The 57671-nt window shown below is 63.6% G+C and carries 44 protein-coding genes, 1 tRNA gene and 1 pseudogene (2 of these 46 cut by a window edge); 9 read left to right on the forward strand and 37 right to left on the reverse strand.

Annotated features, from left to right (window positions below; all coding sequences use genetic code 11):
* The 3 genes from CAPP_RS05350 to CAPP_RS05360 form a co-directional block, all read right to left on the reverse strand.
* On the reverse strand, positions 1 to 29 hold the beginning of the coding sequence (locus tag CAPP_RS05350) for an ABC transporter substrate-binding protein (protein ID WP_076598620.1). 871 nt of this gene lie to the left of the window's left edge; the window shows 29 of its 900 coding nt (coding positions 1-29); the start codon lies at positions 27 to 29; its stop codon lies beyond the left edge, outside the window.
* A 101-nt stretch (positions 30 to 130) separates the two neighbouring features.
* A complete protein-coding gene (locus tag CAPP_RS05355; RefSeq protein ID WP_076598462.1) occupies positions 131 to 493 on the reverse strand; it encodes a hypothetical protein in 363 nt (120 codons plus the stop codon).
* Positions 494 to 669: 176 nt separating this feature from the next.
* Positions 670 to 2157 carry a cryptochrome/photolyase family protein gene (locus tag CAPP_RS05360; protein ID WP_076598621.1) on the reverse strand — a complete coding sequence of 496 codons (1488 nt, stop codon included), beginning with the start codon at positions 2155 to 2157 and terminating at the stop codon, positions 670 to 672.
* Between the two features lie 136 nt (positions 2158 to 2293).
* Between CAPP_RS05360 and CAPP_RS05365 the strand changes: the two genes are divergently transcribed.
* Positions 2294 to 3844, forward strand: coding sequence for an alanine/glycine:cation symporter family protein (locus tag CAPP_RS05365; protein WP_076598463.1), 1551 nt, complete (start codon positions 2294 to 2296; stop codon positions 3842 to 3844).
* Here CAPP_RS05365 and CAPP_RS05370 read toward each other — a convergent pair.
* Together CAPP_RS05370 and CAPP_RS05375 are read right to left on the reverse strand one after the other, a co-directional pair.
* Complete coding sequence (locus CAPP_RS05370; protein ID WP_084560474.1) at positions 3841 to 5037, reverse strand: MFS transporter; 1197 nt, start codon at positions 5035 to 5037, stop codon at positions 3841 to 3843. The genes CAPP_RS05365 and CAPP_RS05370 overlap by 4 nt on opposite strands.
* Positions 5030 to 5515, reverse strand: coding sequence for a MarR family winged helix-turn-helix transcriptional regulator (locus CAPP_RS05375; protein ID WP_076598465.1), 486 nt, complete (start codon positions 5513 to 5515; stop codon positions 5030 to 5032). The genes CAPP_RS05370 and CAPP_RS05375 overlap by 8 nt, the downstream gene beginning before the upstream one ends.
* 506 nt (positions 5516 to 6021) lie before the next feature.
* Here CAPP_RS05375 and CAPP_RS05380 point away from each other — a divergent pair.
* On the forward strand, positions 6022 to 7248 hold the full coding sequence (locus CAPP_RS05380) for an ATP-binding protein (RefSeq protein ID WP_076598466.1): 1227 nt from the start codon (positions 6022 to 6024) through the stop codon (positions 7246 to 7248).
* A 270-nt stretch (positions 7249 to 7518) separates the two neighbouring features.
* Here CAPP_RS05380 and CAPP_RS05385 read toward each other — a convergent pair whose 3' ends face one another.
* The 5 genes from CAPP_RS05385 to CAPP_RS05400 form a co-directional block, all read right to left on the reverse strand.
* Entirely contained in the window at positions 7519 to 8466 is a 948-nt protein-coding gene (locus tag CAPP_RS05385; protein ID WP_076598467.1) for a DUF3800 domain-containing protein, read from the reverse strand.
* A 173-nt stretch (positions 8467 to 8639) separates the two neighbouring features.
* Complete coding sequence (locus CAPP_RS05390; protein ID WP_076598468.1) at positions 8640 to 11225, reverse strand: DEAD/DEAH box helicase; 2586 nt, start codon at positions 11223 to 11225, stop codon at positions 8640 to 8642.
* Between the two features lie 2 nt (positions 11226 to 11227).
* Positions 11228 to 13234 carry a site-specific DNA-methyltransferase gene (locus CAPP_RS05395; RefSeq protein WP_076598469.1) on the reverse strand — a complete coding sequence of 669 codons (2007 nt, stop codon included), beginning with the start codon at positions 13232 to 13234 and terminating at the stop codon, positions 11228 to 11230.
* 278 nt (positions 13235 to 13512) lie between these two features.
* A complete protein-coding gene (locus CAPP_RS11230; RefSeq protein WP_084560476.1) occupies positions 13513 to 13662 on the reverse strand; it encodes a helix-turn-helix domain-containing protein in 150 nt (49 codons plus the stop codon).
* A gap of 207 nt (positions 13663 to 13869) precedes the next feature.
* A tRNA-Leu gene (locus CAPP_RS05400) sits at positions 13870 to 13943 on the reverse strand.
* A 146-nt stretch (positions 13944 to 14089) separates the two neighbouring features.
* On the opposite strand from CAPP_RS05400, the gene polA reads away from it, so the two are divergent.
* Complete coding sequence (gene polA, locus CAPP_RS05405; protein ID WP_076598622.1) at positions 14090 to 16708, forward strand: DNA polymerase I; 2619 nt, start codon at positions 14090 to 14092, stop codon at positions 16706 to 16708.
* Positions 16709 to 16782: 74 nt separating this feature from the next.
* Here polA and CAPP_RS05410 read toward each other — a convergent pair whose 3' ends face one another.
* The gene (locus CAPP_RS05410) at positions 16783 to 18108 is read right to left on the reverse strand and encodes a YkvI family membrane protein (protein ID WP_076598470.1); all 1326 of its coding nucleotides are present in this window, start codon (positions 18106 to 18108) and stop codon (positions 16783 to 16785) included.
* Between the two features lie 357 nt (positions 18109 to 18465).
* Here CAPP_RS05410 and rpsA point away from each other — a divergent pair, with 357 nt between their 5' ends.
* A complete protein-coding gene (rpsA, locus tag CAPP_RS05415) occupies positions 18466 to 19938 on the forward strand; it encodes a 30S ribosomal protein S1 (protein WP_076598471.1) in 1473 nt (490 codons plus the stop codon).
* 171 nt (positions 19939 to 20109) lie between these two features.
* A complete protein-coding gene (locus CAPP_RS05420; RefSeq protein ID WP_076598623.1) occupies positions 20110 to 21186 on the forward strand; it encodes an HNH endonuclease signature motif containing protein in 1077 nt (358 codons plus the stop codon).
* A 54-nt stretch (positions 21187 to 21240) separates the two neighbouring features.
* Here CAPP_RS05420 and CAPP_RS05425 read toward each other — a convergent pair whose 3' ends face one another.
* The 17 genes from CAPP_RS05425 to CAPP_RS05505 all read right to left on the reverse strand — a co-directional run bounded on the left by CAPP_RS05425 (position 21241) and on the right by CAPP_RS05505 (position 43304).
* Entirely contained in the window at positions 21241 to 22365 is a 1125-nt protein-coding gene (locus CAPP_RS05425) for a trimeric intracellular cation channel family protein (RefSeq protein WP_143313824.1), read from the reverse strand.
* Positions 22366 to 22465: 100 nt separating this feature from the next.
* Complete coding sequence (locus CAPP_RS05430) at positions 22466 to 22819, reverse strand: DUF4259 domain-containing protein (RefSeq protein WP_076598472.1); 354 nt, start codon at positions 22817 to 22819, stop codon at positions 22466 to 22468.
* 76 nt (positions 22820 to 22895) lie between these two features.
* Positions 22896 to 23489 (reverse strand): dephospho-CoA kinase, encoded by a 594-nt coding sequence (gene coaE / locus CAPP_RS05435; protein ID WP_076598473.1) that lies wholly within the window; start codon positions 23487 to 23489, stop codon positions 22896 to 22898.
* 110 nt (positions 23490 to 23599) lie between these two features.
* Positions 23600 to 25381, reverse strand: coding sequence for a choline/carnitine O-acyltransferase (locus tag CAPP_RS05440; RefSeq protein ID WP_076598474.1), 1782 nt, complete (start codon positions 25379 to 25381; stop codon positions 23600 to 23602).
* 64 nt (positions 25382 to 25445) lie between these two features.
* Positions 25446 to 26276 (reverse strand): ABC transporter ATP-binding protein, encoded by an 831-nt coding sequence (locus CAPP_RS05445; RefSeq protein WP_234958712.1) that lies wholly within the window; start codon positions 26274 to 26276, stop codon positions 25446 to 25448.
* Positions 26277 to 26432: 156 nt separating this feature from the next.
* Positions 26433 to 27218: a meso-2,3-butanediol dehydrogenase gene (gene budC, locus CAPP_RS05450; protein WP_076598475.1), complete on the reverse strand. Its 786-nt coding sequence runs from the start codon at positions 27216 to 27218 to the stop codon at positions 26433 to 26435.
* A 70-nt stretch (positions 27219 to 27288) separates the two neighbouring features.
* Entirely contained in the window at positions 27289 to 28428 is a 1140-nt protein-coding gene (gene metK / locus CAPP_RS05455; protein WP_076598476.1) for a methionine adenosyltransferase, read from the reverse strand.
* A gap of 85 nt (positions 28429 to 28513) precedes the next feature.
* Positions 28514 to 29962, reverse strand: a complete 1449-nt coding sequence (locus tag CAPP_RS05460) for an MFS transporter (protein WP_076598477.1) — start codon at positions 29960 to 29962, stop codon at positions 28514 to 28516.
* The gene (locus CAPP_RS05465; protein ID WP_076598478.1) at positions 29959 to 30522 is read right to left on the reverse strand and encodes a GNAT family N-acetyltransferase; all 564 of its coding nucleotides are present in this window, start codon (positions 30520 to 30522) and stop codon (positions 29959 to 29961) included. Before CAPP_RS05465 ends, CAPP_RS05460 begins: the two co-directional genes overlap by 4 nt.
* Complete coding sequence (locus CAPP_RS05470; protein WP_076598479.1) at positions 30522 to 33554, reverse strand: amidohydrolase family protein; 3033 nt, start codon at positions 33552 to 33554, stop codon at positions 30522 to 30524. Before CAPP_RS05470 ends, CAPP_RS05465 begins: the two co-directional genes overlap by 1 nt.
* A complete protein-coding gene (prmC, locus tag CAPP_RS05475) occupies positions 33554 to 35866 on the reverse strand; it encodes a peptide chain release factor N(5)-glutamine methyltransferase (RefSeq protein ID WP_076598480.1) in 2313 nt (770 codons plus the stop codon). Before prmC ends, CAPP_RS05470 begins: the two co-directional genes overlap by 1 nt.
* A gap of 18 nt (positions 35867 to 35884) precedes the next feature.
* A complete protein-coding gene (locus CAPP_RS05480; RefSeq protein ID WP_076598481.1) occupies positions 35885 to 37120 on the reverse strand; it encodes an aminotransferase class I/II-fold pyridoxal phosphate-dependent enzyme in 1236 nt (411 codons plus the stop codon).
* A complete protein-coding gene (locus CAPP_RS05485) occupies positions 37101 to 38114 on the reverse strand; it encodes a 2-dehydropantoate 2-reductase N-terminal domain-containing protein (RefSeq protein ID WP_076598482.1) in 1014 nt (337 codons plus the stop codon). Before CAPP_RS05485 ends, CAPP_RS05480 begins: the two co-directional genes overlap by 20 nt.
* A complete protein-coding gene (pabB, locus tag CAPP_RS05490) occupies positions 38111 to 40192 on the reverse strand; it encodes an aminodeoxychorismate synthase component I (RefSeq protein ID WP_076598483.1) in 2082 nt (693 codons plus the stop codon). Before pabB ends, CAPP_RS05485 begins: the two co-directional genes overlap by 4 nt.
* A gap of 7 nt (positions 40193 to 40199) precedes the next feature.
* Entirely contained in the window at positions 40200 to 40532 is a 333-nt protein-coding gene (locus CAPP_RS05495; RefSeq protein ID WP_076598484.1) for a chorismate mutase family protein, read from the reverse strand.
* A gap of 297 nt (positions 40533 to 40829) precedes the next feature.
* On the reverse strand, positions 40830 to 41822 hold the full coding sequence (locus CAPP_RS05500; RefSeq protein WP_076598485.1) for a helix-turn-helix domain-containing protein: 993 nt from the start codon (positions 41820 to 41822) through the stop codon (positions 40830 to 40832).
* A gap of 372 nt (positions 41823 to 42194) precedes the next feature.
* The gene (locus CAPP_RS05505; protein ID WP_076598486.1) at positions 42195 to 43304 is read right to left on the reverse strand and encodes an FAD-dependent oxidoreductase; all 1110 of its coding nucleotides are present in this window, start codon (positions 43302 to 43304) and stop codon (positions 42195 to 42197) included.
* 427 nt (positions 43305 to 43731) lie between these two features.
* Here CAPP_RS05505 and CAPP_RS05510 point away from each other — a divergent pair, with 427 nt between their 5' ends.
* Positions 43732 to 43866, forward strand: coding sequence for a hypothetical protein (locus CAPP_RS05510; protein ID WP_268753089.1), 135 nt, complete (start codon positions 43732 to 43734; stop codon positions 43864 to 43866).
* Between the two features lie 28 nt (positions 43867 to 43894).
* On the opposite strand, the pseudogene CAPP_RS11235 reads toward CAPP_RS05510, so the two are convergent.
* The 6 genes and pseudogenes from CAPP_RS11235 to CAPP_RS05535 all read right to left on the reverse strand — a co-directional run.
* Positions 43895 to 44386 (reverse strand): annotated as a pseudogene (locus CAPP_RS11235) (choline/carnitine O-acyltransferase); the annotation flags it as partial.
* Positions 44387 to 44405: 19 nt separating this feature from the next.
* Complete coding sequence (locus CAPP_RS05515; RefSeq protein ID WP_200803253.1) at positions 44406 to 46151, reverse strand: ABC transporter ATP-binding protein; 1746 nt, start codon at positions 46149 to 46151, stop codon at positions 44406 to 44408.
* Positions 46148 to 47260: an ABC transporter permease gene (locus CAPP_RS05520; protein WP_084560479.1), complete on the reverse strand. Its 1113-nt coding sequence runs from the start codon at positions 47258 to 47260 to the stop codon at positions 46148 to 46150. Before CAPP_RS05520 ends, CAPP_RS05515 begins: the two co-directional genes overlap by 4 nt.
* Entirely contained in the window at positions 47260 to 48207 is a 948-nt protein-coding gene (locus CAPP_RS05525) for an ABC transporter permease (protein WP_076598488.1), read from the reverse strand. Before CAPP_RS05525 ends, CAPP_RS05520 begins: the two co-directional genes overlap by 1 nt.
* A 3-nt stretch (positions 48208 to 48210) precedes the next feature.
* Positions 48211 to 49767: an ABC transporter substrate-binding protein gene (locus tag CAPP_RS05530; protein WP_076598489.1), complete on the reverse strand. Its 1557-nt coding sequence runs from the start codon at positions 49765 to 49767 to the stop codon at positions 48211 to 48213.
* Positions 49768 to 49769: 2 nt separating this feature from the next.
* Entirely contained in the window at positions 49770 to 50618 is an 849-nt protein-coding gene (locus CAPP_RS05535) for a TetR family transcriptional regulator C-terminal domain-containing protein (RefSeq protein ID WP_076598490.1), read from the reverse strand.
* Positions 50619 to 50737: 119 nt separating this feature from the next.
* Here CAPP_RS05535 and uvrB point away from each other — a divergent pair, with 119 nt between their 5' ends.
* Both uvrB and CAPP_RS05545 read left to right on the forward strand, forming a co-directional pair.
* Positions 50738 to 52834 carry an excinuclease ABC subunit UvrB gene (gene uvrB, locus CAPP_RS05540; protein ID WP_076598491.1) on the forward strand — a complete coding sequence of 699 codons (2097 nt, stop codon included), beginning with the start codon at positions 50738 to 50740 and terminating at the stop codon, positions 52832 to 52834.
* A 129-nt stretch (positions 52835 to 52963) separates the two neighbouring features.
* Positions 52964 to 53407, forward strand: a complete 444-nt coding sequence (locus tag CAPP_RS05545; RefSeq protein ID WP_076598492.1) for a universal stress protein — start codon at positions 52964 to 52966, stop codon at positions 53405 to 53407.
* Positions 53408 to 53508: 101 nt separating this feature from the next.
* On the opposite strand, the gene CAPP_RS05550 is transcribed toward CAPP_RS05545, so the two are convergent.
* The 3 genes from CAPP_RS05550 to CAPP_RS05560 form a co-directional block, all read right to left on the reverse strand.
* Positions 53509 to 55731: a HelD family protein gene (locus CAPP_RS05550; RefSeq protein ID WP_076598493.1), complete on the reverse strand. Its 2223-nt coding sequence runs from the start codon at positions 55729 to 55731 to the stop codon at positions 53509 to 53511.
* A 107-nt stretch (positions 55732 to 55838) separates the two neighbouring features.
* Positions 55839 to 56858: a DoxX family protein gene (locus CAPP_RS05555; RefSeq protein WP_076598494.1), complete on the reverse strand. Its 1020-nt coding sequence runs from the start codon at positions 56856 to 56858 to the stop codon at positions 55839 to 55841.
* Between the two features lie 89 nt (positions 56859 to 56947).
* Entirely contained in the window at positions 56948 to 57547 is a 600-nt protein-coding gene (locus CAPP_RS05560) for an MBL fold metallo-hydrolase (RefSeq protein WP_076598495.1), read from the reverse strand.
* 69 nt (positions 57548 to 57616) lie between these two features.
* On the opposite strand from CAPP_RS05560, the gene uvrA reads away from it, so the two are divergent.
* Positions 57617 to 57671, forward strand: the start of a protein-coding gene (gene uvrA, locus CAPP_RS05565; RefSeq protein WP_076598496.1) for an excinuclease ABC subunit UvrA. The gene runs 2804 nt beyond the window's last position; only the first 55 of its 2859 coding nucleotides appear in the window; the start codon lies at positions 57617 to 57619; its stop codon lies off the right edge, out of view.

Consider the following 57671-nt stretch of genomic DNA (forward strand, 5'->3'; position numbering starts at 1 on the left):
ACGGCGGCGGTCTTGACACGGGTGAACATAGCCGAAAGCATACTATGCTCCGCGATGAAAAATTAAAAAAGACCGCGCGATGTCGCGCGGTCTGGCCGACGGTAGCCCGCCGGAGTAGTTGAAATGTCGCTTAGCGTGGCATATTCGACATGGCGATCTGGATGGCCTGTCCGATGAGGGTCACGCCCGCGGCGATGATGACGTAGTTGATGATTGCGCGCGCGGCTCCCATCGAGCTAGTTGCCAGGTTGTCCGAAGACATCTGCTCGTATGGCTCAAAGAGCATGTTCATGAAGCCCTTGAAACCGGTACCTTCTGCCTCGTCGGAGGACCCGTTCGCGCCCTCGCTAGAGCCGGAACTGCCTTGGGGATTGCCATCGACGGAACTGCCGCGGACGGAAGATAGCGGAGCGGCAACAGCGGGGGGCCCTGCTGGAGCAGCGGCGACGGCGAGGGAAGCGGCGATGATGGAGGAAGCAATCTTTTTACGCATGGCGGAAAGTGTACCTGCCATTGCGGCTGCGGGGAACTCGCCCGATCGCTGGCTAAGGCGCGTTAAAGGGAGGAAGGTTGTGCTGGTGGCACGACTCAAGTGTGTCGCGGAAAACACGCCTTTTAGTTAGGAGAGGTATGCGGCTACGAGGGTGAGCGCGCGGTTGAGCGCGGCATTCAGCGCCGGATATCGTCGTACGCGGCCAGCGCGACCTTGCGCGATTCCTTCACGTCCACCATCGGCTCCGGGTAGTCAGGGGTGTGTCTCTCCGGCACCCATTGGGCCACGTAGAGGCTGTGAGGGTCGAATTTCTTCTCCTGCGTCAGCGGGTTGAACACCCGGAAATACGGCGCGGCGTCATCTCCGCACCCGGCGACCCACTGCCAGTTGAAGGGGTTCGACGCATAATCCGCATCCACCAGCGTGTCCCAGAACCATTCCTCGCCGTGGCGCCAATGAATCCCCAAGTTCTTGGTCAACCAGCTGCCCACGACCATACGCACGCGGTTGTGCATGGTGCCGGTGGTCCAGAGTTGGCGCATTCCGGCGTCGATAAGCGGAATGCCTGTGCGTCCACGCTGCCACGCCGCAAGTTGCGCGAGATGCTGCGCGTCGGGGTCGTCTTCTGCGCGCACAAAAGCGCTTATCGACGCCCCCGGCGCCACCTTCCCGCTCCACTCCCACGGGAAGTCGTCGAACTGTTCACGGACATTGTTCGTTGTCAGGCGGGGGAGGTGATAGAGCCGGTGCCACGCGAAATCGCGCCACAGCAGCTGGCGGAGAAACGCCCACGCATCCGGCGCCGCCGCTGGATGCGCCTCCGCGAAACGTGCGGTTTCCGCCCACACGTATCCGGGACTGATCTCCCCGAATCGCAGGTGCGGCGAGAGCCCCGAGGTGGCGTCCGCCGACGGAATGTCGTGGTCGGCCTTGTAGCTTTCGCCGCGTGCGAGCCCGTCGAGGAAGGCCTGCAAGCGTTCGTGCGCCGCCGTCTCGCCCGGAGCGTTGTGCTCTGCGAGTTGAGCTATCCATGCTGGTTGTACGGTGCCGCAACCGAGCTGAGCTGCGTCGATCAGGCTCGGATGGGCAAGTGCGGGCCTCACGCCGCGAAGGTCTGGGACGTTTCGCGGTTGCGGTGGATCGTCGATGAGAAGCTGCTGCACCGACTTCGCGAAGGGTGTGAACACCCGGTACGGCGTTCCGCTGCCGGTCTGCACGCGCCACGGCTCGGTGAGTAGATAGCCCGGGAAGGAATGCGCCTCGATGCCCCGTTCGGCGAGGCAGGTCTTCACCCCTGCGTCTGTGACCCTCATCGGCTCGTGGTAGCGGCGGTTCCACGACACGCGCACCGTGCCGCTGGTGCCCGCGGCGATTTGTTGGGCGATGTCCGGCACGACTGTCCGTGGATCGCCGTGGGCGCAGAGCATCTCGACGCCGTGGGCCGCGAGGTCGGCGCGCAATGCCTCCAGGCTTCTGTTGCGCCACCACCGCGCCGCAGCACCGATCGGCCGGATGCCGGTGTTTGCTTCCTCGACGAAGAGGGCGACCACTGCACCGTGCGCTGCCGCGTCCGCCAGTGCGGGATTGTCCTGGATGCGCAGGTCGTCCCGGAACCACACGAGCGTGATGGGCGAGTGGTCGGGCGGGGAAGGAGCAGTTGTCATGGGCGCCAGCATAGGCCCGAAGGCGTTGCATAGATTTCATGCAACGGCAAAGAAAAATTCTCAAAACGAAAAAGTTGGCGACTCCCCAGGGCTATATTCGAAGAATCGAATTCGCCCGATACTGGAGGCCCGCGCCATGGAAAACATCATCAACAGCCTCAACGACGCGATCTGGTCGAACTGGCTCGTGTACTTGTGCCTCGGCGTCGGGGTGTACTTCTCGTGTGTGACGCTATTTCTCCAGGTGCGGTGCTTCCCGGACATGATCCGGCAGCTGAAATCGGGCGAAGGCTCCGCGGCTGGTATTTCGTCCTTTCAGTCGCTCATGATCTCGCTCGCGGGACGTGTGGGCGTGGGCAATATCGCCGGTGTCGCCACCGCGATCGCCTTCGGCGGACCAGGCGCGGTGTTCTGGATGTGGATCGTGGCGTTCCTCGGCTCGGCGACTTCCTACGTGGAGTGCTGCCTGGCCCAGATCTACAAGGAGAAGGACCAGGACACCGGCGAATACCGCGGCGGCCCGGCCTACTACATCGAGAAGGCGTACAAGCACACCGCTGCGCGCCCGTTCGCGTTGGTCTACGCCATCGTTTTCGCTGTGTCGATGATTCTGGCCACCTCGTACTTCCTGCCCGGCGTGCAGGCGAACGGCCTGGCCACCTCCGTCGAGCACGCCTGGTCCGTGCCCACCTGGGTGACGGCCGTGGCCTTGGTGGCTCTGCTCGGCACCATCATTATCGGCGGTGTCAAGCGCATCGCCTGGTTCGCGACCATGGTCGTGCCGTTCATGGCGGCGCTCTACATCCTCGTCGCCATCGTCATTCTCTTCGCCAATGCCTCCCAGATCCCGGAGGTCTTCGGCTTGATCTTCCGGTCGGCCTTCGATAAGGAAGCGGCGTTTTCCGGCATGCTCGGCGCCGCCATCATGTGGGGCGTCAAGCGCGGCATCTACTCCAACGAGGCCGGGCAGGGCACAGGTCCGCAGTCCGCGGCCGCGGCGGAGGTCTCCCACCCGGCGAAGCAGGGCTTCGTGCAGGCATTCGCGGTGTACGTCGACACGCTGCTTGTGTGCTCCGCGACGGCGTTCATCATCATTTCCACCGACATGTTCCGCGTCTACGAGGGTGGCGACGAAAACGGCGACGTGCTCTACAACGGCTCCATCCCCGATTCGGTCAGCGTCGGCCCCGGCTTCGTCCAGTCCTCGCTGGATATTTACACCCCGGGTCTGGGCGGCAGCTTCATCGCGTTCGCCATCCTGTTCTTCGCGTTCACCACGATCGTCGCGTACTACTACATGGCCGAGGTGAACTTCACCTACCTCAACCGTTGGATTAAGAGCGAGAAGGCCCGAACCGCGGTCATCTGGTTCCTGCGCGTGCTCATTCTCGTCTCCGTTTGGATCGGCGCCACCACCACGCCGGGTACCGCGTGGGCGCTCGGCGACATCGGAGTGGGCACGACCGCGTGGCTGAATATCCTCGCGATCCTCGTCCTTCAGGTCCCCGCGCTGAAGTGCCTGTGGGATTACCGCCGCCAGAAGAAAGCGGGCCGCGAGCCGCAATTCGACCCGGAGGCGCTCGGCATCCGCAACGCCGACTTCTGGGTGGAGCGCAAGGCCTCCATGGTCGCGGCGGGCACATGGGAGGACGCGAAGCTTATCGACGGCACCCCCAGGAATCCCTAGACAAGCCTCGTCAGTGTGCCCCGGCCAGCGATGAGGATGATCAGGGACACGGCCAACGCTGCGGCACCCGCCCAGTAGGGGACACCGGAGCCGAAGGCAACTGCCACCGGCCCGGAGACCGCCGGGGCGATAGCACCACCCAAGAAACGCAGTCCCGAGTACGTCGACGACGCCACATTTCGGGGTAGTTCAGTCGCTTCCATGACTGCCTCTGTGAGAACGGTGTTGAAGATGCCGCTGAACAAGCCTGCGAGAATGACCAGCACGATCAGCGTGGTCAGATGATCCACCGTGAAGCCGAGCGCGGCGAGCAGAACTGCGAATCCGATGAGGACCGTGCAGATCACCGGCATCAGACCGAAGCTTTGCGTCAAACGCGGCGCCACGAATACTGACGACAACGCCAGTGCCAAGCCCCAACCGAAGAATACCCAGCCAAGCTCGGTCGCCCCGAATTCGCTTCCAGCAGCTGCGGCAGCCTCGTCGATCGGGTACGGCGAGTAGGCGAGCAGGGTGAAAAAGCCGTAGTTGTAGAAGAATGCCACTGCGCCCAGTGTGAGGAGTGCCGGTTCCCGCAATGCCCTCACTCCTGCGGTGAACGATACCGGTGCCGGCTTATTTGCGGGCTTGCGAAGAAGCACTGCGATGGCGATGAAGCCGATGGCCATCAGCCCCGCGGTGCCGTAGAAAGGCCCACGCCAGCTGATTTCGCCGAGCAGCCCACCGAGCAACGGCCCCACAGCCATACCGATGCCGATGGCTGCCTCGTAGAGAATCACCGCCTGGCTCGCGCCGCCTGATGCCGCGCCAACAATCGCCGCCAGCGCCGTCGAAATGAACAGTGCATTGCCCAGGCCCCATCCGGCGCGGAAACCGATGATCGCGTCGACCGAACCCGCTGCGCCCGACAGAAATGCGAACACGACGATCAGGGCAAGCCCTGTCAGCAGTGTCTTCTTCACACCGATGCGCGAGGAGATGAACGCGCTGAAGAACATTGCCAGCGCCGTGATCAGCAGGTAACTGGTGAACAGCAGCATCGTCTGCGTCGGCGAGGCATTCAGTTCCCGGCTGATCGCCGGCAGAATCGGATCGACTAGGCCGATCCCCATGAATGACACCGCGCAGGCAAACGCGATCGCCCACACGGCGATTGGTTGTTTGAAAGTATTTCCTGGCGTCGTCTTACTCATTCGCGTCCTTTCGTTGTCTCGTTGTCGCTCCGTCAGCCCCGGTACCTCGCAGGCGCTGTGTGAGTCTGGGAAGTAGTTCCGCCGAGTGGATAAGCGTGTCTATCTCGTCAGGGGAGAGGTCCCGAAAAACGGGCACCAGCTCGCGCACCGACGCTTGCCGGTATTCCCTTACGGCCGCACTCCCGGCATCGGTGATGGTGAGGTCGGAAGCGCGTGCGTCGAGAGGCGATGGCTCCCGCGCAACGAGCCCTTCGGTGACAAGCCTTTTGATCACCTGGCTCATGGACGGCTGCGCAATTCCTTCGCGCCGTGCGAGTTCGCCGATGCGCAACCCCGGCTCGCGTTCCAGCGCTGCCAAGACGCGTAGCGCGACGTACGACAGTTCGCTTCCCGACGCCTGAAACGTCGCCCGCGTGAAATGACTGCCCGCCGCCACCAAGTCAATGGCGAGGCGGGAGAGTGATTCCTCAGAATGCATAGGAGAACTATATAGGACACCTATGCAATTGGAAAATGGGCGCATGCAAAAAGTCCCGAGACCCGCCCGGAACGGTGTCTCGAGACTTCGGGGGTTTCGGAAAACTCCCTGACCACCGCCAACGAGACCCTGTTCCTAGCCTAGTTCCACGGCCTTCAGCGTTTAGTTCCAAATTGATCCTAGCCGACGCCCGAAAATAGCCCCACGCAGCGGAAACCGTTTTGGGCACCGGAGCGGAAGATCGTCATATGCGAATAGACGACCGATCCGACTGCTGTCTTTCTCGGTGGGCCACGCGCTCAACCCCAGTGCAAGGCATGGTTCGCACGGGTGGAAAGCTCCGTCCCAGTGTCGCTGTGGGAGCGTTGAGACATCCCCGACATGATGGTCCGTCTCCGCCATGCCATTAGCCACTGCCTTGGCTGTGCGTCATCTGAATTACCCAGAGCAGGAGGAGCAACGTGACTTAGCCGACCTAACCAGATTGTCGGACATAGTCTGTTGGCATGTTCACCTCACTGCACCGCGCGCTCGGACTTCCTGCCGGTCCCATTACCGACGACATGATCACCCAGGCCGTGGAAAATGACGTCCCCGAGTCAGAAGACCTGGATTTCAAACAGGCGCTGCCACCGAAAGAATCACTGGTGCAGTCGGACGTAAAGAAGGACTTGGCGGCCATGGCGAACTATGGCGGTGGCGTGATCATCTACGGAGTCACCGACTCGGACAGTCGTGCCGGAGCCCGACTCGACACCGGTCCGGTGGACGACAACTACATCCAGGCCTATCAGCGCGTCGCGTATAACCACGTAACGCCACCACTGCACAACGTCGAGATGTTCCCCCTCGTCTCGGATGACGGCACGCATGCCTTAGCGGTTATCGTCCCGGCAAGCCAGCAGGTTCCGCACATGCTGATTGGCAAGGACAAGAAATTCAACGTTCCGATCCGCCACGGGGCTGACACCGACTGGCTTGCGGAATCGGAAATCGCCCGCCTGTACCAGCAGCGCTTCAGCGCCGCTAGGCAGCGGCGCGAGCTGACCCTCGAGCTCTATGAGCGCACAAGGGAGCTCGCAGCTCCTTTAGGGTTTTGGGCGGTCGGCGTTGCGAGACCCGTGACGAGAACCTTAACGGCGCCCATGGCAGGTCAAGACGTGAGCCAACTCGCGGACCGGTTGGTGAACCAGAGGGAAAACCTGTGGCACTACAACAGGCCGGAAACACCTTACGGGGCATACTACGCAAACGTGCACCCACGCCGCGGGTTCCGTAGTTGGCGCTATCTGTTCATCTCCAGGGAAGGTGGCCACCCGGAGTCATACCTCGCTTTCCACGACGACGGGTCAGTCTCGGCACTGGTGAACCTTCCCGTCCAGGAAGAGGGAAACTCGGTACACACATTCTTCATCGAGGCATTCACTGCGGATCTCATGCTCGCCGCCCGCGGAATGAGCACAAAGCATGGTAGCCCCGACTATGACCTCCGAGTCGGAGTCGAATGGCAGGGGAGCGAGCCACTCCGTTTGTACCGGCCGCATGAAATTGGGGCGTTCGATCCGCTTCCCATCACGAAATTCGTTCCGGTGGAAGCAACGGTGGACTTTTCAGATGACGGCGCGTTTTTCGACAACGCCGAGGCAATCGCGGAGGACTGCCTCAACCAGGCGGGTATTCGCGACTCGAAGATAATTCCGCGGGGGCGAGACGCCGGTATATCATGTACCTGAGTACTCGGGGCTCGTCCAGACCGGTGAGGTCTTGAACTCTAGTGACCCAGGCGCGCCGTGTCACACGGTTATCAATACCGAGAACCTGCACGCCCTGAACCTGCTGACCTACACCTACCGGCACAAGGAGAATTGCATTTAGGCGGTTTCCTAAATTCAACCTAGCAGTCGCAAATATTCAGATCGCGCCGTAACAGTCCGCGGTCAAAGACGCGGAAGTCTAAATTTTCACCATTGTTGTGGGAGTCGCTGAAAGATTCTGTAACCGCATCAGTCAAGACCCCGTCTTATCGACGCCAGTTTCGCCTTAAACTGAGCCGACCCAGCATCAATCATACGATGCTGCATCTGCTTGTTGCTGTCGTTTTGGAGGGCTATCCGGCGACGTTTCTCCTCCCTGTACTCAGAGAAAGAGCCATGATGCAGGAGTGAGCTCGGGTAACACTTCGTGTTGCGGTCAAGGTCATTCGTCCAAATCACACTGTTCGACAATATATCTTGCTGGCCGGCGAAAAGCGTGTTGGCTAGGTCAACGGACCACTCGAACTGCACCTCATTTGCAAAATGGTACTTTCCGAGCCGCGACAGTAACGCACAGGTCCAATCCGCAAGTTGAATTGTCCCGTAGAGGTAGCTATCTGCCTGGATAGGGACTTCAATGATCTGCTGCGTTTCGGGGTGACCAGAATAGATTGTACGGCCAGCGGTTGACACTGCGCGCTCTCGGTTATCAGTCTCAGTGGCGTCCATGATGACGAGCATTTCTTCTTGCTGGTCGTTTGCGAATGTCCCAAGCCTCTTAAGCGATTGGATCAGACAATGTTCCTCACGCTCCTGTGACTTTTCCCTGGTGACACTGACGGGGCCGATTGGCTTTTCTTGCCCAAAGAAGAACACTTTGCCGTTCAGCTGAAAAAGCCGTCGATAAATCCTTCCAAGCGCAGGGGTTATCTCAGACCCAAACTTGTCCATATTCTTGGTTGTGAGGAGCGCGGAACCCTTCTTTTCCCACCTACGGGGGTGACACCCAGATTGCTCAATCTCCCAAGCAAGCAATTTTTCCTTGATGTACTCGAAGTAGCCGCCTAACTCACGAACCTTGTCAGATTCGATAACGTAGCCGCCATAGCCAAAAAGAGGGTGTGTGTTGTACTTCTTGTGGTCTTTGTCCACGTAGGGACCCTGGTGACCAAACTCGTCAAGATAGGCAATTAACATGATCGCTTTAATGGGCGCGGCGGCAACCGAGGAGGTTGCCGCCGGAATTAGCGCGGTACGTGTGTCTCAACGCCGCCACTGACATTTAGTGTACTGGATTTACTCCCAATAACAAGCCATTCGGCATTGGCAACTTCAAATCTTTCGCGATCCGCCTTGAAGGTCGAAGCGACTCACGCCCCGGGGTTCGACTTCCGCTTCAAGTCTTCCCACGACTCAGACGCTCGAATATCGGACTCGTAGGCAATGACGTAGCCCCACTTCTGGCCGACGAAGTCCTCTTCGCCGAGCAGTTCCCTCACGAGCACCCGGGCCGCGGCTCGCTTCGCTTGTACCGTTTCGTCATCTCGCCCTTTGTCGGACTTGCCCTCGATAATCCACATCGTGCCGTCGGAGTCCTGGGCGACGAAGTCGGGGTAGTAGGTGTCGCGGGTGGTGTACATGATCGACGCACCGTCAGTGGAGTAGAGGCGCTTCCACCACACGATGTCCGAGGTGTAGTTCAGCAAAAGCGCGAGGAGGTACTCGCCGCCCCACGAGTCGAAACTCGCTGCGGGGAACAGTCCGCGGTTCCAACCGTCGTAGAACTCGCGGGGCTTGAACTTCGCCTGTTGATCCTTGGACAGTTGCTGGAGCACCTCTTTGCCAAACGGCAAGGTCACGACCTCGTCAATTGGCAGCTCGACCGGAACGATAGACGTTTCGGTCTGCAGGCTGCTGGCGTGCTGTCGCGCCTTGTCGTTTACAAGTGCAACGAGCTCGTCAACGGCGGACTGCTTTGCTTTCTCCGTCCAGTGGTCGATACCGGCGTTCGCCATGAAGGTCGGAAGGACGTATTGCGCCAGTGTGATCGTGTTCTTGGTGTCCTGGGTGACAACCCCGAGACCGAATACGCGGCGGGTCAGTTCACCAATAACAGTTACCTCCGCCACGGGAGCCGATTCGACTTCCGCATCGGTGGTGCGTTTCGTGTCGAGCTTGGAACTGCGCACGACGATTTCTTCGCGGGTGAGTGCTTCCTTCGAGTCTGCGACACGTCGCGCTGCCCGTATAATGTCCTCGTCGTCAATGTGGCTAAGCAGGAACGGTGTGGTTGATTTCGCCATGACCGTGGACGGAAACAGGAAGGTCTTTCCTGCGAAGTGCTCGTTGACCTTGATTTCCGTTGCTGGGATGTAGTCGTCACGCTGCATGGTCTCGTTATCACCGACTCTTCGGAACGAGACACCTCCGCTGTGGCCACCAGTGACTTGGGTAGTTTCGCCGGCCTTGGTGCCGATGTCGCTCGGGCCGTCCGCCGCTTCGCCTGAAGGCGTTGTTGGCCACGCGGTCGAGCCGGAAGTCGGCCCCCTTTGGGTCTCGGGCGACGGGTTCGGGTTTGGCTGCACCTGTTCTTCACCCTTGCGGAAGCTTTCTTCCACGTCCACGCCGGAGACAGCGCCCTGGGCGGCATCTCCGAGACCGAAGGAGCGGAGCACGTCCTCGTCCTTGAGAAGGGACTTGAACGACTTGTGGCTCAAGATGTCCAACTGATCAAGCTCAGCCACACCGGTACGCGCACCAAAAGGCAGGCGCAGACCGCGGCCCATCGTTTGCTGGGTGAGAATGTCCGACGACATGGCGCGCAATGCACACATCACCGCGACTCGTTTGGTGTCCCAGCCCTCTTTGAGACGGTCAACTGAAACAATGGCCCGCACCGTCGAGGCTGGGCTGTCGAGCTCGTCTAGCCGGCGCAGCGTTACCGCGTCGTTGTGCTTGTTGTCGAACTGGAGCACCGCCTCTGGGTCACCGAAATAGCCTGGCCCCTGGAGGATCTTGGTGACTTCTCCGGCATGTGCGACGTTCTCGCAAACGACAAACAAGAGCGGCTTCGTCCTCTTCGCTTCACCTGTTTCGCCGGGGAAGTTCGCTTGGCCGTATGCCTCGTAGGCTGCCTCTTTGTTCCTCAGCAGTGAGACCGCGTCGAGGAGTTGCCTTTCCTCGGGAGAGTCCTTGGGGTAGCCGTTCTCGCGGTAGACCAGCATTGGCGACTTCACGTAGCCGTCTTCAATTGCGCTATAGAGCGGGTAGTGGAAGATGACGTGGTCCGTATCGGATGCCGAGGCGGTCAGCCCAATCGTCGCAGCGGGGCGGAGATCCTTCAGCGCCTGGTTAAACGCCTTGGCCGAGGTGCCAAACAGGTGGGACTCGTCTGCGATAACCACGAGGTCGTCGAGGTTGACCAGGTAATCGTAGAGCGAACCGGACTCCTCCTGGTGGTCGCGAATTTTGCGCCGCATGCCGTCTTTGGTGTCTGCACCTGCGTTCGCGATTTTCGGTTCGATAAGTTGCGACACGTTAAATACGTAGACCATCGGGCCGTCTGCGGCATTGCGAAACAGCTCCGACTGGCCGGCACGCCACGCGCCATAATTGCCAGGTGAAACAACTTGGGGAGCAGAAGAGAATCCGTCAACGTAGCGGCGCGAGCCCTGGGTGAAGTTCTGGACTGTCTTATTCTCCAGCACCGTCGAGGGCGGGACGACCACCATGACGTTTTTCACCCCGAAGCGCGAAAGATACTCAATGAGCGCGGCCATGAGGTAGGTCTTGCCCGCGCCTGTGGCCATGTGCATGACCATGGGCTCTAGCGGGTCAAAGTCACCAGTGAGGTGGTAGATGAGCTTGCGCAGCGCACGCTTGTTGGGATCTCGAAGTTGGAACTCCGTCGCAATGCTGTCGATGAGTCCTTGGTCAAGTGCGATTGGAAGTGCCATGTCTACTTGCCCTCCTGCGTTGCCGAGTAGGTGAAGATGTCGTTGGGGATGTGGACAATCTGGCACGGCCTGTCCGTTGTCCTCGCGAACTGCCTGACTCCCGGTTCGAGTTCCGTTGCGGCGAGCGTGACGCCTTCGCCTTCATCGAGGTGGGCGAGGAGTTCTTCGGCCTTGTCTTTATCGAGTCGGCCTTCGACCACTTTGAGGAACATTGAGCCTCGTTTGCCGTCGAAGTGTCGGTTGTCTGGAGTGAGCGAGAAGTTGAGGTTTGCGGCCACAGAGTTCACGAGTGTCGTACCGGTTGCCGCTTCGGTAAGCGTGACGAGGCCCAATTCGGGGACATAGTCGAAACACTGCGGAGCCAAGTGGGCGACAGTGAAACCGCCACCACCGCGCCAGTTACGCACCGTGCTGGGACGTGTGCCAATGAGCTTGAGGGCTGTCTTGATTGCCGATTGCTCGTCTGGTGAGAGGTCCTGCTCTGAACGAACAGCGCGCAGGAGCTTGGCTGCGTCTTCCATGTCCTTTGTGTCGAACTTCGCAGGAACCTCGACCCCTGGCTTGGGTTCGCGCTCGCTCGTGAAAGTCACGCCGCCTGGGTCATCGTTCTTAGCCACTTTCTCAAGGCGCGGCCGCGTAAAGCGGTTAAAGGTGTCCTCCACGAGCTCACACGTCACCCAACGGCGAGCCATCTTCTGGGCTACCGCAGCGGTTGTTCCCGAACCGGCGAACACGTCGAGGACAACGTCTCCGGGGTTCGTTGCGATGTGGATAACGCGCTCCAGTAACCGTTCCGGTTTAGGCGTAGCGAATGCTGAAGTTCCTGGAAACAGTGCGCGAATCTCTTTGGCCGCGGTGTCAGTGTGGCCAACGTCTTTGTAAGGGAGAAAACTGACTGGAGTTTTGCCGGGCTTTCCTTGCAGGTAGGTTTTGGAGCTGAGGCCACCCTTCCCACCGCTGGTTAGCCATAATTTTGGCCAATTCCCGGACTTGTAGAGCTCCAAAGCATCTTCACGCGCAGCCTCTTTGTCGCCCCGTATAACTACGGCTTGTACATTCGGTCGAACCTCATCAGGCGGCAAACCACATAGTTCCGCTCGTTTAGCCTCATCTTGAATATCGGCTAGACCATATTGGTTGCTGTAGATTCTCATTTCTTCGAGTACATCCGATTGACCTTGAGCCCAGTGTCGGCCTTTCGATGGATAGATGAGTTCACCTGTGAGAGGATGCTCAATTGCGTAGACCATGCCCTGGTGGGTAGAAGAACCAGATGCTGTTGGGTCCGCGACCTTCCAAGGCCCGCGGACATCGTTATCCGGGTTCGCGTAACGGGCGTCCATCTCCTCCGTCCGCGGCAAACGGTTCGGAACAAACTCACTCGACTTGGCATAGACCAGGATGGTGTCAGTGACTGCGGGAATACCTTTTGAATCGTTACGTGGCGAGTACGTCTTTTCCCAGGTCATTTCGGTGACGAAGTTCTCGCTGCCGAATACCTCATCCATAAGAACCCTCATCCGGTGGTTTTCCACGTCATCGAGGTGGACCCAAATCGACCCGTCATCGCTAAGAAGCTTGCGTAGGTGAACCAGACGGTCGCGCATCATGGTGAGCCATACGGAGTGTTCGAGGTTGTCCTCGTAATTGGCGAAGATCTGTGCAGTGTTAAACGGTGGGTCAATGTAGATGCACTTCACCTTGCCGAGGTACTTCGCGCGTAACTCCGGCACGCGAGTGAGGGCTTCAAGCACGTCGCCAGACTCACCGAGGATCAGCAAATTGTCCTCAGTCGGGGCTAGATCTGCCCGCTCCGAGTATTGCGTGTTCTCGTCCTTTGGCGATTGCTCGCCCGTGACTACTTCGGAAACAACGAGTGCCCGAGTCTCGCAGTACCGCGGGTCTTTCGGGTCAACCCACTCGTATGCGTAGCGCCCCTCTTCACTAGGAATGAGCGCCTTGTCCTTGTTGAACCAGGTCAATTCGAGTAGTTGCTTCGCGCCGGCCACCGTTTCGCTGCCTCGTTTCGTCTGTCGGGGCTGTCCATCAATTCGCACTTTATGGTAACCGGGGCGGCGACAGGCGCCGAAGAAATTGCTGCCCGAGGCGAACATGATTTTGGATCGCGAGTATGCGGGCGCGCCGGTGTGCGTAACGGTGTACCGGATTATTCCGTATTGCCGTTTCAAGACGACATGTCGTCTCACTACGGTGCAGCGAATTACCCCCTCTATTTTCTGCTGGTGTTTGCTTCCTCTCGCGACACGGTGGAGATATGCAAAACGAACTACGTATCTCGCCGGGTGGCCTTTACCCCCGGCCACAGACGCACGCCGAGGCCGACTTCGAGTCTGGCCACGGTCTCCAACGTCGGCCACGAATTGCCGTTGAGGATGTCCGAGATGGTCGAAGCAGCGACCCCAGATTTTTCGGCAATCGCTTTTCAGCGGCCTAGAAGTCGTGTTCGAACAGTGAAAACGCTCCGGAATCGACGAATCGCTGTCAGTTTTGGAGCGTTTTGGCATTGGTGAGAGGAAAATGCCACGTAAAAGGGCTCTTCGTTGCCAAGATGGGCGAAAGGGGGATCCGGAAAGAGTTTTCCGAGCATATTCGAAAGGTTTTCCGAAACCCCCACTTCGTGCGGTGCCCCAGGTGAGACTCGAACTCACACTGGACGGGTTTTGAATCCGTTGCCTCTGCCAATTGGGCTACTGGGGCGTGCGGATCAACAATAGCGCAGGGGTTCTCGAACGAAGAAATGCCCTGCAGTTGAGCCACGTCAGCCGTAGGTAGAGTGGGACGGCGTGAGTACCGCTGATTCTTCCTCTGCCACGAAACGCCTGCTGCTCATCGACGGCCATTCGATGGCTTTCCGAGCTTTCTACGCCCTGCCTGCGGAGAATTTCTCCACCTCGGGCGGGCAGCACACGAATGCGGTGTACGGGTTCCTGTCGATGTTCTCGAACATCCTCGCCGAGGAGCAGCCCACCCACGTGGCGGTCGCCTTCGACATCGGGCGCCAGACCTTCCGCACAGAGCGCTTCCCGGAGTACAAGGCGCAGCGTGCGGCCGCACCGGAGGAATTCAAGGGGCAGGTGTCGCTCATCCAGGACGTGCTGGGGGACTTGAGCATCGTGACGCTCACCAAAGAGAACTACGAGGCGGACGACATCCTGGCCACGCTGACCACGCAGGCGCAGGACGACTACGAGGTCATCATCGTCACCGGCGACAGGGACTACCTCCAACTGGTCAATGATCGCGTGACCGTCCTGTACCCGACGCGCGGGGTCTCCACGCTCACGCGTTTCACGCCGGAGGAAGTGGAAAAGAAGTACGGTCTCACGCCGTCGCAGTACCCGGATTTCGCGGCGCTGCGCGGCGACCCGTCGGATAACCTGCCGAACATTCCGGGCGTGGGGGAGAAGACCGCCACTAAGTGGATCATCCAGTACGGAGATCTGAACAGCCTCATCGAGCACGCCGAGGAGATCAAGGGCAAGGCCGGCAACAATTTCCGCGAACGCATCGAGCAGGTTCAGCTCAACCGCGAGCTCACCCAGATGGTGCGCGATCTCGAGCTGCCCGTCGGACCAGACGAACTCGAGCTCAAGCCCGCCGACGTCACTGCCGTGGCGACGGCTTTCGACGACCTCGAGTTCGGCGTCAACCTCCGCGAGCGCGTGCTCGCCGCCGTGCCCACCGACGGCGCCGCGCCCGAAACACAGGCAGAAGAACTGCCGGAGCTCACCGTCGACGACGAGGCACTCGACACGTGGCTTGCAGCCCACGAGGGTCAAGGTCTCGCCCTGTTCGTCCAGGGCGACACCACGCCGGCGGGCGGGGACGCGTGGGCGGTGGGGATCGTCGATAAGCAGTGGCACGGCGTGTCCAAGCGCTTGAGCGACCTCACGCCCGAGGAAGACGCCGCGCTCAAGGCGTGGCTCGAATCCGACGCGCCGAAATACCTCCACAGCGCCAAGGCTGCATGGCACATGCTGCGCGGGCGCGGGATCACGCTGCGCGGCATCGCCCACGACACCGCCATCGCCGCGTACCTGCTGCGGCCCGGCCAGCGCACATACGACCTCGCCGACGTTTACCAACGCCACCTGCAGCGCCAACTCGCGGCATCCAGCGAACAACTGAGCCTGCTTGATCGCGACACTGCCGACCTCGACTCCGCCCTCGCCATCCTCGAGCTCGCCGCGCATTTGGGTGAGGAGCTCCGCGCCATCGACTCCTTCGAGCTCTACGCCGACCTCGAGCTGCCGCTCGTGACCATCCTCGCCGAGATGGAGGACACCGGTATCGCCGTCGACATGAACGTCCTCGAAGAGCAGCTGAAAGAGATCGCGCAGAAAGTCACCGACGCCGAAGACACAGCACGTTCGCTTGTCGACGAACCCGATCTGAACCTCTCGTCCCCCAAACAACTCTCCGTCGTCCTCTTCGACAAGCTCGAGCTGCCCAAGACGAAGAAGACCAAGACCGGCTATTCCACCGCCGCCAAGGAGATCGAGGCGCTCGCGGCGAAGAACCCGCACCCGTTTTTGGACCAGTTGCTCGCGCACCGCGAATGGCAGAAGCTCAAGTCCACCATTGAAGGCCTGATCAAGACCGTCCACGACGACGGCCGCATCCACACCACGTTCAACCAGACTGTCGCCTCCACTGGGCGCCTCAGCTCCACCGACCCGAACCTGCAGAACATCCCCGTGCGCACCGAGGCCGGCCGCCGCATCCGCTCCGCGTTCACCGTGGGTGACGGCTACGAATGCCTCCTCACCGCGGACTACTCCCAGATCGAGATGCGCGTCATGGCGCATCTCTCCGAAGATCCCGGCCTCATCGAGGCGTACAAGGAAGGAGAGGACCTGCACAACTTCGTCGGTTCCCGCGTCTTCGACGTGCCCATCGACGAAGTCACCCCCGAGCTGCGCCGCCGCGTCAAAGCCATGAGCTACGGCCTCGTCTACGGTTTGAGCGCTTTCGGCCTGTCCAACCAGCTGGGCATCCCCGCCGGCGAAGCAAAGAAGATCATGGAGTCTTATTTCCAGCGCTTCGGCGGCGTGAAGCGCTACCTCGACGAGGTCGTCGAGCAGGCCCGCCGCGACGGATACACCTCCACCGTCTTCGGCCGGCGCCGGTACTTGCCGGAACTCACCTCCGACAACCGCGTCGCGCGCGAAAACGCCGAGCGCGCCGCTCTCAACGCGCCCATTCAGGGCACCGCGGCCGACATCATCAAGGTCGCCATGATCCGCGTCGACGCCGCGCTTAACGACGCCTCCCGCGACCAACCTTTCCAATCCCGCGTCCTCCTCCAAGTCCACGACGAACTCGTCGTCGAAGTCGCCCCCGGTGAGCTCGAGCAGGTCCAAGCGATCGTCGAGGAGGAAATGGACCGCGCCATCACCCTGCGTGTCCCGCTGGAAGTCTCCGCCGGAACCGGCACCGACTGGGACGAAGCAGCACATTAGCCCGGGGCCGGCGCATGTTCAGCGCGGCACCCGGGCTAATAGGGAGGGCAGGGGAGAGGCCCCTCTAGATTTTCCTAGATCTTCGTGGAGCCGGAACCCGTGCTGGAATCGGCGGCCCTGTCAGAGCCCTTGCCGTCTGCACTGTCTGCACCGTCTGTGTCTTCCGTGTCTTCAGCGTCCTCGACCTCGGACTCGAGGGCTTCGTGGAACTCTTCGTCATCAAGCATGGATTCCTCAGCCAGCTCGTCGAGCGACATGTCCGCGAACTCGCTGTCCGGGTCGAGGTTCTCCTCGTCGGTCACCAGATCGACGGCGGCAGTGCGCAGCTCGCCCTCGCGGTCCAGGCGGTCGCGGTAACGGAAGTACTGGTAGACCAGCACCGCGATCACGAACAGGCCCAGGTAGCCCAAGATGGGGTAGAGGTTGGCGACGAGCGGCTTGAAACCGATGAACGACAGCACGAAGCCGACCAGGCAGGCACCGACGTAAACCTTGTAGAAATTGTCCGGGTTGTTGCGCGTCAGGCGCTTCGCCAGCGCGTAGATCATGCCCAGGCACGTGTTGAAGACCATGAGGAAGATGACCCACGTCATCACCTGACCGAGTGCCGGGTTGATGTTGAACAGCACGGTCAGTAGCGGTAGATCGTCGCCGTTGATCTTGTCGGCCTCCATGAACAGCGTGACAACCAGCAGAGCCAGCATCGCTGCGTACAGGAAGCCCGCGACCATTCCGCCGATGCGGACCGACTTATTGTCGAAGTTGTCGCCGCCGATCACAATCGCCATCGACACCGTGCACAGTGCGTTCAAGCCCGTGTGGTTCAGCGCGCCCAGCCACCACGTGGGAGCGCCCGTCGCGCCCTCCACATTCTGCTGCGCCCATTCGCTTTGCGACGCAAAGTCCACGCTCGTTTGCGTGAACGTCCAAATCGACGCGATCAGGACGAAGATGATGAGCAGCGGAGTGACCAGCCCCAGGACCACGGAGATCTTGTCCACATCCAGCCGGCCCACCAGCAGCATGATAATCAGCATGGCCACACCGCCGACATAGATCGGCCAGCCGTATGCTTGCTCGAGGTTCGAACCGGCACCGGCGAACATCACGAAGCCCACACTGAACATGCAGGCGATCGCCGACCAGTCCATGATCTTCGACGAAAGCCCGTCCGAGACTTCGCCGAACACACGCGTGTGCTCCGTCGCCTGGAAATAGGAACCGAAAGCGAGGAAGGCCACCGCGGCAAAAGCCATGACCACACCGGCCAGGACAATGCCCCACATGCCCATCTCGCCGTAGGAGACGAAGTACTGGAACGCCTCCATGCCGGAAGCGAAACCGGCGCCAACAACGACGCCGATGAAAGCGAAGCCGATACCGATACCGCGCTTCAACATGAAAAACACCACCTATGTACCCTGTGGGCACTATCAGATTTGATTGACTGTCTAAGGATAAAGAGATTGGTGGGAAAATGGTGAATGCGCGCCAGTGCACCCGCGTGAACGCCCGAAGAATTTCACCCCGACGCGCCACATCAAAGTTTGCTCGAGCTGGGCAAATGAACTAATCTCGGCAAGGCGTATCTACGCTGCCCGCGTGACCCCGGTCGTAATAGGAGGGCCGCCCACGGCGGGAGCGAGATCGGAATCCCAGCGTGACCGGCCTCTTTTGGGGCGTCGATAAGCTGCTTTTTCGAGAGATGCGCTCATGTCCAACCGCTATCTCCTATCCATTTCGGAGCAAAATAACCTATGCCCACTTCTACTACCCCGCAGGTTGCCATCAACGACATTGGCAGCGCTGAGGAATTTCTCGCCGCAGTTGACGCGACCATCAAGTACTTCAATGATGGCGACATCGTCACCGGCACCGTTGTCAAGGTGGACCACGACGAGGTCCTCCTCGACATCGGGTATAAGACCGAAGGTGTCATCCCGACCCGTGAGCTTTCCATCAAACACGACGTCGACCCGGACGAGGTCGTCGAGATCGGCGAGGAGATCGACGCGCTTGTCCTGACTAAGGAGGACAAGGAAGGTCGCCTGCTTCTCTCCAAGAAGCGTGCACAGTACGAGCGTGCCTGGGGCACCATCGAAGAGCTGCAGAATAACGACCAGCCGGTCACCGGTACCGTCATCGAGGTCGTCAAGGGCGGCCTTATCCTCGACATCGGCCTGCGCGGCTTCCTGCCGGCATCCCTCGTCGAGATGCGTCGCGTCCGCGATCTGGACCCGTACATCGGCCAGGAGCTCGAAGCCAAGATCATCGAGCTGGACAAGCACCGCAACAACGTCGTGCTGTCCCGCCGCGCATACCTTGAAGAGACCCAGTCCGCAGTCCGCTCCGACTTCCTCCACCAGCTGCAGAAGGGGCAGGTCCGCAAGGGCGTCGTTTCCTCCATCGTCAACTTCGGCGCCTTCGTCGACCTTGGCGGCGTTGACGGCCTGGTCCACGTGTCCGAGCTGTCCTGGAAGCACATCGACCACCCGTCCGAGGTCGTCACCGTCGGCGACGAGGTCACCGTCGAGGTTCTCGACGTCGATCTCGACCGCGAGCGCGTTTCCTTGTCCCTGAAGGCCACCCAGGAAGATCCGTGGCGCGTCTTCGCCCGCACCCACGCTGTGGGCCAGATCGTCCCGGGCAAGGTCACCAAGCTTGTTCCGTTCGGTGCGTTCGTCCGCGTTGAGGAGGGCATCGAGGGCCTCGTCCACATCTCCGAACTGGCTCAGCGCCACGTCGAGGTGCCGGACCAGGTCGTCAATGTCGGCGAAGAGGTCATGGTCAAGGTCATCGACATCGACCTCGACCGTCGCCGCATCTCCCTGTCCCTCAAGCAGGCCGACGAGGACTACTCCGAGGAGTTCGATCCGTCCCGCTACGGCATGGCCGACTCCTACGACGAGCAGGGCAACTACATCTTCCCGGAGGGCTTCGACCCGGAGACCAACGAGTGGATGGAAGGCTACGACGAGGCTCGCCAGGAGTGGGAGGCCCGCTACGCCGAGGCTGCCCGCCTGCACGAGGCTCACACCGCTCAGATCGAGCGTCACCGCGCTGCCGCCGCAGAAGCAGAGGCGGCCGGCGAGGGCGAGACCAACTACAGCTCCACCTCCGGCGAGGCTGCAGCTCCGGCAGCTCCGTCCGCTGGTGAGGCTGAGCAGGGTGGTTCCCTCGCTTCCGACGAGCAGCTTGCTGCTCTGCGCGAGAAGCTCGCAGGCAACTAACGCCTAGCAATGAAGGCCCGCACTTCGGTGCGGGTCTTTTTGCATGCTTATCGACGCCCCGCGCAACCCTCCCTACTGCTCCCCTGTGGATAAGTCTGTTTGTGGGTGGGTTATCCACAGTTTTTCTGCGGGTTCTTTTTCGGGGTTGTTGTTCTGTTTAGCGTGTGGGGCATGAGCGATTTTGACGCGTTTCTTGGAACTCTTGGTAGCCCGATGGATGTCCTGGCCGGTTTCGACCGTCAGGCTGCTCGTGCTGCCGGCGTCAAGCCCACCACGTATGTCGAGTGGGAAAAGGCTTATGAGGTCTACTTCGGTGCGACCCGGTTTCGCCGCCAGCAAGCCAATGCCGTTCGTGTTGCTAGGCAGACGGGGAAGTCTCTGGATCAGATTCTGTTCATTGAGCAGCAAGTGCGTGCTGTGTCCTCTGACCGGGAGACATGGAAACTCCGCCTGGCGCTGTTGTCGGTGCGCGGCGACTACAAGACGCTGCAGCGCCGCGCCAAAGACATCATCCCCGACCCGGACGCCGACACACCCGCCGCGGAGTCCACGGTGCGGTTTGGCCGGACGAGGAAGGGCAAGCGGACGGTCATCGCCACCGGTGAAGAACGCGATATCGCCGACCTGGAGCACGCCCTGCGGGCAAAGCTCGACCCTGATCGCCCTGAGGGCCCGCAGATGTATGAGGCGTTCGCGGAGCTGCTGCGCGGCGGTGCCGGGGTTGCGGAGTCTGTGCCGCGGCCGTTGATCCAGGTCCCGTTGGCAGAGCACATCAGGATCGTTTCCGGTAACGGCGATGAGACGATCCTGGGGTTGTCGGATGGCACCACCATGACTGGTGCGGAGTATTTGACTCACTATTACTCGAAGGATTTGGAGGTGGCGTTGTTCCACCCGCAGGCGGGTGCGGTGAACCTGTACCACGCGAAGCGGTTCGCCAACGCCAAGCAACGCGACCTGGCGAGGGCGACGTTGACGACGTGTCCGGTGCCGGATTGCCGGCACGCGGCTGATAATTGCGAGGTCCACCACATCACACCGTGGGCCCGCGGTGGGCCGACGAACATGGACAACCTGTCGGTGTTGTGCAGGTACCACAACCGCACCAACGACGACGACCCAGAGCGACACAACCGGGGTCGAATACACATGCGCAACGGCACCCCGACATGGGTCTCCCCGCGCGGAACACCAGTCCCGAACACCACACACCAATACGGTGCCATGCACCTACTGTTCGGACACTAAACACATCAACGGCCGAGGGCGAAGCACGCCCAACGGCCTGTTTGGTGCGCGGATTTAGCCTTCGCGGTCTTTGTAGCGCTCGGCTAGGCGCTCGATGAGCTCATCGGTGAGCTTGGCATCGGAAAGAATGATGTCGAGCATGTCGGCGTGCATCGCTTCAGTTTCGGCGGGGTCGGGCTCAGTGGTCCCGTCATCGTACGAGTCGCCGGCGAGGTCGACGCCGATACCCTCGAAGAGGTTCCCCTCTTCGGTGGGAGTCTCGACTCCGGCTGCGGCGAGCGTCTCGGCATCGATGGCGGGGAACTGGTTGGTGAACTCGGTGAGAAACTCGTCGGCGTCGCTGCGGGCCTCGTCCGGGCGCTTACCCTTGCGGATCTCCGCATCGATGCGCCGTTGCAAGGCTTTCTCCATTTGGCGGTGCCGCCAGGCACGGACGCTTTTGGGCTCGAGTCCGCGGGCTACGGCGCGGGAGCGGTCTTCCGCCTTGCGTGCAAGTGAGGCCACCTGCGTTGCCGTAGCATTCACAGTGGCATTCACAGGCGCGAAATCCGGGTCTTGGCTGACCCGCCAGTTGCCGTAGTAGCCGAAGAGGAACAACACGAAACTAGCGACCGGGCCCAGCACCATCGAAATAGCGAGGTAGCCGGTGGCATTGCCGATTAGCACGATCACCGCGCACACCACCGCCGGAATCACGGCCGGCTGGTTGCCGCCGAACACGGCTGGTTCGCGTCCGGTGACCACGTCGCGGATCATGCTGCCGCCGGTGGCGGTGAACACACCCATCATGATGGTGGGTAGAAGAGGCAGCCCGTACTGGATAGCCTTGGACGCGCCGGTGGCGGCCCACAGGGCTGACACAAGAGCGTCGCCGTGGGACTGAAGAAACTCCCACGCACGGCCCTTGAAATACGTGAACCGGGAGATCAATGCGCCGGTGAACGCCAGGATCAGGTACTCGGGCTGGCTCATGGCGGCGACGGTGCCTTGGTTGATGAGGACGTCGCGGAGCATGCCTCCGCCCAGCGCCGAGAGCATGGCGATGAAGAAGAACCCCACAATGTCGTAGCCGAGCTGGCGCGCGAGGGTGCCGCCGATGATTCCCATCAGAAGAACGCCGGAGACATCCATCCATTGGTAAATAGAGCTGATGAGCGGGTCGACCTGGTCCACGGGCATAACTGGTGATTGTAGAGCTAGCCCCACCAAAAGGCATGTCAGGTACGGCAAACAGCCTGTGCTCGAGGGCGGTTCCGAGGCACAGGGGCCAACCTGAAAGCTACGCCACGTATTTCCTGGTCTCTGCCAGCCAGGTGTCGAGCTCCCCGGCGTCCTCCCACAGGTCGTACAACTCGGAGGTGCCGGGGCGGAGGGCTTGGCTGGCGCGGCGGCGGATCCAGCGGCGGTCGTCGAGGGTGAAAGGGTACCGCAGCGCAGCGGCGAGCGCTTCGGATGGGACATGCCCGTTGAGCACGGCGGCTAAAGCGATGACGGATTCAGCTTCATCGGTGCCGAGCGGTCCCCGGCCACAGTCGAAACGGAACTGGTCCATGCGGAAGGAGCCGTCGGCAAGCGCTGCGACGGCGTCCACTGCGGGGTCGTTGTCGAACGGCCCGATGTCCCACGTTCCCATGGCGGATTACGTTAGGCAACGTAGGTGAATGGGACGTAGCGTGGCTTTAAACGTTGTTCGACTAATGGGAGAAACTTCAGTCCCGGATGCGCGCGACAAGCGCGTCGACCTGCGTTTTCAAGGCCGCAAGGTCGCCATTGTTGTCGATGAGGACATCGGCGGCGGCGTTGCGGGTGTCGTCGTCGAGCTGTTGCGCGATGCGGGCGCGCGCGTCGGCTTCGTCCAGGCCGCGCGACGTGACTAGGCGCCGCACGCGTTCTTCGGCGTCGACATCGACGACGACAGTGAGGTCCATATCGCGGTGCATGCCCAAGTCGACGAGCAGCGGCATGTCATACACGACGGCCGGCTCGCCGGCAGCGTCCGCGTCCGCGAATCGGCGCTCGGACTCCGCGCGGATCGCCGGGTGAGTGATCGAGTTCAGCTTTTCCGTTTGCCGCTTATCGGCGAACGCCCTCCCGGCCAATTTCCCCCTATCCAGCGTGCCGTCCTCCCGGATGATGTCAGCCCCGAACTCCGCCGCGACGTCGTCGAGGACGGGGGAGCCCGGCTCCATGATCTCGCGGGCTATCTGATCGGCGTCGACTACCGCGAAGCCGGCTTCGGCCAGCATCTTCGCCACCGTTGATTTGCCGCTGCCGATTCCGCCGGTCAATCCGATCTTCTTCATGAGCTTTCGCCCTCCTGTGACGTGGTTGATTAGATCCCGTTTTCTCGATGTTGCTGAATGGAATTCGCGTAGGGAATGTCGCTGAGTAGATGTCGCTTAGTAGGTCTCGCTTAGTGGATCCCGCCGCAGAAGTCCCAGAACATTTGCGCGGCCGTGGCGAGATTCGCCCGGAATTCCTCCGGTCGTTCAGCGGTGTCGGTGTTCCAGCAGACGCAGAACTCGGCGTCGTCGGGAAGCGGGGTGTACGAGATGCCGAAGCCTTCCGGCAGGGTCGGTGCGAAGCAGTAGCGGACGATCTGGTTGGGGCCGCCGATGGAGGTCGTGGACAGGAAGTCGCGGCGCACGGCGGTGGCGGCGCGGTCGGAGAAGAAGGCATCCGAGTCATCGATGCGGGCCATCATCTGGATGTGACGGTCGAACCCGTTGCCGGACTTGCAGCGTTTCACCCACCCTCGGTGGGCGTCGAGGGCGGAGGTGAGGTCGTCGGGGGTGGCGGTGCCGTCGATAAGCTTTTCTGCGAAGGCGACCGCTTCCGGCGTGGCGGCGCGCAAGCATTCGGTGCGGCCGGCGCGGAATTCGCGCATGTCGACGGCCTCGTAGACCGCACGCACATGCCCGTACGTCAGCTGCTGCGCGATGTGCATGGTGAGCTGCGCCGAGGCGTCGCGGCTGATCTTGAACGGCAGGTCCGCCGGGATGCTGTGCGGGACCGTGATGATGTCAGTGGCCAGTTTCCCGGCGACTTTCTCGAAGTCGTCGAGGTGCGCGGTGATCGTCTGCTGCGTCGCGTCGTCAAGGTCCCAGACGAGCTCGTCCGGCCCTACGGCGCTGGCGCTGGCTGTGTCGGGCAGCTCCGCGCTCTGCATGCGGGTGATCGCGGTGACGAGCGTGGCGCCGTCCTGGCACGAATGCTCGACGTGCACGGCTGCCCAGTCGCTGTTCAAGCTGACCTGGTAACTCAGCGGCTTGTACACCCACGCGCCGCGCGGGGTGAAGGTCGCCTCGCGGATGCGTTCGCTGTCGCTCTTCGTGGAGGCATCTGCGGCGTCCTGCACGTCGATGGTGAACAGCATGTCGCTGAGGCGCTCGTAGGTGGCGCGGTTGCCACTGTTTTCGAGGATGGTCGGCAACAGGTCGGCGAGAATGCCGGAGCCGAGCAGTGACGGGGCGTTGAAATCGAGGGCAGTGTCACTGGGTGCCGCGGCGAGTTCCAGCACCCGAGCGAGACCGTCGCGCAGAACAGCAGGGGACAGAGGGGTACCCTCGGCATCGCTGACGGGCAGTGCGAACAGACGGCCGTCGACGAAGATGCCGATCTCGCGGTCAGCGGCACCGAGCTGCGTCGCGACGATCCCGTCTTCGCCTTCCTCCGGGTGCCTGATGCCGCCTGCGTACACGAACCACTGGTTCATGGTGATGCGGTTGCCGCGGGCGTCCACATCCTGGGGCAGCGCATCAGCTGCGGCGGCGAGGTGGACGGTGGCCGCGCGGCGGATGAACTCGACGGCGCGGTCCAGGCCGGCTGAGCTGCCGGCCGCGGAATCGGCGTCGAACCCATCGGCGCCCCCAGTCACTGGGAAGGCGATCTGGAACCCAACATTCGATGCCAAGGTCAGGGGGGAGCGGGTGGTGAGGTAGGAGGAATACCATTCGTCGTTAAGCCAATTGGTGCCCGCTGCTTCGCGCTGGGACGCGCGCACGCGCAGTTGCTCGTCGAGGCGTGGACCGGCTCCTGTGCGGAAGCTTTCGACGACCCCGCGGGCGTGCACCAGTTCGCTGCCGTCGAGGACCGCTTCGAGGGCGTGGCTGTACGCGTCGAGCGTGCCGTCGAGCGGCGGGACGGGCAACGGTTTGAGATCCGTCGTTGCGGGGTGGGGAGTGGGGTGTGCCACGGCGTTGTCCTCCTGTTTTCGCCTGCGGATAGACACACCCCACATTACCCACGGGGCCTAGTGGCTATAGCGACGGGATATTCGCCAGCAAGCTGCGCGTGTAGTCGTGCTGAGGGTTGTCGAGAACGTCGTCGACAGGCCCGTCATCCACGATGACGCCCTTGTTGAGCACGGCGACGCGCGTGGCGATGTGCCGGGCGAGAGCGATGTTGTGCGTGACGAACAGCAGTGACAGGCCACGCTCGTAGCGGAGCTCGGCGAGCAGTTGCAGGATCGACGCCTGGACGGACACGTCGAGGGCCGAGGTGATCTCGTCGCACACGAGTACCGACGGCGCGTTGACGAGCGCGCGGCCGATCGCGGCGCGTTGGCGCTCACCGCCGGACAGGTCGCCGGGGCGGCGGTCGTAGAAGCTGCGGTCGAGCTGCACGGCTTCGAGGGTCTCTTCGACGATGGCGCGTTGCTCGTCGCGGGACAGCTCGCCTGCCATGACGAGTGGAACGCTCATTGATTCGCCGATGGTGCGCCTCGGGTTCAGCGATGAGAACGGCGACTGGAAGATGTACTGCACGTCCTTGCGGTGTTCGAGTGTGCGGTCGCGGCTGGAGTGCGCGAGTTCTTTGCCGCGCAGCAGCACGTCGCCGGTGTAGCCGGGGTTGAGGCCGGCGATCGAGCGGGCGAGGGTGGTCTTGCCGGAGCCGGATTCGCCGAGCAACAGCGTGGATTCGCCAGCTTCGATGGCGAGGTTAATGCCGTGCAGGACCTTGTTGTCGCCGTACGCCATTTCGAGGTCGCGGACTTGCAGCAGCGGCGTTTCAGCGGACGCCGCAGGGTCGCCGTGAACCTCGGCCCAGGAGCTGGTCCATAGTGACAGCCTGCGAGGGGAGCGGGCCAATGTGTCTTGAGCGCAGTCACTCAACGCGTATTGAAGTGCGTCTCCGAACCATCATCGATGGGATGGTGAAGATGATGGTCCGTTCGCCAGGCGGGCAGGACCGGGAATTGGGGTCCGCCTTCAGGTCGCGCGGGCCTGAACTCAATGGCGCATGTCTCAATCGGTGATTGAGTCTGAACTGAACACTGGTTGGCCGTTCGAGGCGGTCAACCCGCCGTCGACCGGGAGGTTGACGCCTGTGATGAAGCGAGCATCGTCGCTGGCGAGGAAGGCGATAGCGTTCGCGACTTCCTCGGGTTCACCGGCCCGCCTCAGTGGGATGCGCTCGGTGAACCGTTCGACGAGGGCGGGACTGTCGGTGATGTACTGGGTGAGCTCGGTGCGCACGTAAGTTGGGCACACCGCGTTAACTCGGACTCCGTGTGCACCTTCGTCCAGGGCCAGTGCCCGGGTGAGGTTGGAGACGGCGCCCTTCGTGACGCTGTAGATGCTCATACCCCAGTCCCCACCGATGCCAGCAACAGAGGAGACGTTGACGATCGCTCCTTGCGTCTGGCGCAGGTGCGGCAGGACGTCGCGGCACAGGTGGATGACGGCTTCGGTGTTGATAGCGAACGCTTCTCGCCAGTCGTCCCAGAAGGATTCGTCGAGGATGCTGCCTTCCCACGCGACTCCGGCGTTGTTGACGAGCCCGTCGATCTGCCCGAACGCGTCATCCGCCTGCTTGATGAGATCCGTACAGGTTTCGGGGGCGCTCAGATCACCCGGTACGAGCAGAGTGCGGGCCGTGTCGAGGCTCTCGGCCACAGCCTGGAGCTTCGCGTGGCTTCTACTGGCCAGGACGAGGTTGGCCCCCTCGTGGTGCAGACGGCGGGCGGTGGCGGCGCCGATGCCTCCGCTCGCGCCGGTGATGACGACGGTGCGTCCGTCGAATCGCTTCATGACGTCTCCTTCGGTGGTCGTTCGCCTACTGGACGGCGATGCGCAGGTCGTCGGCGCGGTCGGTGCGCTCTCAGGTGAACTCGGGAAGCTCCCGGCCGAAGTGCCCGTAGGCGGCGGTCTGGGCGTAGATCGGGCGCAGCAACTCAAGATCGCGAATGATCGCTCCGGGGCGTAGGTTGAAGACCTCCCGGACAGCACGCGCGATCGCCTGGTCCTCGACGGTGCCGGTCTCGAACGTTTCGACGTAGAGGCCGACGGGGTTGGCTTTGCCGATGGCGTAGGCGACCTGGACCTCAGCGCGTTCGGCGAGGCCTGCGGCGACGATGTTCTTCGCCACCCACCGCATCGCGTATGCTGCGGACCGGTCGACCTTGGACGGGTCCTTCCCGCGGAAGGCGCCGCCGTGCCGTGCTGCGCCCCCGTAGGTGTCGATGATGATCTTGCGTCCGGTCAACCCTGCGTCGGCCTTCGGGCCACCCATGACGAAGCTGCCGGAGGGGTTCACATGCAATTTCATGCCCGAGAGGTCCAGCCCGGTCTCCTCGACGACGGGGCGGATGACGGCATCGTCGAGAGCGTCACAAAGCTGGTCCTGCGTCATGTCGGGGTGATGTTGGGTGGAGACGACGACGGTGTCGACGGTGCGGGGCGTAGCCCCGTCGTAGCCGAGCGTGACCTGGGTCTTGCCGTCAGGTCGCAGGAACGGCAACTGGCCTGACTTTCGCGCTGTCGTGAGACGCTCGGCCAATCGGTGGGCAGTCCGGATTGCTAGAGGCATCAGTTCGGGGGTCTCGTTCGTGGCGTAGCCGAACATGAGGCCCTGGTCTCCTGCGCCCTGCTGGTCGTGGAGATAGGAGGCGGTGCCGTTGCGGGATTCTTCGGAGCTGCTGACGCCGTCGCCGATCTCGGGAGACTGTTCCCCGATCGACACGGTCACGCCACAGGAGTCGCCGTCGAAACCCATCTCACTGGAGGTGTAGCCGATGCCGTTGATGACGCGGCGGGCGATGGCGGCGATGTCGGCGTATCCGCTGGCGCGGATTTCTCCGGCGACATGGACCAGACCGGTAGTGACGAGCGTTTCCACGGCGGTGCGGGAGTGGGCGTCTTGAGTGATGAGTGTGTCAAGGATGTTGTCGCTGATCTGGTCGCAGATCTTGTCGGGGTGGCCTTCGGTCACCGATTCCGACGTGAAAAGTCGTAGCGTCATGGTTTGTCCTTCTTCTCGGGCGGTATCGCGGTCGGGTGGGCGGTGGGGAGCCCCGAGTGTGGTGCTCCCCACCGCCCGTGATCGCTTAGTGGGGTGCGGCGTTCAGCGTGGGCGTCTTGCGCAGGAGCACGGCCAGTCCGGCCAGGGCGGCGGCGCACGCTCCGATGACGATCAGGAGCACGGCGCGGTAACCGTCGGTGCCGGATGTCGAGAGCGCGGTGATGGTGGTGTAGATGCTGCCGAGCACGGTCACCGAGAGGAGGCTGCCGAATTCGTAGGAGACTTCCTCGACGGCGGAGGCCATGCCTGCGCGTTCGGGGGCGACGTTGGTGATGATCGTCGAGGACGCGACGGTGATCAGCACGCCGATGCCTGTGCCGGCGACGAACAGGCTCAGTCCCAGCCAGGTGATGTGGGTGTTGAGGGTGAGTGTGGCCAGGCCGTATCCGAGACCGGCCAGGACGGCCGCGACCAGCAGCAGCGCTCGCGGCCCGATGCGGGTCAGGAGCGAACCGCTGGCCAGGGAGGTGATCGTCGCGCCGACGGCGATGCAGCCTACGAGCAGCCCGGCCTGTAGGGGCGTGTACCCGGCGGCGGTCTGGAAATAGAGCGAGGTCACTGCCCCTATGCCGGCGAAGACGAAGGTGCTTAGCCCGGCGGCGAGGACACCGGCGGACACGGCGGCGTTACGGAAGATCGTGAAGTCCAGCAGCGGCGTGTCCAGTCGGCGCTGTCGGGTTACGAACAGCGCGAAGCCGGCCAGGGCGGCGACCAGCGAGATCCCGATGATCGTCGCGGACGGCGAGGTGGAGGCGATTTCCTTGATCGCGGCGACCAGCCCTGTCAGGCCCATGAGCGCCCAGATGGAGGAGACCAGGTCCCACGGGACGGCTGATTCTTCGGCGGCTTTCGGGGCGAAGATCGCGGTGAGGATGAACGTCACGATCACGATCGGCACGTTGATCAGGAACACTGACCCCCACCAGAACCACTCGAGCAGGAGCCCGCCGACGAGGGGCCCGAAAGCGATTCCACCGATCGACACGCTCGACCAGACTGCGATGGCGATGTTGCGTTCGCGTTCGTCGTCAAAGGTGATGCGGATGATCGCCAGGGTTGCCGGGAGCATGAGGGCTGCGCCGATGGCGAGCAGTGCGCGGGAGAAGATGAGGATGCCCGGTGTCGGTGAGAACGCCGCGATGAGCGAGGCCAGCCCGAACAGGGCGATCCCGAGGAGGAACACTCGTTTGTGGCCGTAGCGGTCTCCGAGGGTGCCGGTGCCCAGGAGCAGGCCGGTCATGACCAGCGGGTACATGTTGATGATCCACAGGGACTCGCTGGTGCTCGCCCCCAGAGCGTCCTCGAGCACGGGGACGGCGATGTAGAGGATCGAGGTGTCAATCGTGGCCAGCAGGAGGCCGAGGGAAACGGCGGTGAGGACGATCCATCGGCCTCGCTGGGCGCGGGTATCCGCGGGAGCGGGAGTGTCGGCGTCGAAGGTTCCGGGTCGGGTGTTGCCGTTGTCGTGAGTCATTCGGTGTGCTTTCTTTGGTCCCATTCGTTCTTGAGCATGGCGAAGGTGAACTCGTCACCCCATTCGCCCTTGAAGATCTCCAGCTCGCGGAAGTGAGCTTCCTTGCGCAGCCCGAGTCGTTCCATGAGCCGGGCGGAGGCGTCGTTTCTCGGGTCGCATCGCCCGATGATGCGGTGCAGGTTCAGGGTCTCGAATCCCAGTCGGAGCATTTCGACGGCCGCTTCCGAGGCGAGTCCTTTGCCCTGGTATTCGGGGTGGAAGACATATCCGAACTCGCCCTGGGAGTTGTCCCGGCTCAGCAGCGTCAGCAGCACGTAGCCGATGACGGTGCCGTTGTAGTCGACGGCCAGCAGGAGGGTGTCCCCGTCGTTTTCGAGCTTGGTCTGGGTCACCCGCTTGGCCAGTTCCTCGGCGTTGTCCGCGCGCGTGCGGGGCTCGTTGAAGAGGTACCTCGCGACGTCGTCGCGGGATTCGAAGTCGAACATGTCGTCTTCGTCTGCGGGCGTGAATGGTCTGATGATCAGGCGGGAGGTAGTGATGGGCTGATCGAGGTGGAACATTACTTTCTCCTTCTGCAGCACGTGTGTGCGGTCATGGTCAGTGCGACGCTGCCGGTGGCGTCCGACGGGTCGCGGTAGGGGTCGAGCAGGTCCGAGATTCGGTGCCGGTGGCCGTCGACGAACACGTCGCGAATCCTGACGGTATCGGCGATATCGTCCAGGGGGTCGCCGTCAATGATGAGCATGTCGGCATGTGCCCCGACGGTGAGTTGTCCGAGGAGTTCGCTGGCTCCGAGGGCTTTGGCCGCGTTGACCGTTCCGGTGCGCAGCGCGTCCACCGGGGTGAAGCCGTGGCGGACGAGGGCCCGGAGATTGGTGTGAATGCTGACGCCGAGGTCGTCCAAGGGGGCATCGGTACCGAGCACCACGAGGCCGCCGGCTTCGTTCACCGACCGCAACAGGTCCACGTCACCGCGGGTCCATGCCAGGTTGATGGGGTCGGGGTCCGTGGTAGCTTGCTCGGCCTTGTCCTGGAGTCGGCGGTAGTCCCACCAGGGGTAGAGCACCCGGGTGCGTTCATCGTCAACGAGGTCGCGGGAGTCGGCGTGGACTTCCGCTGCGAACAGCAGTGTCGATGACACCCAGAAGTCTCCGCCCGAGAGCAGGGACACGGTGTCGGCCGCGGTGAGTCCTTTCGCGGCGCTGAGGGTGCGGGAATAGCCGAGCCGGTTCCCGCCGCCGGTGTGCTCCATGCCGTGCAGACCCGAGGCGACTGCGGGGTAGACGTAGTGGGAGATCACGGGAATCCCATGGGCGGCGAGCCCGTCGACGAGTCGGCGCTCGAGGGTGACGGGGAGGCGCTGGTAGGACTTCACGCAGCTATAGCCGAGGGCGAGGATGCGTTCGATCTCCCGGTCGACCTGCTCAGCCGAAGTCACGCACCGCATGAACCCGAACGAGCACCGGTTGCCGTCGAGAGGCTCGCCGTTGTTGAGGAACCGCGGGCCGATACCGACGCCGGCGTGGACGGCTTCGCGTGTCTCGCGTGCTTCGTAGGCGAGGTCGCCGGCCGAGCGGCTGGTAGTCACGCCATAGGCCAGCCAGAGGCGGCCTTGCCGGTTTCCCCAGGCCCGGCCTCGCATGTGCCAGTGGTTGTGCATGTCGATCAACCCCGGTATCAGCGTGTACGGGGAGGCGTCGACGTCTGCCGTGTGGGCTTCATCGGCAGGCCGGATATCGGTGATCGTGCCGTCCTCAATCGTGACGTCGACGTTGTGCTGGTAGTCCTTGTCCACCCCGTTCCAGAGTCGTCCGGCGCGCAGCGTGAACCGCTCGGGTCGTGCCTGCCGGGTGTAATCGAGGGACGGCCGTACGTCGGCAGAGGCGGTGAGCAGATGGAACGTGCCCAAAGACAGGAACGCGACCTCTCCCGATGCGGAGCTGGTGACCCCGTCGGCGATCGCGTCGGAGGCGACGGTGGCCTCGGCGGTGACCCGCCCGGACCTGTCGACCGGGGCGCGGTGCAGCCTGCTTTCGCAGACCGCGTAGACTGCGGTGCCATCGGCAGCCCAGACGGGGCCGTCGTGGTTGCGTGTCGCGATCGACAGACCCGGTGAGAATGGTTGGGTGAACGTCTCACCGCTGGCGAGGTCGAGGACGAGCACCTCGTTGAGGCCGCTGTCCGAGCGTGGCGAGGCCGGCTGGTGCACGGCCATCGCGATCTTCTGAGAGTCAGGCGACCACGTCGCCTTTCCCGGTGTCTCGTGCCCGGTCAGCAGTTCGGTGACCGTGCCGGAGGCGAGCTCGAGCCGGTGCGTGCCGCCGGCTTCATCGTGGAACACCACTGATGTACCGTCCGGTGACACCGATGGCAGGAGCGCACCGTTCTTCTCGAATGTCAGCTGCGTGTCCGTGCCGTCGGCAGGGACGTGGCGCCACAAGTTGACGATTCCCTTCCGGTCGCTGGTGTAGATGATCGCGGCCCCGTCGGGTTCCCAGGAGGGATCGGCGTTGAAGTAGCCGTCGTCTGCGACCACGCTGGTGTCGCCGGAGGCATCGGTCAGCCATAAGGCGTTGAGCGCGCGGAAACAGATCCGGTCACCATCCGGGGACAGCGCCGCCCCGGTCAGCCCGAGTGCGGGACCATGCGCCTCCAGATCCAGGCGCGGCTTGATCGCCGCAGGGGCGGCCGCCGCCGACAGAGCGACCTCGAACGGCACGGCAGACGTGCTTGTTCCAGTGAGCGTGCGCCGGCGGATCTCCCCGCTGGTGGCATACATGAACTCCGTGTCCGACAGCCACGCCGCCGGCAGCGGTGCGGGCTCTTCGTCCTCGGGGTCAGTGAGGCGTTGCCCGTCGTGTTCGAGCCACGCCTGCGGGGTGTGCGAGACGACGTAGATCAGCTTGCCCGATGGTGAGTACGACAGTCCCCGGATGGTATGACCCTCCTCGACCGTGTGCAGTGTTTTCGTGCTGCCGGTCGTGATGTGGAGCTGTTCGATGTGAGTGTCGTCGGCGACATAGACGATGTGCTTGCCGCCGGGATGCCACCGCGGTGAGTGGTAGGACCGTTGGTCGTCGGTCCCGATGAGGACATGCCGGTCTCCGCCTCGCACGCCAATACGGCACACGGCACTGGTGCCTCCGGCGTCGGAGATGAACACGATGTCCTTGCCGTTGGGCGAGACGTGCGGGTCCTGGTCGTCCTCGGTTCCCGTGGTCAGACGGGTGACGGCGCCGGTGCGCAGGTCGAGGGCGCACAGATCGTAGGTGCCGTGCCGGAATGACTGGAACACGACGGTGCGCCCGTTCGGGGTCAGGCTCGGCCAGGTGGCGTCTTCGACATCGTCGGTGAGGCGGCGCGCTTGCCCGCCTCCGGCGGGCAGGCGCCACAGCACATTGCCGACGTCGATGATCGTGACGTCGCTGCCGGGATGCGTGCTCAGCGTGATGTTCGTGGCCGTGCTGACGGTGGCACCCGCCCCGCCGGCGTGCGCGCGGGGTGCGAGGGTGCCGGGTTCGAGCAGGGCGGCGGTGGCCGCGACGGCGACGCCGCCTTGGAGGAATCCTCGTCGGCTGATGAGTGCGTCCATCAACTCTCCTTGACCGCGAGGATGTATCGCGGAAGCTTGTCATGGTCCCGGTGACTGGTGATCTGCCCGAAGCCGGCGTCGGTGAGGATCGTGAGGATGTCGTCGAGGGCTGCGTCGTAGTGCTCGAGGGCGAACGTGCCTCCCGGTCGCAGGAGTCGGTGCGCGGTGTGTGCCACGACGCGGGTGAGGTCGAGGCCGTCCGCGCCCGAGTACAGCGCCGTCTTGGGCTGGTAGACCGCCCATTCGCTGGGCATGTGCAGGTCCGTGGGCACATAGGGCGGGTTCGCGGTGACGAGATCCGTCGTGCCGGTCAGGTCATCGGCGAAGCTCTCGCTGCCGATGTCGGCCTGGAGGAACTGGACCCTCCCGGCATCGACGCTCTCCAGACGGTCGGCGTTCTCTTGGGCGCATGCCACGGCGGATTCAGCCACGTCGGCTCCGATCACGCGTGCCTGGGGCAGCCGGGTCGCGACCGCCAGGGCGATGGCTCCGGTCCCGGTGCACAGATCGACGACCATCGGCGTGGGCGTGGAGAGGTTCTCGATCGCGGCATCGACCATGGCCTCGGAGTGCACTCGTGGGATGAACACGTCCGGGCGGACGGTGAGATCGAGTCCGAGAACATGGACGTGCCCGGTCAGGTACTCCAGGGGCTCCCGGTGGCTGCGCCTCGCCACGAGGTTAAGGAACTGCTCGCGTTCGGCCGTATCCGGTGCCGTCGTGTCGTCGGTGGTGCCGAAGGTGTGCTCGGCCAGCGCCTGGGCGTCGGCGGCGGGGGTGGGGACGTTCGCCGCGTGCAGCTGCCGCGTCGCGTTCCGGGTGAGTTCTGCCCGGGTGGGGGCCGGTGCCCGATCCGGTGCGCCGAACTTCTCGCGGGTGGCGTCGTAGTAGTCGCGCAGCCACTGCACCATTTGCGGGTGCAGGCGCGAGGAGGCGACCAGTTCGGGCGGTGGCGTGAAGTCGTCGTCGATCTGATCGGCCCAGTTCTGGTAGATCGGCTGGAGATCGGCTTCGAGGTATTCCTGCCAGTCGGTGGGGATCGTCCAATGGTGCTCGTAGCCGGTGGCGAGCATGTGCTGGACGGTGGTGTCGATGATGCGGGGCCGGCCGCCGGCCCGCTGGACCGGGGCACGTTCGGGGGTGAACAGCGACAGGTCCGCCTCGCCACTGCCACCGGTGAGACGGTCGGCGAACTCCTGGGCGATCAGCGGCGACAGGAACAGGCCGTCGCGGTAGGTGCCGGTGGTCATCCACAGACCCTGGACCGGGGTCTCGCCCAGCAGGGGGAACCCGTCGAGGGAGACAGGCCGGTTGCCGACGTTGATGCGCCGCACACTGCTCGACCAGAGGTTTCGTCGGATCTGACGGTGTGCGCATCCGAGGACGAACTCCAGATCGCGCAGGACCGGTTCGGTCATCACGGTCGGGTTAATGATGTTGGTCGCGCCGACGTAGACCTGCCCCAGGCCTCGCGGGACGACATGGAGGCCGCAGGCGAACGCGCGGTTCGGGGTCCGGATCACGGACTGGGGCTGGGTGCCGTCATGGGTGGTCATCACTGCGGAGACCCCGTAGCCGGCGACCAGGCGCGGGATGGTGGCGCCGAGCCCGGGGACGGAGTCGATGAGCGCCTGGGAGCCCACTCCGGCGGCGAGCACGACCTGGCCAGCTTCGATCACGTCCCCGTTGTCCAGAACCACGGCGCGGATGCGGCCGTGGTCTTCGCGCAGGCTCACGGCCCGTTCGTGGATGAGGGTGCAGCCGCGGGCGGCGGCGGCGCCTTCGAGGCGTGCCAGGAGACGGCCGGAGTCGACGGCGTGCTCGCCGGGGATGTGGATCGCTTCGAGTGGACGGGAGTTCGGGTCGGCGTCGACCCAGCCGATGTCGTCGACGTCGACGGTGTCGAAGGGCTCGTTGTTCTCCTGCAGGGTCTTCTGGATGGCGGAGAAGTTCTCGGTGTCGATCTCGCGGGTACCGACGGTGTTAAGGATGACCGTGGTGCCCGAGGCGGTGAACAGGTCGGTGCCATCCAGGGGTGAGTGGTCGGAGATCTTCTCGACCCAGTCGGGCCAGAGCTCTTTGGCTTTCAGGTCGAGGGCGAACTTCGTCCGTCCTGGATCGTCGCTGATGAGGTCGGCGGTGACCTCACCGAAGCAGCCGAGCATGGCACCTGCGGCGGTCGATGCCGCGTACTGCCGGTTCTCGGGGCCGATCAGCGCGACGGTGAGGCCGCGGTCGGCGAGTTCGACGGCGAGGGAGCTGCCGATGGCTCCGTTGCCGACGACGATGGCATCGAATGTCTGTGTGGTCATGGGGGTTCTCCTGGTGAGTTAGGGGGTGTCGGTGACAAGGGCGGCGAGGTGGTCGATCTGGGCCGGGCTATGCCGTGCCGACAGCGCGAATCTCAGCAGCCCGGTGCCGTGGGCGACGATGGGGTAGAACACGGGGAAGCAGAGAACGCCGGCGTCCTTCAACGCGATGGCGGCCTCGAGGGTGGCCTGTTCACTGTCGAAGGTGATGCCCCGGATCGGAGACCGTGAGCCGGCGTTGACGCCCTGGTGGCCTGTGGCGTTGTCGAAGTGGGCGACGTTGTCCCACAGGGTGGCCTGGAGCTTCTCGACCGACCCGTCCAGATGCATACGCGCGGATTCGGCGTTGACGGCGGTGTGGGGTGCCATGTTGGCGTGTCCGAATACGAGGGGGTTGGCCTCGCGGCGGATGACCGTGGCGTCGGCGTCGGTGTCGACGAGGGCGAATCCGCCGGAGCCGCCGAAGGCCTTGGAGAGGGACCCGACGAGGAGGACTTCGCCGATGATGTTCCCGGCCAGGGCGGTGTAGGCGTATCCCGTTCCGAGGCGTCCGTCGATCGAGGTGCCGTGCGCGTCGTCGATGTAGACGTACCCGCCGTGTTCCGCGGCCAGGCGTGCCAGGGTGGCAACGTCAATGAGGCCTCCCATCGATCCCACACCATCGACGAGAATGATCGGGCTGCGGGAAGCGTTCTTCGCTTCCACCAGCAAGGGGTCCAGAGTGCTCAGATCCGTGCTGTCGAAGCGGTTGGTCGGCCCGATCTGGTCGAGGATGCCGCGCAGGCTCTGCATGGACGCGTGCGCGGTGCGGTCGAAGAGGAACTCCGGGCCGCTGCTGGCGATCGGGTAGCTCGGAAGCAGCCCGGTGCCCAGCAGCGGCAGCACGCCCAGGTGCACGCTGCTGACGGAGTTGAACACGATGGCACGGGATCCGCCGTACATCGTCGTTAGCGCTTCCTCGAGGTCGTCGAGGTCGGTGGTGTGCATGCTGTTGCGCGAGGCCGATAGGTGCACTCCGACCTTCCGGATGGAGTTCTGGGCGGCGTGGACCAGGCGTGGGTGGGATTCGAGTCCGAGGTAGGAGCAGGAGACGAACTCGGTGTAGGTCTTGCCGTCGTCGAGGATGACGCCGTCTGACGTGCGCTCGCGCACACTGTGGTTTGTGATTCCCGCCTGGGCGGCCTGGTCGTACATGTCGGTCGTCCAGGCGGAGCGTCGTTCGTAGACGTTCTTCCGGCTAGTGGTCGTCGTGGACATTGGGATTCTCCTTCGAAGATGGTGTGGCCGGGGTTTGGTCATCGGAGGCCGCCGGCCGCTGCGCGGTCGTGTCGATGGTGTGGCTGAGGGCGGTCTGAGCGAGGTCGGTGAGCGAGGCGAGGCGGGTGTTGAACCAGGACTGGTTCTCCGCCAGGGACTGGGCGAAGGATGCCGACGAGTCCTGTGCGATGTCGTCGTCGAGTCGAGCCAGTGCGTTGGCCAGGGTGTCGCGCGCCGGGCGCTGGCCGGGGGCTGCGCCTTGGATGTCCCAGTAGGTCTCGGGTGAGCCTGATGTCACGCGTGCGGCCAGGGCCATTAGCAGGCGGGTCGGTGGGGGCGCGAACTCCAGGCAGCGGTCGATGTCGGTGACGATGTGCGGCAGGCTGGTTGCGAAGGCCAGGAGCGCACTGTGGGTGAGGGCTTGAACGGGCACGAGCTCGTCGTCGTGCTCGCGCGCGCTCAGGGAGACGACCCGGGCGCCGGCGTCCTCGATGCAGGACAGGACGTCGGTGACTGTGGGATGTGTGATGGGGTCGACGACGGCTATGCGGTTGCCGCGGGGTCCGAGCCCGGGATGGAAAAGCGGGTTGATGCTCAGCATCGCGTGCTCCGGTACTGCCGCTGCCAGGTGGGCACGGAGCCGGTCCTTGCGGGAGAGCGTCTCGACGAGGAGTGCGTCAGCGGGCAGGAGCGGGGCGAGTGCTTCCAGTGTCTCGAGGGCGGACTCCTCGGGCACAGCGAGGACGACCAGCGAGCAGCCCGTGAGTGTCTCGGCTGTGGTCGGTGTCGGCTGGCGGGCGTCGACTTCGAGATACTGCTCCAGAGTATTGAGCGCTTCGGCGTCGTCGAAACTGACACGGGGTCGCCTGTCGAGGGCGTGGATGTGCCAGCCGTGTGGGGCGAGGATGCTCGCGATCATCTGGCCGACGGGCCCGAAACCGACGATGGCGGCTTGTTTCGACCGCGATGCGGGCGGGCTGGGTGTCGTGCTCATGCGTTGGTAACTTTCGATTCGAGGGCGGTGAGAAGGGCGCTGGCTTTCACGAGGGTTTCCTCGAATTCGTCGAGGGGATCCGATTGGGCGACGATCGCTCCGCCGACTCCGAACGTGGTGGAGGTGTGATCGGAGACGAGGGTGCGGATGGTGATGCTCAGGTCGGCTGCGCCGCTGAGGGAGAACCAGCCGATGGCTCCGGAGTAGAAGCCGCGTGCTCGGTGTTCGAGGCTGCTGATGATCTCCATCGTGCGGATCTTGGGAGCGCCGGTCATGGAGCCGCCGGGGAAGGTGGCTTGCACGCAGTCCACGGCGGTTAGCTCCGGCCGCAGAGTGCCGGTGATGGTGCTGACGAGCTGGTGGACATGGGAGAAGGTCTCGACGGTGAAGATGTCGTCGGCGCGGACGCTGCCGACTGTGCAGACGCGGTTGAGGTCGTTGCGGAGCAGGTCGACGATCATCAGGTTTTCGGCGCGGTCCTTCCCGTTGGTGGATAGGTCTTTGCGCAGTTTCTGGTCATCACCCGGGGTGGTTCCCCGGGGGCGGGTGCCTTTAATGGGTTTCGCTTCGACCTGGTGGTCGACGCCGACGCGGAGGAATCGTTCGGGTGAGGCGCTGAGGATGGCGAGGTCCCCGAGTCGCAGGAAGGCGCCGAACGGTACCGGGCTCGTCTGCCGTAGCGCGCGGTAGGCGGCATACGCATCGGCGATCGGTCCGGCTTCGGCCATGTTCGTCAGGCAGATCTCATAGGATTCGCCGTCGCGGATCTTTTCCAGGCACGTCTGGATGCTCGCCAGGTAGGAGGCACGGTTCTGGTCGAGCTCGAACTCGAGGGCGGCCGGCTCCGTCAGGATCGGGACGTTCGCGGCCTCCGACCGGCGGTCGTCAGCTTCGGTGACGGCTTCACGGACGGTGGCAGATGTCTGTGACAGCCAGTCAGCGGCAGCCGTCCACGTGGTTGGTTGGCTGTCGTCGACGAGGGTGAGCAGGTAGGTGTAGCACTCGCGATGGTCGATGACGATGGCGCGGTCGGCGAAGATCAGTGCCGCATCCGGGTGGGGTGAGCGATGGGCGGGTGTTCCGACGGTCTCGTCTTTGAGCTCGTAGCCGAGAGCGCCGACGTAGCCGAGATTGAAGTCGAACGGAAGCTCCTCGACTGCGGGGACCGCGCGCTCGTGTAGCTGGGCTCGGAGGTAGGTATAGAAGTCCTGGTTGACGATGCGTTCACCGTCGTTGCCGCGAACGCGCCACTGTCTGGAGATGACGTCGTACTGCAGCACCTCGGCCAGCGGTCCGGTGGCATCGCCCATGATCGTCAGGCGTTTGGAGACCGGATCCGTGGTCGAGCTATCGAGCCAGAAGCTGGTCTCACGAGCAGAGTAGAGGCTTTCGAACAGGCGTTGCGCGTCAGGTTCGCCGTTGATTCGCTGCCATTCCACGCGCAGACGCCGGTGGTACTGGGGATGCCGGACTTGGGCGAGGTGATCAGTCGTCGCGGTTCGCGGGTGCGTGTGCACGAGCGCCTGGAAGTTCATCAGCATCGCTTCGCCCCACTCGGTCAGCGCCGACTCGGGGTGGAATTGGATGCCCCAGTACGGTCGGGTCCTGTGCCGGACCGCCATGACTACGCCGTCTGGGGTCCACGCGGTCGGTTCGACGTCGGCGGGCAGATCGGTGACTGCCAGGGAGTGGTAGCGCACCGCTCGGAACCCCTGGGGCACGCCGTGGAAGAGGTCAGCGTCGTAGTGGTGCACGCTCGTGACCCTGCCGTGCATGGGCTCGGGCGCCAGATCGACGGTCGCGCCCGAGGCGAATGAGAGTGCCTGATGGCCGAGGCATACGCCCAGCACGGGCAACCGGTTCTGGTCGAAAGCTTGCTGCGAGATTCCCAGGTCCCCGGACCGTTGGGGGCGGCCCGGGCCGGGTGAGACGATGATGCCGTCGAAGTCGTCGAGGGCGATGTCGGCCCAGTTGGCGTCGTTGGTGATGACGACTGGTTCAGTTCCGAACACGCGGTGGGCGAGATCGCGGAGGTTGTAGGTGAACGAATCGAAGTTGTCGATCAGGAGGGTTCTCATCGGGGTGCTACCTCGACGCAGCGCTGTCGCTGGGCGCGGGAGCCTCATCGATGATGAGGTCTTCGACGCGGCAGGTCTCGGTGATGATCACCTCGTATAGGCTGCGTAGGAACTCCGTGCTGATGCCGTGCTCCTGGCCGAAGGCTTCGGCCCTCTGGTGGACGACACCCACCCGGCCTGGCTGCATCATGGGGATGTCGTGCTCTCGTTTGAGCTGTGCGATGCTCACGCAACACTCGATGCGACGACGCAGGATGTCCAGGAGCTGCGCGTCGAGCGCGTCCAGTTCATCGCGTCGGTCGCCGAGAATGACGTCCGGGTCTGTCGCTTTGGTGTCCATGGTGTGCTCCTGCCGTGTCAGAGGTCTCGCGGCGGGATCGGGCAGGGTCTGCCGCGGTCCTTGTGCCGCTTGTTCCTTACGCTACGAAAGGCGGGGAGCCTTCGGCTTGTCATCATGTGCCAGGGACTTGACATCAGGAGTACTGCGCTCATTGAGCATGGAGGCGCCGGTCCTTATCGGGCAATCACGATCAATTCAAGACCGACCTCGTGGCAATCATCGTGCTTCATGAGCATGTGATTTTGAGGACCGGATAGGTGTGATTCCTCTCGAAAGGAATGGCACGGGCCTGATGGATCAATCCTCTGAGAGGAAGGTTGTCCGGTAGTCGCGGGGTGGCATTTCGAAACGCGCGCGGAATGCTCGGGAGAAGGCGCTGGGGTCGGGGAAGCCCCAGTTCGCGCCGATCTTACTTACGGGTATGTGCCGATAGGCGGGATCGATCAGTTGCCGGCTCGCGCTGTCAAGTCGGCGGTTGCGTATCCATTCGCCCAGCGTGGCGTCCTCTTTCTCGAACAGGCGGTGGAGGTAGCGCAGGGAGATGTGATGCGCATCGGCGACGAGTTGCACGGTCAGGTCTGAACGGGAGAGGTTCTTCTCGACGAACCGGTAGATCGACTCCAGAAGCCCGGCTGTATATATTTCCGGCGGCCGTTCTGTGCTGCCTTGCGCTTCCAGAAGCGCGACCGAAAGTACATCGATGAAGGCGCTGGATAGACGGGCGGAGGACGTGGCGCTGAGCCATCCAGTCTCTAGGTTGGAGGCGAGGCCGACCACCATGGACGACAAGAGCTGTCCTGTGCCGGTTTGTCCATCGATGTGGAGGGCGGTGATGTCGCGCAGATGCGGTACCTTCTCGACGAGGAGGCTTCGGGACATGGACGCGGTGACGGCGCGAGCTGAGGAATCCGGTGGGCAGTACAGGGTCGACGGGATGGAATCGTCGAGTACGCTAAAGTCTCCCGGGCGCTCGATCGTCGACTCCCTGTCGTTCTGGGTGAGCCCGATCTTCCCTCCGCCGAGGTGCAGCTGGAGAAGGAAGTCGTCAGTTTCCTCTTGGCGGACGTGCCGGGAAGTGCGGGTGATCTCGTAGCCGCTGCTGGCCTGGTACTCCGCGAGCGAGAAGGTCACCGGTCCGAGGTGGCCGGTGACCATGCGTCCGTAGAACGTCTCGTCGGTGTTGCTCACGCGGACCGCACAGCGGGCGAAGGACCCGGTGACAACGTCCTGCCAGTACTCGATTCGGCGGTAGAAGGCCACGTCGTCCGTGCTGAAGCTCTCGACCTGCACGTCTGGACCTCCTCTTCGACATGACTACAAGATCACAAAGCCAGTCATCTCATCGTATCCAACGGCACCGCTCCCGGGCGGTGACGTCGTTGCATCTCACACGTCTTCTATCGCCTAAGAGTTCCGCAATACATCTGCCTATCTAGTGACGGCAGACGCCGATACTGATTGCGCCCGCTGGCGGCGTAGAAGCATTCGCCAACGGCTTCTGATCAAGCCTAGGTATGCTGGCTCTTGATCGCCATAACACCCTCATTTGCGGGTGGAGGAATGCCGTTGAGTTAGTTGCATTCCCCACGTTTGCTGCTCATTATCGATGGTCCTCCAGTGCAGTGAGCGTGAGTGCCCACCGCCTGACGGGCGAACATTGGCTCACCTTTCGATATGGCAACGAAGGCGACGGTCATTGCGGACGAGTTCTTGCGCTGCGGGAAGACGCTCGTGTTCATATTCGCTCAGGACGGCAAGGACACCACGCTCCCTAACACTGCGCATGTGCCAGCTGAGCGCGTCGATGTCTTCAAGGGACACGGAGATTCCCCTACCCGAGAGCGGGGTCGTGGCGTGGACTGCCTCACCTATCAGTACCATTCGCCCGTTCGCGAGTTTCACGGGCAAGTAATCAAGGACAGCAATCCCGCCGACTCGTTGCTCCCGGATCGACGTGGCGATCGCTGCCTGCCATAACGGTGGCCACCGTCGCTCGGCTTCGCTGATCAGCTGTTCCCGCAGGGCGTCGTCAACGCTCTCGGGCGTCAGTGCGTCTCGATCGGAGCAACCATACGGCACTCGCGGCCCTGGAAAGAGTCCGTCAACGGAGCCGTACCATGTCCAGCCGAGACCCCATCCGATAGCGCCCGGCTCGGTGAAGGGATCGTCGAGTGGGAACCCGAGGAGAACCTGATGGCCCCGATCCATGAGTTCGAGCCCGCTCGGGCGAGTACCGACATGCAGCCGATCTGCCTCTGTCGCTGTCCCGTACCAGACGCCGTACCCGGTCGATGCCGCGTCGGGGTAGTCAGGAGCGACTGCACGACGCACCAGACTTCGAGGACCGTCGGCACCGACGAGCATCGATGCCCGCAACGTGGCTCCTGAATCCGTGACAGCCCACACCGTGTCGGCATCCTGGCCTACCTCGACGACCTGCGTCTCGTGTAGCAGGGTCAGGTTCGGCTGGTACTCGGCTGTGAAAGCCAGCCGCTCGTGCACGTCTGTCCACAACGCGGCATGCTCTTCGTCACGCTTGGGTCTGGCGGCAGGGGCTACCGCGTCCTGGTGAGTCGCATTGTCTTCGCTGATGACGCCGCGGAGCCTGTCGTCGTCGAGGCGAACGGCGCCGACGGCTTGGCGAGTCCGACGAGCGCGCTCGAGAACCGTGACGTGATGACCCGACCGAGCGAACGTAATCGCTGCTGACAATCCGACGAGCGAGCCGCCCACAATCATGATGTCTGACCCTGCTCCGTGAGCGAGGTTCATTTGCTACCTCCATCCACGTTCAGCCAATCTCAACACGCCCAGTGACTCTTGGATTTCTTCGGGTCATCATCGACGCCAGGGAGCCTTGGGGCGATCCGTTGTCGAATCCAGGTCTCGTGCCTCAATGCATCTCCGACATCGCACAGACATGCCTCATAGCCTGCCTGATGCGCGAGGGCAAGTTCCTCACCGAGCCGCACGCGTGCCCCGTAGGTCACCCCACGCAGACGCCTCACAGCAGCGGTGCCGCTCACCGTTCTGTCCGCATCGTCATCTCTTCAATCTACCGGGCCAGCCGAGCAGTGCCGCGGAGCAGCAGTCTCCGATAAGCCTGCACACACTGTTGGCACCTCAGGTGCTGGGGTGCGCTGGCGCGCACCTGACCGCCAAGGCGGTCCACCATCGCGACCGCCTTGGGAGGCGGTGCGTGATGGTCATGACCATCCGGGTGATGTCGTCCGGGCGCGGCTACGAGTACCTGATGAAGTCCGTGGCCACCGGCGACACCGCCTGCGAGTCCGGCACCCCGCTGACCCGCTACTACACCGAGACCGGCTGGTGATGCGGTTGCCGCGGGCGTCCACATCCTGGGGCAGCGCATCAGCTGCGGCGGCGAGGTGGACGGTGGCCGCGCGGCGGATGAACTCGACGGCGCGGTCCAGGCCGGCTGAGCTGCCGGCCGCGGAATCGGCGTCGAACCCATCGGCGCCCCCAGTCACTGGGAAGGCGATCTGGAACCCAACATTCGATGCCAAGGTCAGGGGGGAGCGGGTGGTGAGGTAGGAGGAATACCATTCGTCGTTAAGCCAATTGGTGCCCGCTGCTTCGCGCTGGGACGCGCGCACGCGCAGTTGCTCGTCGAGGCGTGGACCGGCTCCTGTGCGGAAGCTTTCGACGACCCCGCGGGCGTGCACCAGTTCGCTGCCGTCGAGGACCGCTTCGAGGGCGTGGCTGTACGCGTCGAGCGTGCCGTCGAGCGGCGGGACGGGCAACGGTTTGAGATCCGTCGTTGCGGGGTGGGGAGTGGGGTGTGCCACGGCGTTGTCCTCCTGTTTTCGCCTGCGGATAGACACACCCCACATTACCCACGGGGCCTAGTGGCTATAGCGACGGGATATTCGCCAGCAAGCTGCGCGTGTAGTCGTGCTGAGGGTTGTCGAGAACGTCGTCGACAGGCCCGTCATCCACGATGACGCCCTTGTTGAGCACGGCGACGCGCGTGGCGATGTGCCGGGCGAGAGCGATGTTGTGCGTGACGAACAGCAGTGACAGGCCACGCTCGTAGCGGAGCTCGGCGAGCAGTTGCAGGATCGACGCCTGGACGGACACGTCGAGGGCCGAGGTGATCTCGTCGCACACGAGTACCGACGGCGCGTTGACGAGCGCGCGGCCGATCGCGGCGCGCTGGCGCTCACCGCCGGACAGGTCGCCGGGGCGGCGGTCGTAGAAGCTGCGGTCGAGCTGCACGGCTTCGAGGGTCTCTTCGACGATGGCGCGTTGCTCGTCGCGGGACAGCTCGCCTGCCATGACGAGTGGAACGCTCATTGATTCGCCGATGGTGCGCCTCGGGTTCAGCGATGAGAACGGCGACTGGAAGATGTACTGCACGTCCTTGCGGTGTTCGAGTGTGCGGTCGCGGCTGGAGTGCGCGAGTTCTTTGCCGCGCAGCAGCACGTCGCCGGTGTAGCCGGGGTTGAGGCCGGCGATCGAGCGGGCGAGGGTGGTCTTGCCGGAGCCGGATTCGCCGAGCAACAGCGTGGATTCGCCGGCTTCGATGGCGAGGTTAATGCCGTGCAGGACCTTGTTGTCGCCGTACGCCATTTCGAGATCGCGGACTTGCAGCAGCGGCGTTTCAGCGGACGCCGCGGGGTCGCCGTGGACCTCGGCCCAGGAGTTGGTCCAGCGGTCGTTGCCCGCGATGTCCTTTTCACCTTCCAGGTCGGGGATGGCGCCGAGAAGCTTGCGGGTGTAGGCGTGCTTCGGGTTGTACAGGACGGCGTTGAAGGGGCCTTCTTCGACGATGTCGCCGCGGAGCATGACGATGACGCGGTCGACGAGCTCGCCGACGACAGCCAGATCGTGGGTGATGTAGAGCGAGGCGACGTCGTTCTTCATCGTCATGGTGCGGATCGTTTTCAGGACATGGTTCTGGGTGGTCACGTCGAGGCCGGTGGTCGGCTCGTCGAGGATGAGCACGTCGGGGTACATGGCGAACGCCATGGCGATGCCGACGCGCTGCTGCTGCCCTCCGGAGAGCTGGTGCGGCCAGCGTGCGAGGTACTCTTCGGTGTCGGGCAGATCGACGTCGCGCATGACTTCGCGGACGCGTTCGGCGCGCTCGGACGAGCTGGAGCCGTACCCGTGGATGTCGAGGACCTCGCGGACCTGGTCGCCGATGCGCATCGCCGGGTTGAGGCTGAGCGCGGGGTCCTGCGGGATGTATGCGACGCGGGAGCCGCGCATGTCGCGCACATCGTCTTCGCTAAGCGAGAGGACGTCGGTGGTTTTGTCGTCGCGGGAGTAGAGCGTGACGGATCCGTCGGTGATGGTCAGGCCGGTGCGCACGTGGCCGAGCGCTGCAAGTCCGGCGGTGGTCTTACCGGAACCGGATTCGCCGACGAGGCCGACAATTTCGCCGCGGTAGAGGTCGATGTCGACTCCGTGGAGGATCTCGGTGCCGCTGTAGGTCGCCATCCGCAGGTCGCGGATGCGCAGCACGAGCGTGTCGTCGTCGCGCACGGGGGGTACGTAGTCGCCTCCGCCGCCAGTCGAGGACCACAGCGAGTCTCTTCCGCTTATCGACGACTTCTTCGGCCCCTTGCCGTCCGCATTAATCGAGGTGGTCATGCGTTCTCCTTCGGGGCAGCCTGGGTGGTGCGGCTGCGGGTGTCTTCGTTGATGATGGGGGCGACCTTGTCCTGGCGGTCGCTCGGGATGGTGGCGCCGGTGCGCTTGATGGGGGTGGCGGTGGAGGCGGTGGCGCGGGCGGTGGCGTCGGCAAGCATGTTGGTGCCGATGGTGAGCACCGCAATGGCGATGACCGGCAGAACCACGCCCCACGGCTGGATAGACAGCGCGATGCGGTTCTCGTTGATCATCAGTCCCCAGTCAGCGGCCGGCGGCTGGATGCCCAGGCCCAGAAAGGACAGGGAAGCGATGGAACCGATGGAGTAGGTCAGGCGCAGTCCGGCCTCGACGGACAGCGGGCCGGTGATATTCGGCAGGATCTCTTGGGTGAGGATCTTCCAGTGTGGCACCGAGTACATCTGGGCGGCGCGGATGTAGTCCTCGTTGGTGACCGACTGGGTGGCCGAGCGCGCCACGCGGGCGATGCGCGGTGCGTGGGTCAGGCCGATGACGAGTACCAGGACGGTCGCGGAGGGGCCGAAAATCACGATGGCGAGCATCGCGAAGATCAGCTGCGGGAAGGCCAGCAGGACATCGTTGATGCGCATGATCACAGCGTCGGTTGCACCACCGGTGTAGCCGGCGATCATGCCGAGCACCGTGCCGACGACCATTCCCAGCAACGTCGCCAAAAATGCCGTGATGAGCAGGATCAGTCCGCCGCCGATGAAGCGGGAGGCGACGGAGCGGCCGAGGTTGTCGGTGCCGAAGACACCGTCGGAGGTGAACGGCAGGCCGAGGAACTCGGTCGTGGAGTAGCCGGTGAGCTGCTCCGTGAAGAAGTAGCCGAGAAGCGCTACGAGCAATACCAGGCCGGTGAGGATCATGCCCACTTTGCCTTCCGGCTGCGCCCAGATGCGCTTGAGCAGCGGGTCGGGTTTGGACAGGGAGGCTTTCAGCTCGTCGCCGGTCCTGACATCGGAGGGTGCGCCGGTAGCGCTTTTAGCGGCGCTGCTTTCGGTGTGCGCGGCGGCCGGCTCGGTCGCTGCGGCCTTGTCAGCCTTGAGCGACTCTACGGACTCGGAGCCAGTGTTCTGTGGCTGGGTCATTAGTTGCTCCTTAGCTTGGGGTTGGCCATGATGCCGATGACATCGGCAAGCAGGTTGACCACGACGTAGACGGCGGCGATCAGGAGGGTGACCGCCTGCACGACTTGGACGTCGCGGTAGTTGACGGCGTCGATCATGGCGACGCCGAGGCCCGGGTAGCGGAACAGGTACTCGACCACGACGATGCCGCCGGCGAGCCATGCCAGCTGGATCGCCACGACCTGGGCGATGGGGCCGATGGCGTGGGGGAGCGCGTGGCGGAAGATGACGCGGCGCTCAGGCACGCCCTTGAGACGGGCCATTTCGACATAACCCGAGTCGAGGGTTTCGATCATCGTGGCGCGGGTCATGCGCGCGATGTACGGGCTGACGACCAGCGCGAGGGTGAGCGTCGGCAGCACGAGCTGCGATGGGTACGACCAGACGGAGGCGCCCGGCTGCGACATCGTCACCGCGGGCAGCACCTGGAAGACCGACGTGGCGAAGACCGTGACCAGCAAAATACCGATCACGAACTCCGGCATTGCCGCGAGGATCAGCGTGACCCAGGTGATGGCCTGGTCGCGGCGGAAGCCCCTCCACCATGCGGCGTAGATGCCGACGAGGATGCCAAGCGGAATCGCGATCAGCGCTGCGAGGGCCATCAAGACCAGGGAGTTGACCAGCGGTTCACCGAGCAGTTCGGAGACAGGGCCGCCGGTGGTGGTGGAGGTGCCGAAGTCGCCGGTGAGCACCCCGCCCAGCCACAGGAAGTAGCGCTCGACGGGATTTTTGTCCAGGTTCATTTCGGCCTGGAGCGCATCGATGCGTTCTGGAGTGGCCTGCTGGCCCAGGATCGCGCGGGCGGGATCGCCCGGCAGCAGCAGCGTGGCGCAGAAGATGATGACCGACACTGCCAGAAGAATGAAGATGCTCAAGCCGAGTCGGCGAGCGATGAGTTTGCCCATTGTCTATGCCTCCGCAATCCACATGTCGTAGAACAACGCCTGGGAGAGTGCGATGCCGCTTGGGTGGGGGCGCGCTCCGACCACGTAGTTGTGGTACGCGTCCACCTGGTTGGGGAAGCCCCAGATGATGTAGCCGCCGCGGTCGTAGAACTCGCGCTGGAGCTCCTTGATCTCTTTGCTGCGTTCGCGGTCGTCGACAATGCCGCGGGCGGCTTCGACGCGGGCGGTGAATTCGTCGTCGACCCAGTGCGTCTCGTTGAACGGCGCGTCCTCGGTGGCGCAGCGGTTGACCTGCTCGAGGAAGTTTCGCGTGTAGTAGAAAGTCTGGGAGAACGGGTAGGACAGGTAGTTGCCGTCGGCCCAGAAGGTGGTCGAGTCGACCTGGTCGATCTTTACGCGGATGCCGGCGTCGCGGACCTGCTCCGTGAACACCTGCGCGGCGCGGACAGCGCCGGAGGCGATTTCGGAGGTGGCGAGAGTGACGTCGATGCCGTCGGGGTAGCCGGCGTCGGCAAGCAATTTCTTTGCTTTTTCGATGTTCTGCTCGCGCTGCGGGAATTCGTGGGGGTACGCCGGGTCGTAGAGGGCGAACATGTCGTTGCCGACCTGGCCTTCACCGGAGAAGACTTGGTCGACCATGCCGGGGCGCGCGCAGGCGAGGCGCATGGCCTGGCGAACGCGCTCGTCGTCGAAGGGCTCGTGGTCGACGCGCATGGTGAAGGGGAGCCACATGCCGGTTTCAGAACTGACGACGCGCATGCGCGGGTCAGACTCGATGACGCGGACCAGGGCGTGGTTGAGCGCGCCGATGCCGTCGACCTGGGAGGACAGCAACGCGTTGAGCATCGCGTCCTCCTGGTAGAAGTCGACGACCTCGACGCGGTCCAGGTTGGCGGGGCCGAGGAAGAAGTGCTCGTTGCGCTCCATGACGGTCTCGCGGCCGGCGGAGAAGCTGACCAGTTTGAAGGGACCGGCGCCGATCGGGTTCTCTGGGTCGTAGTCTTCGGGGACGATGCCCATCTGGTACTCGGCGAGAGCATCGGTCAAGGTCGCGTCGGGCCGCGACAAGGAGATCGTCAGCGTGCGGTCGTCGACGACGTTCATGGCTTCGATGTGCGCGATGGACCCTGCGCCGTTTTTCGGGTCGTCCGGATCGGCGACGCGCTCGTAGGTAGCAATCACGTCCTCCGGGCGCACCGGGCGGCCGTCGGAGAATTTCACGCCTTCACGCAGCCGGATGGTCCACTCGGTCGCGTCTTCATTCGGCTCGAGGCTCTCGGCGAGACGGTTTTCCAGCTCGTACTCGTAGCCGCGGCGCACGAGGGACTCGTACAGATTGACCACGCGGGCGGCGTCGCTGGAACTGGCGGGGATGTGCGCATCCACGGTGTCGGCGGTGGAGCCGCCCACGAGTCCGACGCGCAGGGTGCCACCCTTGCGCGGCGGGCCCGACGTAACGATATTTTCAGCCGGCATCGTCGGCGAGCATGCCGCGAGGGCAGTCGCCGAACCAGCGACCGCCGCGGTGCCCAGCAACTGCCGGCGCGAAAGTTCAACCATGTTTATGCGTTCTCCTTCACCAAGACAGCGTCCGCTGTCATCCACGTATTCAGATATGCCGTCACAGCGTCCGCCGCGTCCGTCGCCGACAGTGCGCCGATGAGCATTTGCACACCGAGACCGTCGATCGTCACCGTGACAGCGCTCACCATGTCGTCGGGCTCGGCGGCGGCGAATTGGCCGGACGCCATGCCTTCGAGCACGATGGCGCGCAGCTGCTGGTCCCAGCGGCAGTAGGCCACGGCAGTCGCTTCTTTCGCGTCCGCGAACATCGGCGACGACGCCCAGAATTGAGCCCACGTCGTCCACTCGCGGGTGGCTTCCGCCGAACCGTCGAGCGGCACGAGTGCAAAGCGCACCAGACGCTGCGCAGGATCGCTTATCGACGCCACCGCTTCCCGCCTTTCCGCCGCCTGCTCCGAACAGAGGTCGAGAGTGGCGAGGAAGATCGCGTGCTTCGAGTTGAAGTAGTAGTGGACAGCAGAGCTGGACATTCCTGCTTCCCGGGCGATGTCCGCGACCTTGACCGCCTGGTAGCCGTTCGAGGTGAACAGCGGCCATGCGGCTGCGGCGATCGCGCGGCGCCGGTCTGCCCATTCCGCTTCGCGAGGGCGGGCAGCCGACGGTGCGTGACCTGTGGCCTTTGCGGACAGCGGCCTCAAACTGTCCACGGTGACGCCTGTGATCTCCGCCAAGCGCTCGAGTTCGTCAGCGCTGAAGCGCCGCACGCCCGAAAGCGACTTGGAGAGTTTGCTGGCGTCGATCCCCAAATGGGTAGCCACGTCCGCGTGCCTGAGGCCCGCCGCAGTGATCGCGGCGCGAGCCGCAGTGTTCGGACGTGTTTGGGGCATGTCTGCGACCTTATGTGCAGCTGAGAGCCAGTCGCAACTTTTTGACTCGGAGGTGAAGGAAGTCGCAACTGCGGTGGGCGTCGACAAGCGAAATGCGGAACTGACCTAGACTGGCGGGCATGGCTTTTGCTGCTGAGCACCCCGTTTTGTCACACTCCGAGTTCCGTCCCGTTGGGGAGGTGGAGCGCACCGAGAAACTCTTCAAGGTCGAGTCCGAATTTGAGCCGTCGGGCGACCAGCCGAAGGCCATCGCGGAGCTGGACAAGCGTCTACGCAACGGTGAACCAGACGTGGTGCTCATGGGTGCGACGGGCACCGGTAAGTCGGCGACTGCGGCCTGGCTGATCGAGCAGCAGCAGCGACCGACGCTCGTGATGGCACCGAATAAGACGCTCGCGGCGCAGCTGGCCACCGAGCTGCGCGAACTGCTGCCGAATAATGCGGTCGAGTACTTCGTGTCGTACTACGACTACTACCAACCGGAGGCGTACATCGCGCAGACGGACACCTACATCGAGAAGGATTCGTCGATCAACGACGACGTCGAGCGTCTCCGCCATTCCGCGACCTCGGCGCTGCTCAGCCGGCGCGACGTGGTCGTGGTCTCCTCCGTCTCGTGCATCTACGGCCTGGGCACACCGCAGTCGTACCTCGACCGTTCGCTGCTGCTGCGCGTCGGCGAGGAAATCGATCGAGACCGCTTCCTGCGCCTGCTTGTCGACGTCCAGTACGAGCGCAACGACGTCGACTTCAAGCGCGGAACCTTCCGCGTGAAGGGCGACACCGTCGACATCATCCCGGCGTACGAGGAAGTGGCCGTGCGCGTGGAATTCTTCGGCGACGAAGTCGACTCGCTGTACTACATCCACCCGCTCACCGGCGATGTGTTGGAGCAGCGTGACGAGCTGCGTATCTTTCCGGCGACGCACTACGTGGCCACCGAGGAGCGCATGGAAAAGGCAATCGAGGCGATCAAGGAAGAGCTCGCCGACCGCCTCGAGGACCTGGAGAACCGCGGTAAGCTGCTCGAAGCGCAACGGTTGCGCATGCGCACCGAGTATGACCTTGAGATGATCCAGCAGGTCGGCTTCTGCTCGGGTATCGAGAACTACTCGCGGCACATGGACGGACGCGCGGCAGGGTCGGCGCCGGCGACGTTGATCGACTATTTCCCGGAGGACTTCCTCACCATCATCGACGAGTCGCACGTCACCGTCCCGCAGATCGGCGGCATGTATGAAGGCGACATGTCGCGCAAGCGCAACCTCGTCGAGTTCGGCTTCCGCCTGCCGTCCGCGGTGGACAACCGCCCGTTGACGTTCGACGAGTTCGAGGACCGCGTCGGCCAGACTGTTTACATGTCGGCAACACCGGGCGATTACGAGTTGGAGGCCGCCGGCGGCGAATTCGTCGAGCAGGTCATCCGACCGACAGGCCTGGTCGACCCGAAGGTGACGGTCCGCCCGACGAAGGGCCAGATCGACGATCTCATCCACGAAATCCGCGAGCGCACGGAGAAGGACGAACGCGTCCTGGTCACCACCTTGACCAAGCGTATGGCGGAAGACCTCACCGACTACTTCCTCGACAACGGGATCAAGGTGCGGTACCTGCACTCGGACATCGACACGTTGCAGCGTGTCGAGCTGCTGCGCCAGCTGCGCCTCGGTGAATTCGACGTGCTCGTGGGCATCAACCTGCTCCGCGAGGGCCTTGACTTGCCGGAGGTCTCACTCGTGGCCATTCTCGACGCCGACAAAGAAGGGTTCCTGCGCTCCACGAAGTCGCTCATCCAGACCATCGGCCGCGCCGCGCGCAACGTCTCCGGTGAAGTCATCATGTACGGAGACGACATCACCGAATCCATGCAGGCGGCCATCGACGAGACCGAACGCCGCCGCGCCAAGCAGATCGCTTACAACAAAGAGCACGGGATCGACCCGCAGCCGCTGCGCAAGAAAATCGCGGACATTCTCGACGAAGTCTACGAGCACAGCGACGACAACGCTGCCTCGGCCTCCGGCGAGACATCCATGCTCGAGGGGCGCGACACGTCGTCCATGGCGCAAGACGAGATTCAGCAGCTTATCGACGACCTCACCACCCAGATGACCAGTGCCGCCGGCGAGCTGAAATTCGAGTTGGCCGGGCGGCTGCGTGACGAGATCGCCGATCTGCGCAAGGAGCTCCGCGGTGTGAAAGAAGCCGGTATATAGTGGCCTGGAGTATCGCCTTCGGCAACACGGCGGGGGCCTGTCAGGGCCCGGCGGCTCACGTAGCAGCGCCCCCGGCGTGGAGTCAGAACACGAAAGGCGAGGACAACGTGTCAACACGGAAGGTGCACCATGGCTAAGAACTACAACACCATCGTTGTCGGAACGGACGGATCAGCGTCCTCTCTGCTCGCCGTCGAGCGCGCGGCTGAGCTCGCCGGCGCATTCGGCGCCAAGCTCGTCATCGGTTGCGCCTACTACGAGTCCGAGGACGAAGTCTCCTCGACTCTGCGCCAGGACTCCAACACGATCCTCGGCAACGACACCGCCCGCGCGAACCTGTCGTCCGCAGTCGAGCGCGCCAAGGAGACGGGCCTGGACAATGTCGAGACCGCCGTGCGCCCCGGCACCCCGGTCGAGGCCCTGATGAGTATCGTCACCGACTTCAGCGCAGAACTGCTCGTCGTGGGCAACCGCGGCATCAATTCGCTGACCGGCCGCCTGCTCGGCTCCGTGCCGGCCGATGTCGCCCGCCAGTCGGACTGCGATGTGATGATCGTTCACACCGTCGCGTAGCCCGCTGTGCCCGCAGCTCTACGCCAGCGGGCACCGTCGCGCGCTCATCCCGCCCATTTCGCAGCCCGCAGCCGAGCCGAACTGGGAAGTCGGGCCCCGCGCTAGCCGATCAGCGTCAGCGTCTGCGTGGCCCGTGTGACCGCGACGTAGAGGTCCTGCCAGCCTTGCGGCGAGGCGTTGACGATCGCGTCGGGGTCCACAACCACAACGTGGTCGAACTCGAGGCCCTTCACCTCGCCGACGTTATCGGCGGTGACCACCGCGGTGAGCCCGCCGCGCGCGTCGAGTTCGGCGCGAATCTTCTCCGCGGCGGCGTCGTAGTCGAGGTCGGTGCCCGCATCCAGGCGCCGCACGGGCTCACCCGTTGACCGCACGGTCACCGCGGGTTCCGCGGCGGTGTCGATCTCGGCGAGGAGCTCGTCGGCGAACTCCATGATCTCTTTCGGCGTGCGGTAGTTGACGGTCAGCTCGTGGAAGCGGAAACGCTCACCGATGAAAGGGGCAAGGGACTCCGACCAGGACTCGACGCCAGCGGGGGAGGATGTCTGCGCCGGATCGCCCACCAGCGTCATCCACCGGGACGGGCAGCGCCGGAAGACCATCCGCCACTCCATCGGGGTGAGCTCCTGTGCCTCGTCGACGATCACGTGGCCGTACGCCCAGCTCAGATCGGCTCGCGCACGTTCGGCGGTGGAGCGGATGTCGGTCTCACGCTGACGGCTCGCCAGGGTCTCGGCGTCGATGATGTCGTGGGCGGAGAGCACCTCGGCCTCAAATTCATCGTCGTCGGTGTCGGTGTTGGCCGAGGAAGCGAGGATGTCCAGCGCGTCTTCGGCGTCCGCGACGAGCTCCCGCCACTTCCGGTCGGCTTTCTCGGCTTCGCCGGAGGGGGTGGGGATGCCGGTGAGGGTGTAAAGCTCGTCGATAAGCGCTGTGTCTGCGGGCGTGAACGCCCACCCGTCGGCGCGGAAGAGGGCGTCGCGCGTGACGTCGTCGTAGTCGTGTGCGGCGGCCGCGATCGCGTCGGCGTCGCTCACGAATCCAGCGAGCACGGCAGGAGCGTCGAGTTCCGGGAAATGCTTATCGACGATTCCCGCAACCTGCCCGTCCTCCGCCAGATCGTCGTGAAGCTGGTCCACGTCGGCCTCGGAGAGCAGGTTTGTACCGCCCAACGGGTCCGCGCCGATCTTCTCGGCGAGCGCTTCGGCGATGAGCTGGGTGAGGTGGTCGGCGAAATAGGCGCGGGCCTCGTTGTGTGGCTTGCGCGAACGGCGGGCGCGGGTGCGCGCGGCGGCGACCATGGCGGGGGTGACCGCGAGATCGATGCCGTCGATGCGCAGCGCGATGTCGTCGTCGGGGACCGTCTGGAGGTACTGCACGGCGCGCTTGAGGATGAGCGCCATGTCCTCCGACCCCTTCACCTCGCGCGCGACGAGCGAGTCGGTGCCATGTGGCGTGATGCCGGGAACGAGGTCGGCGACGGTGCTCAGCACGACGCCCGTCTCGCCGAGCTCGGGAAGCACACGCGAGATGTAGTCGAGGAATGTGCGGTTCGGCCCGACGACGAGCACGCCGGTGCGGGCAAGCTGGTCGCGCCACGTGTACAGCAGGTACGCGACGCGGTGCAGCGCGACCGCGGTCTTGCCGGTGCCGGGGCCGCCGCCGACGACGAGGACGCCGCGCGTGGGGTCGCGGATGATCTCGTCCTGCTCGCGCTGGATCGTCTCCACGATGGACTGCATATGTCCTGTGCGCGGGGAATTCATGGCGCGCAGCAATGCCGCTTCGCTGCCGACATCGGTGGTCTGCGCGGCAGCAGCGGCGTTGTCGCCGGAGAGCACCTCGTCGTCGACCGCCGCGACGGTGCGCCCCCGCATGCGGATATTGCGGCGCTTTTCGACGCCCTCCGGGTGCGCCGTCGTCGCCAAGTAGTACGGGCGAGCCATGGGAGCGCGCCAGTCCAGCAGAAGGGTGCGGTAGTTGTCGGCGCGGTCGTCCATGCCCATGCGGCCGATATAACGGCGGTCGAGGTCGCCGCGTCCGGGGACGGGATTTTCGGGGTCGTTGTCGGTGATGTCGATCCGGCCGAAAACGAGCCCGGTCTCCGCGATGTTGAGAGCGTCGAGTTTCGCGTTGAGCCCGTGGTACTCGGTTTCGCGTCGCACGAGGGCGGCGGCATCCGGGTTGTCTGGGTCGACAGCCCGCTGGACTTCTTCCAGGCGTGCACTCGCCGCGGCGACTTCACGGTCCAAGTGCGCGAACAACGTGTCCACATGGCGCTGTTCTTCAGCGCGGGTGTCGCGGGTATCCACCGACTTAGCCAACCTGGGACTCCTTTCGCCTCTGCCATATCTTGATCCCCACAAACAAACGGCCCCGGGACAGGGAATATTCCCTGCCGCGGGGCCGGTCGTGCGAGACGCAGAAAAGCTTAGCTGAGCTTCTTCTCTGCCTTCTTCACGAACTTGTTGGCCTTCTTCTCGGCCTTCTTCGCCTTCTTCTTCCACTTGCGCTTCTGCCACCAGGACGGGGAAGCGTCGAGCTTCTCGAAGGCCTCCTGCAGGGAGTCAATGGAGTTCTGCGCCTTGTCCTGGGCGTTGCCGGCTGCCTTGTTCACCTTGCGCTTGCCCTTGAACTTCTCCCACTCGGACGGGCCCAGGTCGTCCAGGTTGCCCTGCAGATCGCTGACGACGCTGTTGACCTTGCGATTGGTCTTGTACTGCTCGAGCTTGGACGGTTTGACGTCCTTGTAGGTGTCCTCGGCCCAGCTGGTGGCGTCGTCCGCGAAGGAGGATGCGCGGTCAGCCGCCTTGTCGGCGAAGTCGGACGCGGTCTTCTTCCAGTCGTCCTTGTTGTCGTCGACGTAATCGGTGACCTGGTCGGCGACCTCCTGAGCGCGCTCGGAGACGGTCTCAGCGGTGTCCTGGAACCACGCGGAAGCCTTCTTCTTGGCCTTGTCGGTCTCGGACTGGGTGGGCAGCGCCTGCTGGACGTTCTTCTTGCCGCGCTTTGCGGCGTCCTGAGCGCGCCATGCCAGGCCCGGCTTGCCTTCGGTGTCCGCGCTAGCGAGCAAGACACCGCCAAGCAGAGCGACATTGGTCATCGCGCCGTTGCGGCGGCGCTGCTTGTCGTCCTCGTTCTTGGCCTCCCAGAAGGCGTTGCGGCCGAGCAGGGTGCCCACGGTGGAGACAGCGAGCAGGCCAGCGGACAGGCGCGGAGCCTTGCCCAGGGCGAAGGTGCTGCCTGCACCGATCTTCAGGCCGCCGTTGATCTTTGCCACGGTCTCCGGGTCAGACGGGATGTACTGCGCGTACTGGCTGGGCAGCGCGGACTTAATGGTCTCGACGACGCGCTCGGCGTCGTTTGCGTACTCGGACGAGTTCGTCACCGTCTTCACGCCGTCTGCGATGTACACAGAGGCGAGCATCGGACGAGCAAGTTTGCGGATCATACTCACTTATTCCTTACTTCTTTCAGCGGATGTTCCCCTTCCACTGTAGACATGTGTCGGCAGATAGCGCGGGGGTAGAGAAGTATTTTTCACCACCGGCGCTGCCACCACGCGTCCAAGTTCGGGCGTTCGGCGCCGAGTGTGGTCGGCTTGCCGTGGCCGGGGCGCACAATGGCGGAGTCGGGGTAGGTGTCGAATAGGCGCTGCTTCACGTCGTTGAAGAGACGCACGAAGTCGCCCTCGCTGTGGGTTTTTCCTACGCCGCCCGGGAAGAGGGAGTCACCGACGAACAGGTTCAACTCGCCGTCGATCTCCACGACGATCGCGGCGCCACCGGGGGTGTGGCCGCGCAGGATGTGGACGGGGAATTCGTGGCCGGCGAACGGCAGCACGTCTCCTTCGTTGAGCTCTTCGTCGGGCGCGACGGGCAGGGCTGGGGCGTCCAGGTGGGAACCCCAGTGCGTGGCGCCGGTCTTTTCCAGCACCTCCTCCAAAGCGCCGACGTGGTCCCAGTGGCGGTGCGTCGTCAACACGTCGGTGATACGCACCCCGGCCTTTTCGGCCATGGAAAGGAGGGTGGAGGGCTCGGCGGCGGCGTCGATAAGCAATCCCTGGTCGCCGGAGCTGATCAGGTAGCAATTGTTGTCCATGCTGGACACGGACACGTGGTCGAGTTTGAGGGAATTCATAGTGCCCAAGAGTAGTTGGAATGGTGTTGGTAGGTTTGTTCGAAGGAAACGGCGTGGGAAGGAACGAACGTGGCTGAAAAACTGACGGTGCGCGGCGCACGCGAGCATAACCTCAAGGGCGTGG

This window comes from Corynebacterium appendicis CIP 107643 (assembly GCF_030408415.1).
Lineage (GTDB): Bacteria > Actinomycetota > Actinomycetes > Mycobacteriales > Mycobacteriaceae > Corynebacterium > Corynebacterium appendicis.

What these genes read in the sequence shown, in the direction of transcription:
- CAPP_RS05425 (WP_143313824.1), bottom strand. Translation starts at nt 22,365, where the DNA reads ATGCCCGTGGACCAGGTCGACCCGCTCATCAGCTCTATTTACCAATGG.
- rpsA (WP_076598471.1), top strand. Translation starts at nt 18,466, where the DNA reads ATGCCCACTTCTACTACCCCGCAGGTTGCCATCAACGACATTGGCAGC.
- CAPP_RS05555 (WP_076598494.1), bottom strand. Translation starts at nt 56,858, where the DNA reads ATGATCCGCAAACTTGCTCGTCCGATGCTCGCCTCTGTGTACATCGCA.
- coaE (WP_076598473.1), bottom strand. Translation starts at nt 23,489, where the DNA reads ATGAAGAAGATCGGATTGACCGGCGGAATCGGCAGCGGCAAATCAACG.
- CAPP_RS05525 (WP_076598488.1), bottom strand. Translation starts at nt 48,207, where the DNA reads ATGGGCAAACTCATCGCTCGCCGACTCGGCTTGAGCATCTTCATTCTT.
- CAPP_RS05530 (WP_076598489.1), bottom strand. Translation starts at nt 49,767, where the DNA reads ATGGTTGAACTTTCGCGCCGGCAGTTGCTGGGCACCGCGGCGGTCGCT.
- CAPP_RS05365 (WP_076598463.1), top strand. Translation starts at nt 2,294, where the DNA reads ATGGAAAACATCATCAACAGCCTCAACGACGCGATCTGGTCGAACTGG.
- CAPP_RS05535 (WP_076598490.1), bottom strand. Translation starts at nt 50,618, where the DNA reads ATGCCCCAAACACGTCCGAACACTGCGGCTCGCGCCGCGATCACTGCG.
- prmC (WP_076598480.1), bottom strand. Translation starts at nt 35,866, where the DNA reads ATGACCACACAGACATTCGATGCCATCGTCGTCGGCAACGGAGCCATC.
- CAPP_RS05385 (WP_076598467.1), bottom strand. Translation starts at nt 8,466, where the DNA reads ATGTTAATTGCCTATCTTGACGAGTTTGGTCACCAGGGTCCCTACGTG.
- CAPP_RS05420 (WP_076598623.1), top strand. Translation starts at nt 20,110, where the DNA reads ATGAGCGATTTTGACGCGTTTCTTGGAACTCTTGGTAGCCCGATGGAT.
- budC (WP_076598475.1), bottom strand. Translation starts at nt 27,218, where the DNA reads ATGAAGCGATTCGACGGACGCACCGTCGTCATCACCGGCGCGAGCGGA.
- uvrB (WP_076598491.1), top strand. Translation starts at nt 50,738, where the DNA reads ATGGCTTTTGCTGCTGAGCACCCCGTTTTGTCACACTCCGAGTTCCGT.
- CAPP_RS05355 (WP_076598462.1), bottom strand. Translation starts at nt 493, where the DNA reads ATGCGTAAAAAGATTGCTTCCTCCATCATCGCCGCTTCCCTCGCCGTC.
- CAPP_RS05460 (WP_076598477.1), bottom strand. Translation starts at nt 29,962, where the DNA reads ATGACTCACGACAACGGCAACACCCGACCCGGAACCTTCGACGCCGAC.
- CAPP_RS05410 (WP_076598470.1), bottom strand. Translation starts at nt 18,108, where the DNA reads ATGTTGAAGCGCGGTATCGGTATCGGCTTCGCTTTCATCGGCGTCGTT.
- CAPP_RS05370 (WP_084560474.1), bottom strand. Translation starts at nt 5,037, where the DNA reads ATGAGTAAGACGACGCCAGGAAATACTTTCAAACAACCAATCGCCGTG.
- CAPP_RS05545 (WP_076598492.1), top strand. Translation starts at nt 52,964, where the DNA reads ATGGCTAAGAACTACAACACCATCGTTGTCGGAACGGACGGATCAGCG.
- CAPP_RS05520 (WP_084560479.1), bottom strand. Translation starts at nt 47,260, where the DNA reads ATGACCCAGCCACAGAACACTGGCTCCGAGTCCGTAGAGTCGCTCAAG.
- CAPP_RS05515 (WP_200803253.1), bottom strand. Translation starts at nt 46,151, where the DNA reads ATGACCACCTCGATTAATGCGGACGGCAAGGGGCCGAAGAAGTCGTCG.
- CAPP_RS05505 (WP_076598486.1), bottom strand. Translation starts at nt 43,304, where the DNA reads ATGAACCTCGCTCACGGAGCAGGGTCAGACATCATGATTGTGGGCGGC.
- CAPP_RS05495 (WP_076598484.1), bottom strand. Translation starts at nt 40,532, where the DNA reads ATGGACACCAAAGCGACAGACCCGGACGTCATTCTCGGCGACCGACGC.
- CAPP_RS05380 (WP_076598466.1), top strand. Translation starts at nt 6,022, where the DNA reads ATGTTCACCTCACTGCACCGCGCGCTCGGACTTCCTGCCGGTCCCATT.
- CAPP_RS05465 (WP_076598478.1), bottom strand. Translation starts at nt 30,522, where the DNA reads ATGTTCCACCTCGATCAGCCCATCACTACCTCCCGCCTGATCATCAGA.
- CAPP_RS05430 (WP_076598472.1), bottom strand. Translation starts at nt 22,819, where the DNA reads ATGGGAACGTGGGACATCGGGCCGTTCGACAACGACCCCGCAGTGGAC.
- CAPP_RS05470 (WP_076598479.1), bottom strand. Translation starts at nt 33,554, where the DNA reads ATGGACGCACTCATCAGCCGACGAGGATTCCTCCAAGGCGGCGTCGCC.
- metK (WP_076598476.1), bottom strand. Translation starts at nt 28,428, where the DNA reads ATGACGCTACGACTTTTCACGTCGGAATCGGTGACCGAAGGCCACCCC.
- CAPP_RS05560 (WP_076598495.1), bottom strand. Translation starts at nt 57,547, where the DNA reads ATGAATTCCCTCAAACTCGACCACGTGTCCGTGTCCAGCATGGACAAC.
- CAPP_RS05375 (WP_076598465.1), bottom strand. Translation starts at nt 5,515, where the DNA reads ATGCATTCTGAGGAATCACTCTCCCGCCTCGCCATTGACTTGGTGGCG.
- CAPP_RS05390 (WP_076598468.1), bottom strand. Translation starts at nt 11,225, where the DNA reads ATGGCACTTCCAATCGCACTTGACCAAGGACTCATCGACAGCATTGCG.
- CAPP_RS05485 (WP_076598482.1), bottom strand. Translation starts at nt 38,114, where the DNA reads ATGAGCACGACACCCAGCCCGCCCGCATCGCGGTCGAAACAAGCCGCC.
- polA (WP_076598622.1), top strand. Translation starts at nt 14,090, where the DNA reads ATGGCTTTCCGAGCTTTCTACGCCCTGCCTGCGGAGAATTTCTCCACC.
- pabB (WP_076598483.1), bottom strand. Translation starts at nt 40,192, where the DNA reads ATGAGAACCCTCCTGATCGACAACTTCGATTCGTTCACCTACAACCTC.
- CAPP_RS05360 (WP_076598621.1), bottom strand. Translation starts at nt 2,157, where the DNA reads ATGACAACTGCTCCTTCCCCGCCCGACCACTCGCCCATCACGCTCGTG.
- CAPP_RS05480 (WP_076598481.1), bottom strand. Translation starts at nt 37,120, where the DNA reads ATGTCCACGACGACCACTAGCCGGAAGAACGTCTACGAACGACGCTCC.